Below are 57,671 nucleotides of genomic sequence, written 5' to 3'. Positions count from 1 at the left end.
AGGGGGTGACGCTTTTCCTGATTGCGGCCATGATGATACCGATTCAGAGCGCCATTGTTCCTATTGTCCAGATGGTCAGCGCCATCGGACAGCGGAATAATCTGTTTGTGCTGATGGTCATTTATGCCGGAATCAATCTTTCGATGGTGTTTTTTATTCTGAAGGGGTACATCGAAGGAATCCCGAAGGAGCTGGACGAGGCGGCCATGATAGACGGCGCTTCCCTGTTTCAGACGCTTCTGAGGGTCATCGTTCCGGTGGCGAAGCCGGCCCTTTCCACGTGTGCAATAACATCGTTTCTGTTTATCTATAACGAACTGCCGATTGCCAACGTCCTGATAACGAAGCCGCAGTTAAAACCCATATCGGTGGCGCTGTTAAACCTGAAAGGGGATTTCGGTACACTGTACGCCGTGAGCTTTGCATCGATTGTAATCAGCATTATTCCGACGGTCGTCTTTTATCTGATTGCGCAGGAGAAGGTGGAGAGCAGCATCTGCAGCGGCGTTGTAAAAGGGTAACAGAGGGTGTAAAGGAGTAACAGAAGGTGTAAATGGGGATGAGCACCAGAACGTGATGAGCAGAAAAAACGGAGAAGGATGAAGGAGATACAGATGGACAGGATTAAAATAACAGAATACAAAACGAGAGGCGGGATGAACGTGGGCGCCGCGTTTGAGAAGCTGTATAACGATATCCTGAAGGGGGATACGGATGAGGCGGTTTCCACCGCTTTTGATCTATACAGAACGAGTCCGGTCATGCTGGAGGAACTGTGGAAGCAGCTGGAGACGGCGGCAGTCTGTGCCGTGGGTCTGGCGGAGCCGGGAGCGTTGGCTTATGTATACAATTTGAGATGCATCTGCTATCACACGGAGCCGTATATGCCGGACGCGGGCGGAATGCAGGCGCTGAGCTTTATCCAGGCCATCCGGTATCTGTGCGCCTGTGAGAAGGAGCCGTCTCTGGAGGCGGAGATTAAAAGAGTCCGGGATTCCTGTCAGGCCGGCGTGTACGCGGAGATTCCTGATTTTGCGAAGGATCACCACAACCATGCGGGAAGGGAACTGGGCCATACGCCGCTGGATTTCCTGTATCCCGATGGAGGGAGCAGAGTGGTGCCGGAGGCAGAGGGAGCGGAGCCGTATAAAAAACGGCTGATTGAGCTGTTGACGCCCATTTACGGCGGGGAACATCCGAGGCCGTTCCGTTCGGACGCCTATAATCATTTCTATGAGATGGAATCGCCTCATGGTCTCAATCTGGAGCTCCTTCAGTCGGCGTTTCAAAAGAGCATCCGCCGGGCGCTGGAGCGGGAAGCGCTGATGCTGGCGTACGAGGCATTCCTAAGCGGCAGTGAGATGGAGGCGTATCTCTGGGAACGGATCGTCATCATGTCGGTGGAGGATATCGGCATGGGAGAACCGGAATGCAGCCGCTTTATGTACGCCTATTGCCGGGTGAAGGACCAGTTTACGGATCGGCCCGAAGAGAGACTTGGACTCCTGATGCAGGCGGTCCGGATTCTATGCAGCTGTCCGAAGGAACGCGGAACGGAGCTGATCAAGGGCATTCTGGTTCAGGAATGTAAAAATGGAGACAGGAAGTAAAATTTCTCAGGGAAGAGTGACAGGAGAACCGGTATGGGAAGGAAAGCATTGGTTTTTGGAAGTGGACGGATCGGGACGGCGCCATCCATGCCGGAGAGGGAGGAGATCCTCTCTTTGCTGAGAAACGTGCGGAAATAATCGAAAAGAAGACAGGACCAGTTTTGGAAGAATATCAGCGGGAGCTTCGGCTGCCGGTTCTTCCTTACTGGTCCTTTTGTGTGGGTACATTCTGCATTTCTGGCGAGCGTTTGAAAGAAAGTATGGTATTTGCCTAAATTTTTGCTTATAATGAAGTTAATTTACCAGGGGGATTTTACATGAACGATAAATTGACTTATGAGCTGAGTGATAAAGAGTACAAAGAGTTTATCCATTGGTTTCACGGAACGTATGTGAAATTGCGAAAAGCAAGGCCGGGAAGAAATGATTTTTCCTGCCTGAAGGAACCGGTTGAGATGACCGTGAAGGAAGAGATAATCCATGCCAGGAGTGGGGCGTGTGAAGCATATATTCTGTACGGCGCCATAGAGCGGCTTTACGAGCTGGAAACGCTTTTCGTATTTTACGATATGATGCGCTTTTGGGCGGTGCCGAAGCGCCTGCTGGGAAGAGTAGAAGAGGCAAACGCGTGGCGGGGGGATTTTGAACGCCGGATTAAGGAAATGGGGAAGATGCGGATCTCCTTTCAGGAGGCGGCCGATATCTGCGCGGACAGCAGATTTGCACCCTGCCGGTATATCAGGCAGATTGAGGAAGTGAAGGCAGAGTATGGCCTTTTGCGCGTTAGCAGAAGGGAGATGGAACACTTAAGGAAGCTGGGCACATTTCCGTACCGCATGATCGGGGAGCAGATGGTGGCAGCAGGACGGAGAGGTCTGATAGAAATCACGGAACGCGCGGCTGTGATTCATCCTTATGAGAACATCACCGGTGCATTTTATACAAAACAGACGCTGTATCTTGCGGAAAAAGAGGGGGACGGCCTGCTGCTGCCTCTTGCCGCGCTGGGAGGAATGGAGGGGGCCGAGGCGCTGATGCGTGTCTGTGACGCCCGATGCCGATTCAACAATCCCGCGTTTCGCCTGAAAAAGAAGTCTGTGCCGCTTATGGTGAGATGGAATATGCCGGGGAAGGCGGCGATATGCTGTGTGGCGGCGGTGGCAGCAGGCGCCATGATTTTAGGGGCGCTGAATGGTGTTAATGGGAGCGGAGGAATAAAAACGTCAGTTTTTGGAGCACCGATGACAGGCTCCGGAGAGAGGGTGGCTGATTCCGAAGAAGTAAGCGGCAGTGATCTGCTCGTAGTTATTCCGGATGACGCGGTATTTGATGCAGTTACGGAGGATGGCACCTTTGTATCTTCGTCAATGTTCTACCGGATCACCCTTCCCGGGGGCGGCTGGGAGATCAGTCAGGATCAGTATAATTCTTACGATGCCCTGCGTTCGGACTGGGGACAGGTCAGTGTGACAGGCGGGCTGTCCAGTGCATATGAAGGGGATGACGTAACGGAGATGCTGCCGAAGTCAAAGGCGGAATATATCGCCAAGACTTACGGGGGCGCCGCGGCCTTCGATTCGGAGGTGGAGGTGATCGATTATAACCTGGAAAAATCCGGGGACTGGACGGTCGTGAGCCGTGAAATCCGGAGCAAAGGCGGAGAAGGCGTCCGGCACGTGATCGGACTCGATGTCTACGGACCGAAACGGTATTATTCCCTGAGCATTACGCCGGAGCGTGAAGATGATGTGAGCCTGCAGACGGCAAGAGCAGTACGGGATTCCTTCCGGGCCGCCGATACGTCGGTGGGAATCTGCAGAACCATGGAAGAGGAGATATTTCACGGATACTACGGCGACAATGTCTATATGACCAGCTGTCTCGTCCTGATGGATCATGCCATGAGTGATGAGGAGATCGCGGAGAAGCTCAGGGAAGTGAAGAAGATCCGTAATGGCGCCTATCCTGCGTCAGGAGACGCCCTGGCGGTCAGAGCGCCGGAAAGCAAGTGGCTGGGGATTGATTGTCCGTCACTCCAGCAGAACTGTACCAGGGAGGCGGCGAAGGCGGTGGCGCGCATCTTTCAGTCGGAGGTGATCCTTTACGATGAGTTTGACGGAGACTTACTGATGGTGGCCTACTCTGACGCGGATCAGAAACATGCGTATGAGAGGGCCGCGGCCAACGGGCCGTGGATTCTTGAGTCGGAATTTCAGATCTACGGCAAGGAACAGAACTTCCCGGAGGATCTGCTGAAATATATGGATATCTCCAAAGAGGAGGCGGAGGCGATCTGGAAGGACAGCAGCTACGTGTTCCAGATGGAAAAATGGGTGGAGCTTGTGGGGCATATGACGAAAATGCCCGTGCCGGAGGAATTTGTCGGGTTTCATGGAGCAGAGGCGCTGGACGAGGCGTTTCGTGTGGTTAAAGAGTGATGGTGAGTGATGGGTGAGTGCGGCAGAGAGTGGGGCTGAGAGTGCGGCAGAACTTGTATCTTCTGAGAAATAGAAATTACAGAAAACCGGATTTATCGGGATTGAGTGAGATCCTGATAAATCCGGTTTTCTGTTTTCGTGGAACATCTTTACTGGCAAAGGTTTCTCTGTGCAGACTGAATCCGGTGCAAGCCGTATCTGGCTTAGATTTTATCCGACATAAACGATATCTATCGCAAAATGCACAAAAAATTAGCTGCAGAATTGTGCATAAGGGAAAATATGCATGATTCCCGAAGAAAATATTGATAAATTATTGACATTCTCAAAAAGTGAATGTATTCTAAAACTGAATATATTCATAAAAAGAATATGTTCAGTTTCAAGACAAAAATAAAGAGCTCCTCCAGGGGAACTCTTCTCTGCCGCCTTTTATCTGCCTTCTTTCATGCCCTGTATGTCTTCCTGAATCCAGGCATTCATAAGAAGCAGAATATCGCGTTTCACCGTGTCATCGTCAAAGAAATATCCTACTTTCTTTCTCGTAACCTCGGAGTGGGAGTACTGGATCGAATCCAGGACGCTGGCGTGGGACAGAAGGATGACCTCATCTGTATGAGGGCAGAAGATACGAAGAACGGAGGCGATCTCTTTTAAGTAAAGCTGGGAGATATCACGGACCCCCTCATAGTTTTTGCCGACGGTGACCAGGTCTTCCTGCGCGGCTTTCGCCAGGCTGATGGTTTTTTCGTCCCGGTCGAAGGCGTTGGAGTTATCGATCAGATAGTCGGCCAGCTCCTCCGGTGTGCGTATGGCTTTCATCTCATCAATAGAGTGAGAGATAAATGCGATGGCGTGTTCATTCCAGATATCAGCCAGAACGTCGCGCTTTGTTTTGTAGTGGTTATAGAAGGAGCCGATGGAATAACCGGATTCCGTAACGATGTCCTGAACGCTTGTATTCTTATATCCATTTTCCAGGAAAAGCCGGAGAGCGGCGGCTTTTATCTCCTGATGGGTCATTTCAGATTTTTCTTTCTGGCGAAGGCTCATGTGATTACCCGCTTTCTGTATAATTTCATGTTCAGTATTTTATTATAACAGGATTACCTCTCTTTGTGAAGAGAGGGGTATGACATAATACACTTAAGGAGGGTTTTATATGAATCACTATCCACACATTTTTGCACCTGGTAAGATCGGTTCTGTAGAGGTGCGCAACCGCACCGTCATGTCTGCGATGGGGACCAACATGTCGGATCATGGCTTTGTCAATGACGCCATCATCAATCACTACGTGGAGCGGGCGAAGGGCGGAGTCGGATTAATCATCATCGAGGTAACCTGTGTAGACACGCCTCTGGGGTTAAACACCGTGAACATGCTGGTGGCGGATGACGACAAATACATACCTGGACTTGCAAAGCTTGCAGCGGCCATCCACGCACAGGGGGCAAAATGTTTTCTGCAGATCAGCCACACGGGACGCGGTGCACGCAGGAAAAATATCGGGGCGCAGCCGGTAGGTCCTTCCGCCGTGGCAATGCCATTTTCCTATATGATGGGATTCGGCAATGAGGAGCCGCGGGCACTTACCATCGAAGAGATCCGCACGATTGAGGACAAATACGCAGCTGCGGCTGTCAGGGCGCAGAAGGCGGGCTTCGACGGAGTGGAACTTCACGCCTGCGGATATTACATGGGCCAGCAGTTTCTGTCCTCCACCGCCAATATAAGAACCGACGAGTACGGCGGAAACCCGGAGAACAGAAGCCGGTTCTATACGAATATTATCGGGAAAATCAGGGAAGCCTGCGGTACGGATTTTGGCCTCGTTGTAAAGCAGGCGGTGATGGAGGCCGGAGAACAGGGCGGAATCACCATGGAAGAGGGGATGTTCTACGCCAATAAGTTCCTGACTGCGGGAGCCGACGGCATCGAGGTCATGGGCGGCTCCTGGAAGCCGGTGCCCGATATCGACGATATCCCCAGTACGGCGGATAAGCCGGGACGTATGCTGGGCCTTTCCGCAGTTGTGAGAAAGGCGGTTCTCTCCATGCCGGGAGAAAAGAAAGATCCTGTGTTTATCGGAGGAGGCCGCACGTATCTGCCGTCACTGGCCGAGGAGGCCCTGGCGGAAGGGAAATGTGACTTTATATTTATGGGACACGGTCTTTTAGCAGAGCCGCACCTTGTGGAATACATGGAGCAGGACCGCTGCGGGGAGGCGCGCCCCTGCATCGGATGCAATCTGTGTGCCGATGACCAGCTTTCCTATAACCGCCATATCCGCTGCTCCTGCAACGCGGTGCTTGGAAACGGGGAAAATGACTACACGATGGAACCGGCGGCAGTGATAAAGAAGGTGCTCGTGGTCGGCGGAGGAATCGCGGGAATGGAAGCTGCGAGAACAGCTGCGAGGAGAGGCCACAAAGTAACGCTGGTGGAGCAGAATGACCATCTTGGCGGCCAGCTGGATTACGCAGTGGCGCCGCCATATAAGGATAACTTAAAACAGCTGTATCCCTATTATGAGAAGCAGCTGGCGCTTAACGGCGTGGAAGTCCTGCTGAATACAACGGCAGATGAAGCGTATGTGGCATCCCGGAAGCCGGATGCGGTGATCTGGGCCTGTGGCGTCCGTCCGGCGGTGCTTCCGATCCCGGGATTTGAGAAACCCATAGTTTCCAGTGCGAAAGAGGTTCTTCTGGGTAAAACGGTTGGCAGCCATATTGTAATCATCGGCGGCGGCGTCGTGGGATGCGAGACAGCCGAGCTTCTGCTTCAGCAAGGGAAGACGGTGACGATCGTGGAGATGCTCGATACGCTTGCGGGCAAGATGGCCGCGACCACACGGTCCATACTGATGGGCCATTTGAAGGGACACGAACTGAAAACCTATATGGAGTGCGCCTGTCGTGAGATTACCGATAACGGAGTCGTAATCGAAGAGAAGGATGGAAAGAAAACGGAGATCGTGTGCGATGATGTGCTGATCAGCATTGGCGATAAGCCCAATAATGAGCTCTGCGGGCGCTTAAAGAGCCTGGTGCCGGAATTCTATAACATCGGCGACAGCGATAAGCCGGACAGCTTTGCCGCTTCTTCGTCGGCCGGATATTATACGGCGCTTGGCCTGTAGAAAAATAGAGCTTTTCAACATTAATTAGAGAAATGAGGAAAAATAATATGGACAGAATTAAAGATAAAGTAGCCATTGTTACCGCGTGTACGAGAGGAATTGGCCGTGCCATTGCCGACCGCTTTGCCGAAGAGGGAGCCATCGTGTACATGGCTGTGCGCCGTATGGACGCGGGCCAGGAGATCGCGGATGCCCACAATGCACTGGGACGCCGGGTCAAGGCAGTCTATTTCGACGGAGATATTCTGGAGACGATCGAACCCATGGTAAATCAGGTATACGAGGCGGAGGGGCGCATCGATATTCTGGTCAATAATTTAGGCGGCGGCGTGAAGCCGGGAAACAAAGATATTGTCGGGAGTGATATGGAAGCCATCTTAAAGGCATTTGAGTTCAATACCATTGTCACAGCCCTGTGCGCTCAGTATGCGATTCCGCACATGATCGCGGGAGGCGGCGGAAGCATTGTCAATATATCCTCTGAGACCGCGGTAGTACCTCAGCTGACCAGAAGCTGGTACGGAATCGCCAAGACAGCGGTAAATGCGCTTACCGAGCACATCGCGATCCAGTACGGCCGCCAGAACGTGCGCTGCAATGCCGTTATGCCTCCATTTACGAAGACAGACGCTGTCAAGGTGCTGCCTCCGGAATTTGTGGAGCAGTATGCCAGAGCCGTTCCGATGGGACGCGTCGCGGAGCCGGAAGATATGGCCAATGCCGCTCTCTTCCTTGCCAGCGACGAAGCCTCCTTCATTACGGGACAGTGCCTGTTAGTCAACGGCGGCTACACGCTGCCGGGAGCTGATTACGCCGGCAGCATGTCAGGGAAAGCATAAAATCCGGAGAAGGGGGAAGGAAAACTTATGGCTGGCAATGTGAATATAGAGCTGGATAATAGAAAAAAGGGGCTGGTAATCGCCGCCTGTATTATCATGTATTTTAACTACATGGTGATCAATCTGGGGTGCGGTGTGGCGCTGCCGAGACTCCTGACGGAAATTAACGCTATGAGCATCTACGCAGTAGTCACGGTATTCAGCTCCGTGGGACTCATGATCGCGTCCCCGGTGGCGGGGAAATTCAGCGATACGCTGGGACGTAAATGGCTGACCGTCATTTCTCTGGCCGCGTATCTGGTCTGTGTGGCCGGAGGCGGCCTGGCGCGGACCGGATGGGTTCTCCTGGTATGCTGGGGGTTAAGCGGCATCTGCGGCGGTTTCTTCATCTCATCCGCGTTCTCCATCATTGCGGATGTGACCGACATGAAGGAGCGGCCAAAATACTATGGATATCTGGCTACGGCATCGGCTGTCGGCATGCTGGCCGGGCCTCTGCTGGCCGGAATCCTGGCCGATGCGGGAATGGCGCGGGCTGCCTACTTTGTGGGAATTCCGCTGGGAATCGTGGTAATCGCCATTTATGTAACGTGTTATCCCAATAAAAAGATGGCGGTACATACGGGAAGTAAGGTGGACTTTGCCGGACTGATTCTTCTGATTGTGAGTATCTGTTCTCTGGTCGCCTACCTGAATTTTGGAAATGTCATGTTTCCAAGAAAATCTCCTCTGGGCATGGCTCTGCTGGCAGTAGGAATTCTGGGGCTGGCCGCGCTGGTTATTTATGAGTACCGGGCGGAGAATCCGGTGATTTCCGTAAAACTGTTCCGGTTTAAGGAATTTCGGATCGCATGGATCTGCCATCTGCTCTTTACCATGTATGTGGTGACGGCCAGCGCCTACATTGTGCTGTTCGCCCAGAATGTCATGAATGTGTCCGCCACCGTCAGCTCTACCCTGAGCATGCCGCAGACAATCTGCAGCGCGGTGCTCGCATCCTTTGTGGGAATGTTTATCGCAAAAAGCAGGAAGAACTACCGGACCGCCTACATGATTATGGGACTGGGCGGTGCCATTCCGCTGCTAGTATGGGCATTTTTCTTAAAACCGGATTCCTCCGTACTGGTAATCTATGGAATGACGCTGCTGGGCGGTGTGGCCTACGCCTGCGACCAGGTAATCAACACGCCGTTCCTCCAGACGACGATGCCGAAGGAAAACTACGGCGCTGCCCAGGGAATGATCGCATTTGCGGGATCCGCCGGCGGAACGATCTGCGGCGCGGTTGCAGGAGCATTCTTAAACAGCGGTGCCCCTATGGAACAGTCGCTCAGCAGGATCTATCTGGTATTTGGAATCTGTCTTGCCGTGGTATTTGCAATCGGCCTTCTGGGCGTGAAAAATCAGGAGGGAATTCGAAAATCCCCGTAATCCCGGGGGCGTTTTACCTTGCACTCCTTAAAAACATGTGGTATAATCTCAAAGAATTAGGTAAATACAGGAGGTGTAAGAATGAAACACGTTAAGACATTAAATTCCAGCACATTAAAGGAATCTATGAAAAAAGGCGGTTGTGGCGAGTGCCAGACTTCCTGTCAGTCAGCCTGCAAGACATCCTGTACGGTGGGCAACCAGAGCTGCGAGAACAGCAATAGATAGTATGCCGGAATATGAGGCAGATGAGTGAAAAGACCCCTACGGTCGTAAGGACGGTAGGGGTTACTTCGCTTGTCTGCCCAAAACTCGTTTATGGCGTTAAAATATCGTTAAGACAAGGAGAACATTTCAGTGATTCATCAATATATCAATAATGGCTTCCATATTATCATGGATGTCAACAGCGGTTCTGTTCACAGCGTCGATCCGGTGATGTACGACGCGGTCGCGATTGTGGCGGAGCGCGTGCCGGAGCTTGCCGAACCAGAGAAGCTTTCGGAAGAAGTGGCGCGGGAAGTGATGGAGCGTCTATCCCCTACATATGGAGAAGCCGAGGTACAGGAGGCTTTGGATGAGATCCAGTACCTAATCGACGCGGAAGAGCTTTTAACCACGGACCAGTATCACGATTACGTGGTGGATTTCAAGAAACGGAAGACCGTAGTCAAGGCGCTCTGTCTCCATATTGCCCATGACTGCAATCTTGCCTGTCAGTACTGCTTTGCGGAGGAGGGCGAGTATCACGGCCGCAGGGCGCTTATGAGTTTCGAGGTGGGAAAGAAGGCGCTGGATTTCCTGATTGCGAATTCCGGGAACCGCAGAAACTTAGAGGTGGACTTCTTCGGAGGCGAACCTTTAATGAATTGGGAAGTCGTAAAGCAGTTGGTTGAATACGGCCGTTCAAAAGAGAAAGAATATAATAAGAACTTCCGTTTTACCATGACGACCAACGGCGTTTTGTTAAACGACGAGATCATGGATTACTGCAACCGTGAGATGAGCAACGTCGTATTGAGTCTCGACGGCCGGAAGGAAGTCAACGATAAGATGCGCCCGTTCCGGGGCGGAAAGGGAAGCTACGATTTAATCGTACCCAAGTTCCAGAAGTTTGCCGAGATGAGAGGCGACAGGGATTATTACGTCCGCGGAACATTTACCCGTCATAATCTGGATTTCTCCAAAGACGTGACGGAATTTGCGGATCTGGGATTCCGAAGCATGTCTATCGAGCCGGTGGTAGCAGCGCCGGAGGAAGAGTATGCCATCAGGGAGGAAGATCTCCCGCAGATTATGGAAGAGTATGACCATCTTGCCGAAGAGTACATCAAACGGAAAAAAGAGGGACGGGGCTTTAACTTCTTCCATTTCAACATCGATTTAAATCAGGGACCATGTGTTGCCAAGAGGCTTTCAGGCTGTGGTTCCGGAACGGAGTACTTAGCGGTGACTCCGTGGGGTGATCTTTATCCCTGCCACCAGTTTGTCGGCCAGGAAGAATTCCTTCTCGGCAATGTTGATACAGGTGTGACCAACGAACGTATCCGCGATGAATTCAAACTCTGCAACGTCTATGCGAAGGACAAGTGCAGGAATTGTTTCGCGAGATTCTACTGCAGCGGCGGCTGCGCGGCCAATTCTTATAATTTCCATGGGAGCATTACCGATGCGTATGACATCGGCTGCGCAATGCAGAAGAAGAGGATCGAATGCGCCATCATGATTAAAGCGGCTTTGGCTGAAGACTAAAATTAAAGGAGAAAAGTCATGAAAAGTAACAAAGGCAAAGGCCTGATCGGGCTGATTATTGCTCTGGCTCTGGTAGGATTGTTCGGATATTTCGGATATACTACCATGAATGACATTAAGCTGGGCCTCGATCTGGCAGGCGGTGTCAGCATTACGTACCAGGCAAAGGAAGAGAACCCCAGTGCCGAGGATATGTCGGATACCATTTACAAACTGCAGCAGAGGGTTCAGAACTACAGTACAGAGGCTGAGGTCTATCAGGAAGGCAGCAACCGTATCAACGTCGATATTCCAGGCGTATCGGATGCCAACGCGATCCTGGAAGAGCTGGGCAAGCCAGGTTCCCTGATCTTCGTCGACGAAGCCGGGCAGACCATCTTAAACGGCAATCAGGTTGCCACCGCGAAGCCGGTTATCACCGACGAAAACGGCATTAAGAAGTATATGGTTGATTTAACCTTTACCGACGACGGAAAGACCGTATTCGCAGATGCGACGACAAAGAACGTGGGCAAGAGAATCGCCATCATCTATGACGGCAAGATCTACTCCAACCCGGTCGTTAATGAGCCAATCACACAGGGCCAGTGCCAGATCAGCGGCATGACTTCCTATGAAGAGGCGGAGACGCTGGCTTCCACTATCCGTATCGGCTCCCTTTCCCTGGAGCTGGAAGAACTTCGTTCCAACGTTGTAGGCGCTAAGCTTGGCCAGGAAGCCATTTCCACCAGCTTAAAGGCGGGCGCAATCGGATTCGGCATCGTAGCCGTATTCATGATTATTGTATATTTAGTGCCGGGTCTTGCGGCCGTGATCGCACTTTCCTTATACGTAGGCCTGATCCTGATCCTGCTTTCCGCGTTCAGTGTGACCCTGACACTTCCGGGTGTGGCCGGTATCATCCTTTCCATTGGTATGGCGGTTGATGCCAACGTTATTATCTTTACACGTATCAAAGAGGAGATCGGCCTTGGAAAGACGGTTCAGTCCGCCATCAAGTCCGGCTTCAACAAAGCGCTGTCCGCCATCATCGACGGCAACGTGACCACCTTAATCGCAGCCGGCGTACTGTTCTGGAGAGGTTCCGGTACTGTTAAGGGCTTCGCTTCCACGCTGGCCATCGGTATCGTGTTATCCATGATCACCGCGCTGTTCATCACCAAGTTCATTCTGAATGCCCTGTTTAACTTGGGATTTCAGGATCCGAAGTTCTACGGAACGAAGACGGACAAGAAGACCATCGATTTCCTTGGAAAGAGGAAAATCTGGTTTGCAGTATCTTTACTGGTAATCGTAATCGGTCTTGGCGGCCTTGTGGTCAACAAGACACAGACCGGCGATGTCTTAAACTACAGCATGGAGTTTAAGGGCGGTACCTCTACAAATGTAACATTTAACGAGGATATGTCACTGGAGGATATCTCTTCCAAGGTGGTTCCGGTGGTTGAAAATGTGACCGGCGACGCGCAGGTTCAGACGCAGAAGGTTGCGGGAACCAACGAAGTAATCATTAAGACAAAGACGTTATCCGTTGAAGAGAGACAGAACTTAGACCAGGCAATGGTCGATAATTTCGGCGTAGAAGCCGAGAAGATCACGGCGGAGAGCATCTCCGGTGCGATCAGCAAGGAGATGAAGCAGGATGCATTTATCGCAGTTATCATCGCCACCATCTGTATGCTGCTGTATATCTGGTTCCGTTTTAAAGATATCAAGTTTGCAGGAAGTGCCGTACTGGCGCTGCTTCATGACGTGCTCGTTGTGCTGACCTTCTATTCTCTGTTAAAATGGTCTGTCGGCTCCACCTTCATAGCATGTATGCTGACTATTGTCGGTTATTCCATCAATGCCACCATCGTTATCTTCGACCGTATCCGTGAGAATTTAAAGGTGAACAGCAAGATGGAGCTTTCCGAGATCGTAAACTTAAGTATCACACAGACATTTACAAGAAGTATCAACACTTCTTTGACCACGTTCATCATGGTATTCGTACTGTTTATTCTCGGTGTGTCCTCGATTCGTGAGTTCGCACTTCCTCTGATGGTTGGTATCGTATGCGGTACGTATTCTTCTGTCTGCATCACAGGTTCCTTATGGTATGTGATGACGATCTACAAGAATAAGCATATGGAAGAGAAAAAGGCTGCTGAAAAAGCGGCTAAGGCAGCGGCGAAGAGCTCAAAAAAATCAAAGTAAGGAAACAGAATGAATTATAAAATTATTGCTAAGGATGGCCGTGCAAAACGGGCGGAGGTTTCCACCGTGCACGGAACCATCCAGACTCCGGTATTCATGAATGTCGGTACGGTTGGCGCCATCAAGGGAGCGGTCTCCACAGATGATTTAAAGGAGATCAGAACCCAGGTAGAGCTGTCCAATACGTATCACCTTCATGTGAGAACCGGTGATAAGTTGATCCGGGAATTCGGCGGACTCCATAAGTTCATGAACTGGGACCGTCCGATCCTCACGGATTCCGGCGGATTTCAGGTCTTTTCCTTAACCGGGTTAAGGAAGATCAAAGAGGAAGGCGTTTACTTCCAGTCTCATATCGACGGCCACCGTATTTTCATGGGGCCGGAGGAGAGCATGCAGATCCAGTCGAATCTGGGTTCCACCATCGCCATGGCGCTGGACGAGTGTCCGCCCCACCCGGCGACCAGGGAATATATGCAGAACAGCGTTGACCGGACCACCAGATGGCTGGAGCGCTGCAAGGTAGAGATGGCCAGACTTAACAGCCTGCCGGAGACCATCAATCGGGAACAGCTGTTGTTCGGCATCAACCAGGGCGGAACGTATGAAGATATCCGCATCGAACACGCGAAGACCATTTCCGCCATGGATTTGGACGGATACGCGCTGGGCGGCCTGGCGGTCGGCGAGAGCCACGAGGAGATGTACCGTATTTTAGATGAAACCGTGCCGTACCTTCCGGAACACAAGCCAACCTATTTAATGGGCGTCGGAACGCCGGCCAATATCCTGGAGGCGGTGGACCGGGGCGTGGATTTCTTCGACTGTGTCTATCCGTCCAGAAACGGCCGCCATGGCCATGTCTATACCAATCAGGGTAAACGGAACTTATTTAATTCCAAGTATGAGCTGGATCACCTCCCCATTGAAGAGGGCTGCGGGTGTCCGGCCTGCCGTTCCTACAGCAGAGCTTATATCCGGCATTTGTTAAAAGCAAAAGAAATGCTCGGGATGAGATTATGTGTCTTGCATAATTTGTACTTTTATAATACAATGATGGAAGAGATTCGCGACGCAATCGAACAGCACCGTTATGCAGAGTACAAAGCGGAAAAGCTTGCCGGCATGACGGCGGTACAAGCAGAGAAGTAAGGACAATGATACCGTAGCGAGGCGGCGGATCGTTATATAAGGAGGAAATGATTTATGGCATTAGCAACCAGCGGCGGCATGGGCATGGGATTCTGGATTATTTATATCGCGGTAATCTTCGGCTTTATGTATTTTATTGCAATCAGACCGCAGAAGAAGGAAAAGAAGAAACAGCAGGAACTGCTTTCAAGCATTGCTATTGGTGACAGCGTTTTGACTACCAGTGGTTTCTATGGCGTTATTATCGATATGACTGATGATACCGTGATCGTAGAGTTCGGCAATAACAAGAACTGCAGAATTCCGATGCAGAAGGCTGCCATCGTTCAGGTGGAGAAGCCAGAGGTTTAAGAGGCAGCCGCACTCGATGGAATGACCGGGCGCGAATGAAAGCAAGATATAAAATTGAAAAAGAAGAATCAGTGTAAAGAGCTGACTGTTGAGAATCAAAGAATTGATTCTCGGCAGCCAGCTTTTTTCGCGCTGAGGGAACGGGATATCTGGCCTGATGTCTCTTCACACATGAATGTTAAAAAATAACAACCAAATCCTGCCAATTTGAGGTAATCAAACAAAAAAACTTGCCATTTCTGTTGAAACAGGGTAAAATATCCCAATAGGCCATCCCCTTATTATAAAAATATGTTTAAAAATAACAAGATATATGTTGACTTCAAACATTTAATATGATAATATCTCGATATAGATGTTAGAAACAAACAAAAGGGAAAGGAATTGGGAAATAACATGAGAGAAATTATCACATTAAAATGGGAGAAGGGGAATTTACTTCTGTTAGATCAGACACTCCTGCCAAATACGGTTACATATGCAACATGTAAAACCCTGGAGGATGTCTATCAGGCGATCCAGACCATGATAGTCAGAGGCGCACCGGCTATCGGCGTATCGGCCGGATACGGTATGGTGTTGGCTGCCAATGCCTTTGATGGAACGGACACGGCTGCGTTTATGGATTTTTACAGGGAGCAGGGAGAATACTTAAAGTCTTCCCGTCCTACCGCGGTGAACTTAATGTGGGCCGTAGACAGAATGGTAGAGAGAGCAGAAGCGCTTACCGGTGAAGGACAGCCTCTTGAGGCTGTAAGGAAGGGACTGGAAGCGGAAGCTGTGGCGATTCATGAAGAAGACAAGCAGACAAACCGGAACATTGGAACGAATCTGCTCAGCCTTTTAAAGGATGGGGACACTGTTCTCACCCACTGCAACGCGGGAAGTCTGGCAACATCAGAATATGGAACCGCACTGTCTGTGTTCTATATGGCTCAGGAGAAGGGAATGAATATCAAAGCCTTTGCAGATGAGACGAGACCAAGGCTCCAGGGAGCCAATTTAACCGCTTTTGAACTGGTAGAACACGGGGTGGATGTGACGCTGATCTGTGACAATATGGCCGCAGTTGTTTTATCACAGGGGAAAATCAATGCTCTTATCGTAGGCTGCGACCGTGTAGCTGCTAATGGAGATACGGCGAACAAGATAGGAACCTTCAGTGTCAGCGTTCTGGCCAATCAGTTTCACGTACCGGTCTATATCGCGGCGCCGACAACCACGATTGATATGGAGTGTCCAACCGGAAATGAGATCCCGATCGAAGAGCGAAGCAGGGAGGAGGTCCTTCGCATTAACGGGGAATACATTGCCCCGAAGGAAGTGAAGACATACAATCTGGCATTTGATGTAACACCGGCCGAGTATATTACGGCCATTGTAACCGAGAAAGGAATTGTGTATCCTCCTTTCCGTGACAACTTAGAGATACTAATGAAAAAATAGGGAAGAGGTGAAAGGAAGCTGCCTTTCATTTCTACCGGAAACGCCAAAATGCAGGCGTTTACATGAATGGAGGCAGGTATGAAGACATTTACCGCAGAAGAAAGAAAAAAGTTTATTCTGGATTACGTGAAGGAAAATGAGTTCGTGGACATCACTTATCTAAAGGATACGCTGATGGTATCTGAGATGACCATCCGGAGAGATTTAAAGAAGCTGGAAGAGGACAACAGCCTGGTGAGAGTGCTGGGAGGCGCGAGAAGCATACCGGGAGGCACGTATGAAGATCCGGTGGACAAGCGGGTGAAGTTTCATGCAGAGGAGAAGGATAGGATCGCCAGATACGCGGCATCTCTGGTGGGTGAAGGAGAATCCATTTTCATGGATGCCAGCAGCACGGTGTATGCCATGGCGGATTACTTAGAGGTGCACGCCACGGTGATCACCAATAACATCAGCATCTGCATGAAGCTGAAGGACAAAGAGAAGATTGACGTGATCCTGATCGGAGGAAGTTTGAGAAAGAGCGCTATGTCGCTGGTAGGGATCGAGGCGGTCCGTATGCTGGATAATTATTATGTGGACAAGGCATTTCTTTCCTCCAAATCGGTGGATGAGAAGCATGGTATTTCCGATGCCACGAGAGATGAGGCAGAGGTTAAGAAGGCGATGATTAAGGCCAGCGAGGAAGTGTATTTCCTGATGGATCATCACAAGCTGGCGAGCAGAGCTTTTTACAAGGTCTGTGACCTGGAAGAGATTACGGAGCTGATTGTAGATGCTTCGGAAGAAGAGTATGTAACAGAATTTACGGAAGAATGCAGAAAGAACAACAAACATATTCACTGTGTCTGATAAGATACAGCAAAAGGAGAAGGAGAGAACAATCATGAAGAAAGTATGGGCAATCTGTTTAACGGCAGCTTTAACGGCAGGACTGCTTGCAGGATGCGGCGGTGCAAAGACATCAGATACGGCTGGGGAGAGCGTATCGACAGAGACACCTGCCGGAGATGAGAAAAAAGACGGGGATTTAAGCGTGCTTCTGCTCGTTCCGGGTACTCTGGGAGACAAGTCTTTCTTTGATTCTGCCAATGCCGGTCTGGCACTGATCGAAGAGAACTACAGTGCCAGCACAAAGGTTGTGGAGATGGGAACGGATATCACCAAGTATTCCGCCACACTGGAAGACGTTATTAATGAAGGCTGGGACATCATTATCACGGGCGGCGTCAATATCTCCCAGCCGCTTCAGGAAGCGGCTGAGGAGTATCCGGATCAGAAGTTTATCTTATACGATGAGAGTGTGGATTTCTCCGACGGAGCTAATTCCAATATTTACTGCATGACATATAAGTGCTATGAAGGCGGTTATCTGGCGGGTGTGCTGGGCGCCTCCGCTTCTAAGACAGGACAGCTGGGATTTGCCGGCGGATTTGACATTCCCCTCATTAATGACTGGCTGGTAGGATACATAGAAGGTGCGAAGGTGGTAAACCCGGATATCAAGATTAACACAGGCTATATGAACAGTTTTACGGACGCGGCCAAGGGAAAAGAGATCGGAATCGCATTATATAACGCAGGAGCCGACATCGTATTTCAGGCGGCAGGAGGCGCGGGTCTGGGCGTTCTGGATGCGGCCAAGGAGACCGGCAATCACGCCATCGGGACGGATTCGGATCAGTCAGAACTGTTCTCCAGTGACGAAAAGAAGGCGGATGCTATCTACGCATCTATCTTAAAACGGGTGGATATCTCCATTGACAAGGCAGTTGGCGATTATCTGGACGGAAAACTGGAATTCGGCACAGTAAAGACGTATGGACTGTCCGACGGTTGTATTGAAATCACGGACAACAGCTGGTATCAGAAGAACGTACCGGCAGAAGCGAGAGAAAAGGTAGCGGAAGCGAAGCAGAATATCATTGACGGAAAAATTGAAATCAGAAGTGCATTTGATATGACAGATGAGGAAATCGCATCATTAAAGGGCGAAGTTCAGCCATAAGCGCAGAGGGGTGATACGGATGGAGCAGGCCAGAGAAATATTAAGCATGAAGAACATCACAAAAGTATACGGCAACGGAGTTTTGGCCAACTCTCATGTGGATTTTTCTGTAAACAGAGGAGAGATTCACGCCCTGATGGGGGAAAACGGAGCCGGAAAATCGACGCTCATGAAGATCCTGTTCGGAATAGAACAACCGGATGAAGGTACGATAGAGCTGGACGGAAAACCGGTGAAGATCGCTTCCTCCGATGATGCCCTGCGTCTCGGTATCGGGATGGTGCACCAGCATTTTAAGCTGGTGTCTTCCCTTACCGTGGCAGAGAACATTGTGCTGGGAAAGGAACCGAAAAAGAACGGTTTTCTGGATCGGAAAAAGGCGGTTGAAATTACCAGAGCGCTTTCGGAGCGTTTCCGGTTTGATGTGGACCCGACGGCAGCCGTCAGTGATTTATCGGTTGGAAAGAAGCAGAAGGTCGAGATTTTAAAGGCGCTGTACCGTGAAGTTAAGCTGCTTATTTTAGATGAGCCGACGGCGGTGCTGACACCTCAGGAGACGGAGGAGCTGTTTGAACAGCTAAACAAGCTGAAGGAATCGGGCCTTACCATTATCTTTATCTCTCATAAGCTGAATGAAATAAAAGAGATCTGCCAGAGGATCACCATTATGCGCCATGGAAAAGGCGTGGGTACTTATGATGTTACAGGTCTGACAGTGGAGGACATCTCGAAATTGATGGTGGGCCGTGACATTATCTTAAAGGTGGAAAAAGGGCCGGCGAAACCGAAGGAAACGAGGCTGTCTGTCCGGAATTTAAGCTGTAAAAATGAGGTGGGCAGACAGGTGCTTAACTGTGTCTCGTTCTCCGTGCGCTCAGGAGAAATTCTGGGAATTGCCGGAGTGGAGGGCAGCGGCCAGGAAGAACTGGTGGAACTGATTACCGGTATGAGGCATCTGGACAAACGAAACGGAGAAGTGATGATCGGTACGGACCAGACGGCGGGCTGTTCCGTCAAGGAGATCAGGCGAAAGGGGATGTCCTATATTCCAGAGGACCGCATGGTCTATGGGGCCGCGGGACACGTGACTATCCGGGAAAATATGATTTCCAGTATCTGTGATTCCGAAGAAGTGAATTCCGGGCTGTTTCTGAATAAAAAGAAGATCGACCGCTGGGTGGAGGCAGGGATTCGTGATTACGATATTCGCTGCGGAAGTCCTCTTGATGAGATAGGCATGCTGTCGGGCGGAAATATGCAGAAGGTGATCGTAGCACGGGAGTTTTCTGCAGAACCGTCGATTCTGATTGCAGATCAGCCGACGCGCGGCGTCGATGTGGGCGCGATTGAGTTTATTCACAAAAAAATTGTGGAAATCCGAGACAGAGGCTGCGCGGTCCTTCTGGTTTCCGCGGATTTGAATGAAATTCTGGAACTTTCGGACAGCATTATTGTCATGTGCCAGGGGAAAATATCAGGATACTTCCCCCAGGCAAAGGAAATGACTGAAGAAGAGCTGGGATATTATATGCTCGGCGTGAAGCACCAGTCGGAGGAAGACTTAAGGAGGGCCTGCTGTGAAGAATAAGAATAAAATCATGTCCCGGTTTGAACTGTTAAGAACCCTTCTGGCTGTCGGAATTGCCGTTGTATTTGCGGTGGTGATTATCTTTTTGGTGAGCAGTCAGCCTTTGGAGGCCATCTACAAGTTCTTTGTGGCCCCGCTTACTTCATTCCGTTATATTGCCAATATTATTGAGCTTATGACTCCGCTGCTGTTCACGGGACTGGCGGTTACATTCATTCTCCAGACGAAGGTTTACAACCTTGCAGTGGAAGGCATGTTCTATGCGGGAGGTCTTGCGGCTGCCCTTGCGGCGACCCTGCTTAAGATGGGACCTGGAATTCATGCTTTTACAGCCCTGTTTGCAGGACTTGCCGCCGGAGCACTGATTGCATTTCTGCCGGCGATTTTAAAACTGAAGTTTGAGGCAAACGAAATTGTTTCCTCTCTGATGTTAAACTACATTACCTTCTATATTGGTGATTTCCTCTTAAAGACTTATATGAAGGACCCAAAGAGCACACACGTAGCTTCCCTGAAATTTGCGAAGACGGCAAGGCTGTTTGAATTTACCAGAGGTATCCATTTCGGACTTGTGATCGCGGTGGTCCTTGTGATTGCTGCATGGCTGTTCCTGTACCATACAAAATGGGGATATGCCATCCGCATGTGTGGGGAGAACAAAAACTTTGCGAAGTATTCTGGCATCGGAGTGACGGGGACGATACTCCTGTCCCAGATTATTGGAGGAGCCATTGCCGGTCTGGGCGGAGCAGCCTATATGATGGGATCACAGCAGCGTTTTAACTGGGAGTGGCGGTCAGGATATGGCTGGGATGGTCTGATCATCGCTATCATTGCGAGAAATAACCCGAAGTTTGTTCCGGTTGGAGCGTTTCTTCTTGCTTATTTAAGAATCGGATCCGATATCATGAGCCGTGGAACCGATGTGCAGAATGAAGTGGTGTCCATCATACAGGGCGTGATCATTATCCTGATTGCAGCTACCGGTTTCCTTGCCGGATATAAGAAGAAACTGACTGTGAAAATGACGAGAGAAGCGGCTGACGCATAAAGGAGGAGCAAAATGAAAATATTGGAGATTGTTACATCGGTCAGCTTCCTGTTTTCGATCATCCGCATGACGACACCGATTCTGTATGCGTCCATGTCTTATCTGGTAGCGGATTTAGCAGGTGTTACAAACATTGGAATTGAGGGAATGATGCTGACCTGCGCCCTGATTGGCGTTGTAGCCAGCGCTGCGTTTGGAGGCAATGCATTTCTCGGCTTTACGGCGGCCGTCGTCGTAGGCGCATTGCTGGGAATTTTAATGTGCTTTATTGTTACTAAGCTAAAAACAGATCCGACCATCACAGGCATTGCCTATAACCTGACGGCCGCTGGAGGAACCGTATTTCTTTTGTATCTGGCGGTAGGGGAGAAAGGGATATCTTCGTCTTTAAAGAGCGGTGTGCTTCCTCAGGTGAATATTCCTGTGATTAAGGATATTCCGGTCCTGGGAACTGTGGTGTCCGGGCACAATGTACTGACATATGTGGCTGTCTTGCTGATCATTGTACTCAGTATATTCTTATATAAGACCTCTCTGGGGCTTCATATCAGAAGCTGCGGCGAGAATCCGGAAGCGCTGGAGTCTGTGGGCGTGCATGTGCTGCAGGTGAAATATATTGCTCTGGCAATCAGCGGCATGCTGGCAGCTATGGGGGGCGCCTACATGTCCATGGGTTACGTATCGTACTTTGTAAAAGATATGACGGCAGGCAGAGGCTTCATTGCGATTGCCGCCGCCTCGCTGGGAGGCAACAAACCGGTGCCGACACTGCTTGTCTGCCTGCTGTTCGGAGTTGCAGATGCCTTCGCGGTCAATCCGGGAACGCAGAATATGGGAATTCCGACGGAGCTGGTCAGCACCATTCCGTATATTGTAACAGTAATTGTACTTGTAATTTACTCTTATAAAAAAATGAATGATAAGAGAAGAGCAGCAGTGGCCTGATGAGAAAGGAAGATAAAAAATGGAGAAGATTGTACCAATTATAGATATTCCCTATAACAAAATTGCAGAGAGAGTCATCGCCTGCGGTGATCCCGCCCGGGCGGAAAAGATATCAAAACGGCTGGAAAACGTGGAAGTAGTAGCAAAGAGCCGGGAATACTGGACCTTTAACGGAACCTACAAGGGAGTGCCTGTGACGGTATCATCCCATGGCGTGGGGGGAAACGGAGCATCTGTAAGCTTTGAAGGACTGATTCTGGGCGGAGCAAAAGTCATTATCCGTGTTGGAACCTGTGGAACTTTACAGAAAGATATGCCCCAGGGAGCGCTGATTATCGCCACGGCCGCGTGCCGGGACGACGGAATCACTCCTCAGTTTATTCCGATTTCCTATCCGGCGATAGCGTCCATGGATGTGGTAGCGGCCATGCAGGAAGCGGCAAAGGAAATTAATCCGGAAGCGAGAACCGGAATCATCACGACATCGGGTCTGTTCTATACCGGTCTGATGCCTACAAATAACCGGCTGTTTTCGGAAGCCGGAGTTCTGGCTATGGAAAATGAAGCATCGGTCCTCTTTGTTATCGCATCGGTAAGAGGCATAAAATCCGGCTGTATTGTAGCGGCAGATGGCCCATGCTTCGAATTTGTAGGCTCCGAGGAGTTTGATCACTATCCGGAGAAGATGGCGAAGGCCGTGGAAGATGAGATTACAATTGCGCTGGAAAGTATTATTAAGGTGGAAGTATAAGGAGGCAGAATCATATGAAGACAGGAATCTGGGGAGCCGGCAACATTGCCCACACCCATGCGGAAGCGCTGAAGGCCAGCGGAATTTTAATAGGAGCTATCGTCGATGTCAGTGAGGAGAAGGCAAAGGCATTTGCCGAAGAATTCTCCATTGAAAAGTGGGGAACGGATTCTTCCATTCTTTTCGATGATGAGATTACAACCGTCCATGTGTGCACACCGCCGAACCTCCATTACGATATGGTTATGAAGCTTCTGGACCATAAGAAGAACGTGCTGTGCGAAAAACCTCTGTGCTTTGAGGACAGCCAGGCGGAGGAACTGGCCAGGCGTGCGAAAGAGTGCGGAGTGGTCTGCGCAATTAATTTTAACGTCAGATTCCATATGGCATGTCAGAAGGCAAGAAAACTGGTGGAATCGGAAGAATTCGGCCGTGTGAATGTGATCCACGGTAACTATTTGCAGGAGTTCAATGCATTTCCTGCGCCTGTGGACTGGCGATACAACACGGTTCTGGCGGGCCGTATGCGCGCAGTGACGGAGATCGGGACGCACTGGCTGGATATTGCCCAGTATATTTCCGGCCGGAAGGTGAAGGCGCTTTCCGCTAACTTCGGGCGTTTTTACCCGAACCGGTATGTGGAAGACCGTATTATGTATCCGGATTCCGGAGATGGAACACGGACGGAGACGATGGAGGTCTGCTCCGAAGATGCGGCAGCCATTAATTTGAAATTTGACAATGGAGCGATCGGAACGGTGCTCTTATCAGAAGTGTCCCAGGGCAGAATCAACCGGATCACCCTGGAGGTGACAGGAGAAAAGAAGAATCTGTGGTGGAATTCAGAGGACAACAATATCCTGAACACAGCTGTCAAGGGAAGCGGTGTGAACTCGGAGATCTTCGGTTTTGGCAACGGTTTTATGGATACCTTCCGAAGTCTTGTGGACAGCTTTTATGATGATGTAAAGCGGGGCTGTGTGTCGGAAGCACCGGTTTATCCTACCTTTTTTGAGGGAAGGGATATTGTGAAGCTCTGTAATGCGATGCTTGAGAGTGCGGATTCGAATGGAAAGTGGGTTATGGTCGAATGATAGAATCCATAATTAAGGAACTGAAACTCGTACCGCTTACTGGAGAAGGCGGCATGTACCGGTATCTCTATGCCGGTGAGAAGGACGCTGCAGGAAGGGAGTCTTACAGCTCCATCTACTATCTTTTGACGGAACACTCCTTTTCCCATATGCACAGGCTGAAAACCGATGAAATCTACCATTACTATATGGGGGATGGGCTGGAGCTTCTTCTCCTGTATCCGGATGGAACATCGGAGATCAAAGTTCTGGGGACACGTCTGTCTGATGGGGAAGTCCCGCAGTTTCGTGTCCCGGCAGGCGTATGGCAGGGGTCGGTTGTGGCTCACGGCGGGAAATACTGTCTGGCGGGAACGACGATGGCCCCGGCGTATCTGCCGGAGGATTACGAACATGGTGATATGGAAACGCTGTGCGCCGGATATCCGGACGCTGAAGCTGCCATCAGACGGCGCTGCGGCGAAGCCATTGCGCGATGAGGACACGATATGATTAAAAAATGGAAAGAAATTCTGATGGTCATCGTTGGTTCCATGATGATGGGAGCCAGCATTGATCTGTTTGTCCAGGCAGACTTTGGACTGGACCCGCTGTCACTGTTTCAGGCGGGGCTGGGACGCGTTCTGCACCTGTCTCTGGGAACCACATCTCAGGTACTGATGATTTCCATCATTATCCTTCTGTTCTTTATCGACAGGAAGCGAATCGGAATCGGTTCTATCTTAAACAGCGTGCTGGTAGGTGCATTTATCAAGTGGTTTTCCCCGGTGATCTGTACCGGAGAAGGAACTGCGGCGGGGCGCCTTTTGTGCCTGCTGGCTGGTCTGATTCTCTTGGGTGTGGGGATCGGGACGTATGTGGCGGCGGGGCTTGGTGAGGCAGGAATGGATGCTATGATGATGTATTTATCCGGAAAGCTCAAAAAGAATGTCAATGTGACAAGAATAACCATCGATATTCTGCTTTCCATCACCGGTTTTCTTCTGGGAGGAAAGCTGGGAGGCGCCACGGTGGTCTCCATGCTGGTAAATGGTTATATGATCCAGTTCACCATTGAGCTGATCGGACGATTCAGAAGAAATAAGGATGTAATAGAAATGGGAGGGCAGTAAGTATGGGGTATATGACAGAAAAAGAAGCCAGGAGCGTACTGACAGACCTGGGAAGGCGTTCTTATGAGCGTGCCTATGTTGCGGCCAATGACGGCAATATCAGCTGCAGGATTTCAGCGGATACGATTCTGATTACTCCCTCCGGTGTCTCCAAAGGGTATATGACGGACGATATGATGGTGAAGGTATCGCTGGACGGCAGAGTTTTGACAGAGGGGAAACCTTCCTCAGAGATGAAGATGCATTTGAGAATCTACCGGGAGGATCCGGAGATTCATGGTGTTACGCATCTCCATCCTCCGTTTGCGACCGCGTTTTCGGCGGCAGGAATTCCCTTAAACCGGGCAATTCTAACGGAAGCCGTGATGGCAGTGGGGGTGGTCCCGGTTGCACCGTACGCCCTTCCGGGAACTGAAGAAGTACCGGAATCCATTGCCCCGTTTATTCATGATTACAACGCCGTGCTTCTGGCTAATCATGGGGCGCTGAGTTGGGGGAAAGATGTTTACCAGTCTTTTTATTTCATGGAATCCGTGGAACAGTGCGCCAGAATTCAGCTGTATTTGAGAATGCTGGGAAGCAGCGGTACTCTGAACGGAAGCCAGGTTGACCGGCTGATGGAAATGCGAAAGGTATGGGGAATCGACAGAGGCGGTATACCTGTCACTGAGTGACAGTTGTTCCGAGGGGCGGAAGATAACAAAATGGTAAAAATAAGCTGTTTTCTGTAAATTGATGCTGGCCTTCGCTCACGTATGCTATAATCCCCATAAAAAAGGACGAAAGAGGGTCCAGTAATGGGGAAATTTGTAATCTACAGGAAAAACTCCGGCTACGATTTTCATTTAAAAGCCGCCAACGGGGAGACGATCGGGACATCGGAGATCTATACGAAAAAGGATGCATGCGTGGACGGAATCGAGAGTGTGATTCGGTGCGCAGAGGCGGCGAAGATTGAAGATCAGACCGTCAGAGGATATCTGGCACAGAAGAATCCGAAATTTGAGATTTACCAGGAGCAGAAGGGGGGATACTGCTTCCGGCTCCTTGAAAAGAGCGGGCAGATGATCCTGGAATCCCAGGCATACACCGCGAAGGCCAGCTGCCGGAACGGAATCCGCAGCGTCAGGGTAAACGCCCCGAGCGCGGAAGTGGAGATGGACGAAATACAATAAAACAGCAGTGACAGGAAGACTCTGTCTTCCCGGTGGAAGCCTCGCTTATGGGCCGTATCGGGAAGGCGGGGTCTTTTTCCTTGACAGAAGAGAATTTCTTGTATATAATTCAAAAGTGAACAGTTCAAAAATGAACAATATTAGAAAGGTGAAATCATGGAGCAGAAAGATGAGGGCTACTTTGCCTACTATGCAAAGATAGACAAGGTATACAGGAAATTGTGTGCCCTGGAAGTGGCGGAATACTGTTTTACTCCCAACGAAATTGTGGTACTGATGTTTCTGGCCAACAATCCCGGTTATGACAGCGCGTCGGATATCGCTCATTTCCGCAATATTTCCAAGGGGCTTGTGGCGAAATCCGTGGAGACACTGTGCGAGAGAGGCTATCTAAAGGCGGGAAAGGATTTAAAGGACAGGAGACTCATTCATCTGTCCCTGACGGAGAAAAGCGACGACATTGTGACGAGACTCAGAAAATGCCGCCAGGAATTTGCAGGAAAGCTGTATGATGGCGTACCGCGGGAAGATATGGAGGCCATGGCGCGTACGACTAAAGTAATCAATCAGAATCTTGACAATATCTTGAAAGGAATGAAATAAATGGAACCAAAAAAAGGAAAAGAGAATGAACTGGGGACCGAGAGCGTCGGAAAGCTGCTTTTCCGGCTGTCTATGCCCGCTATTGCGGCACAGGTGATCAATGTTATGTACAACATGGTTGACCGTATGTATATCGGCCATATTCCCGGAGTCGGAGCGGCAGCCCTGACGGGAGTCGGCGTTACGATGCCGGTTATCATGGCGATCACCGCATTTGCCTATTTTATCAGCATGGGAGGCGCGCCGCGGTCCTCCATCATGATGGGGAGAAATGAGAAGGAGAAGGCGGAGAAGATTCTGGGTAACTGTACCACGATGCTGGTGGTACTTGCCCTGATCCTGACTGCGGTCTTCCTGTTCTGCGGGCGTTCCATCCTGCTGTTGTTCGGCGCCAGTGAAAATACGATCGGGTATGCCTGGGATTACATGAAGATATATGCGCTGGGAACCATTTTCGTACAGCTGGCGCTGGGGCTGAATGCATTTATCACTGCCCAGGGCTATGCCAAGACCAGCATGTATACCGTGCTGATCGGAGCTGTCTGCAACATCATTCTGGACCCTGTCTTTATATTCGGTCTGAATATGGGCGTGAAGGGAGCCGCGCTGGCGACAATTCTTTCCCAGGCGGTCTCCTCCATCTGGGTGCTGCGCTTCCTCACTTCGGAGAAGAGCTCGCTGCGCATCAAAAAGAAGAGCCTGAAGCTGGAGGCAGGCATTATTCTTCCCTGTATGGCATTGGGAACATCGCCGTTTATCATGGCGTTTACGGAAAGCATCCTGTCCGTCTGCTTCAATTCATCCCTGCTTCGCTACGGCGGAGACGTGGCGGTAGGCGCCATGACGATACTGAGCAGTGTCATGCAGTTTTCCATGCTTCCTCTTCAGGGACTGACCCAGGGCTCCCAGCCCATCGTCAGCTTTAACTACGGGGCTGGCAGCGCGGACCGCGTGAAGAAGACGTTTAAGATCCTGTTCCTCTGCTGTATTGGCTATTCCACGCTTCTGTGGGCGCTGTCCATGTTCTTCCCGCAGATTTTCATCATGATTTTTACCAGCGATGCAGCGCTGACGGAATATACGCGCTGGGCGATCCGGATTTATATGGCGGTTTCCCTGATGTTCGGTGCACAGGTGGCCTGCCAGCAGACCTTTATTGCGCTGGGAAATGCCAAAGTATCCGTATTTCTGGCTCTGCTGCGCAAGGTATTTTTACTGATCCCGCTGATCTTTATTCTTCCGCGTTTTATGGAGAATAAGACTATGGGCGTGTTCTTAGCCGAACCGGTCGCAGATTTCTGCGCTGTTTGTGTTACCGTGGCCATGTTCAGCGTATCTTTTAAAAAGATTATTGCTAGCATTGCATTGCGTAATAAAATGTGAATAGAGTGCCTGATATCTGCGTCAGGTGTGCGTCTGCAAAGCGACGGCGTAGTGGACGCTACGATTAGCTTTGCGGACGTGCTCCTGGCGTAGATAGCGGGTGCTATATTTACAGTTTATTGCGCAATGCAGTGCTAAAATGGAAGGAGCAAAAAAGCAATGAGTATGACAGCAAAAGAAGCGGAGAAATTATTTGAAAAACTTCCCAAGGCGGAACTGGGATTTTTCCCGACGCCGTTTTACCGGCTGGACCGGCTTTCGAAGGAACTGGGAGTAAACCTCTATATCAAGCGTGACGATTTTACCGGCATGAGCCTGTTCGGGGGAAATAAGGTGCGCAAACTCCAGTATCTGATGGGGGACGCCATGAGCCGCGGCTGTGAGTACGTCTTCACCTTTGGGGCGACCCAGTCAAACCACGCCATGCAAACGGCCGCCGCGTGCCGGCGCTGCGGTTTAAAACCGGTGCTGTATCTGGTCGCCATTGTGAAGCCGGATGAGGATGATCTGAGGGCTAACCTGCTTCTGGACCGCATCATGGACGCCGAGGTTCACATCGTGGAGATTCAGGCGGGAGAGACAGAGGAAGAGGCGGAAGACCGGGCCGTCTTTCTTGCGAGAGAACACATGGCCCGCTTAAATAAGGAAGCCGGCAGACACGTCTGCTATGAGGTACCCATGGGCGGAGCCAGTCCGGTGGGGTCTGTGGGATTCATCGAGGGATACGTGGAGCTGGAGAAGCAGCTGTCCGCCATGGATATCCAGGCCGATTACGTCTTCCATGCTACCGGAACCGGCGGTACGATGGCTGGTCTGGCTGCAGGACGGAACCTGGTCGGTTCTGAGACCGGGATCATTTCCATCAATGTCAGCGCCAAGGACCCGGAGTATCCGAAGCGAACGGCCGCTCTGGCCAATGAGAGCCTAAAGCTGATCGGAGCCGGAATCACGGTGGATGCGGAGCGGGATATTTGCACAGATTTAAACTATTATCTGCCCGGCTATGAGATTCCCAACGAGGCGGCGTCCGAGGCGATTAAGCTTCTGGCGGTGAAGGAAGGGCTTCTCACAGACCCGGTCTATACGGGAAAAGCCTTTGCGGGCATGCTGGATTACATCAGGACCGGAAAGGTTCCGGCAGGAAGTAATGTGGTGTTCTGGCATACGGGCGGGGCCACAGCGTTATTTGCGGAGAAGGAGATACTTGGAGACTTAAGCAAATGAGTTTATGAGGGAGTCCATGGAAATTAAACGCATAGAAGAAAATAAAAAACAGTTCATGGATTTGCTTCTGCTCGCGGATGAGCAGGAATCCATGATAGATAAATATCTGGAACGAGGAGATCTGTTTGCCCTGTACGATAACGGCTTGAAAAGCATATGCGTGGTCACGGGGGAGAACTCTGATACATGTGAACTTAAAAATATCGCTACATATGAAGCGTGGCACGGTAAGGGATATGGCAGCAGGCTCATTCAGTATATATCAGAATTTTATAAAGATAAGTATAAGACCATGATTGTGGGAACCGGCGATCTCCCTTTTATTCTGCATTTTTACGAGAAGAATGGTTTTTGCCTTTCTCACAGGATTCATAACTTTTTTACAGACAACTATGACCATCCGATGTTTGAGGATGGGATACAGCTTGTGGATATGGTTTACTTAAAGAAGGAGTTAGCGTAAAACGGGTTACATAAAAATTAACCAAAAAGGAGTACCGCGCAAATAATATGCCGCCGTACTCCTTTTCCCTTACACCTCTAAATCCATCCTCCATCCAACCCAATGATCTGACCGGTCAGATAAGAATTCTTATATCCCAGGTGGTAGACCAGATCGGCCACTTCCTCCGCCTGTCCAAGGCGTCCGGCGGGAATCTCCTCGATCAGGGCGATGAGTTCGTCCTCTTCCAGGAAACGGTTCATCTCCGTATCGATGGCGCCGCACGCAACCGCGTTCACCTGGACGTTGCTGGGAGCCAGTTCCTTGGCCAGCGCCTTAGTGAAGGCGTTGATTCCGCCCTTTGTCGCTGAGTAGGCGACCTCGCAGGAAGCGCCGGAGACGCCCCATACGGAGGAAATGTTGATGATCTTGCCCTGCTTCTTCTCCACCATACCGGGAACGGCCAGTTTGCAGCAGTTGAAGACCGAGGTTAAATTGGTCCGTATGATCCGGTCCCAGGATTCCGTGCTCATGTCCTGTAAGAGGCCGATATAGGAAATCCCCGCGTTGTTTACCAGGACGTCAAGCGTTCCAAACTGCTTCCGGATCTGATCGAACAGAATCCGGCACTGCTCCATGTCGCCCATGTCTCCCATGTAGGCGAGGCAGGAAATCTGATACGATTCCAGCTCTTTTTTCGTCTGCAGGAGTCTCTCCTCGCTGTGAAGGCAGTTGATTACCACATTATATCCTTTTTTTGCAAATTTTACCGCAATGGCTTTTCCAATTCCTCTGGAAGCGCCCGTAACCAGCACTGTTTTTTTTGCCATGAAAATCACCCTTTCTTTTAATCCAGGTAAGCCGGATCAATCCCGTCTTCCGTCACCTCTATTTTACCAAAGGTAATTTTTTAATTCAATAGGATTTGAGGCTTAGTCACAAAAGAAAACATTGCATACTTAGAAGAGAGTGCGATATAATGAGACTATGAATTATTTCATGACAAATATTCCCGGCGGCGGAATCGTGTGATTGCGTACCGCGGCGGAAGAAATGATACAGGAAGGATGGAAATTAAATGGGAAAGATTTACGATGTGGTAATTATCGGTTCAGGTCCGGCAGGACTTACGGCGGCGATCTACGCCAAGCGTGCGGAGCTGGAGACCGTTGTCATTGAAAAAGAGGTTGCCAGCGGCGGCCAGGTGCTCAACACCTACGAGGTGGATAACTACCCGGGGCTTCCGGGAATCAACGGATACGACCTGGGAATGAAGTTTCGGGAGCATGCGGATAAACTGGGCGCGGAATTCGTGACCGATGATGTGGTGCGTGTGGAGAAGGCAGACGGCCTCTTTACCGTAACCTGCGGAGAGGAAAGCTATACGACGAGGACTGTCATCATCTCGACCGGCGCCAGCCACAGGAAGCTGGCGGTACCGGGCGAAGAGGAACTGACCGGAATGGGCGTGTCATACTGCGCCACCTGCGACGGAGCATTCTTCCGCAACCGCGTGACAGCCGTGACCGGAGGCGGAGATGTGGCCATCGAGGATGCGATCTTCCTTTCCAGAATGTGTAAAAAGGTATATCTGATTCACCGCAGAGACGAACTGCGCGGCGCCAAGACTCTTCAGACCCAGTTGTTCTCGCTGGATAATGTGGAAGTGCTGTGGGATACCGTAGTGGAGAAGATTAACGGAGCAGACCAGGTGGAATCCATTACAATCCGAAATGTGAAGACGGAAGCCTTCAATGAGCTTCCGGTTGACGGCGTATTCATCGCGGTGGGAATCCATCCGCAGAGCAGCGCTTTCGACGGTCTTGTGGAGATGGATCACGGATACATTAAGGCGGGAGAGGACTGTGAGACATCGGTTCCCGGTATCTTCGCAGCCGGAGATGTGAGAACAAAACAGTTAAGACAGGTATCCACTGCTGTGGCGGATGGAGCAAACGCAATCACCAGTGTGGAACGCTATCTTACGGTCAATTCTTAAAACAGACGTTTACCAGATGCGCCTGATTCTATTCAGGCGCATCTGGTGCGTTTTAATGGAAAAATAACAGGGGGATATTACATATGCAGCGGGGAAAACAGTCGTTATGGAGGCGGAAGATTGTTTTTGTGGTGGTGTTTTTAGTGGTTAACCTCATATCCATTGCATTTCTGGCGGTGAGAGAAAAAGCGGCGGTGAATCAGAAGTTGTTTGATCAGGCAGCCGAGACGGAGGCACAGTTTGGAGGAATCATGGAGACGTATGAACGTTCCTTCCAGCTTTTTGCACACATGATGGCGCGTGAAATCGAACATGAGCCGGATCCGGACTCCGTAAGCGCCTATTTAAAAGGGCTGGATGCCTCTCTCCTCAATATCGTGGGGGAGACGTACGACGGACTTTACATGTATTATAAGGAGCAGTACTTATACAGCTGGGACACGCCCTATTCCGTCTATGAAGATTCCGGTTATGTGGTAACAGAACGGCCATGGTATCAGGACGCTGTGGCGGGCAAAGGGGAGATCGTCTTCACACCGCCTTACATGAGTTACGCCAACCACTATATTCTGACGACCATTTCGCAGCTGCAGGCCGATGGGGAAACGGTCTTCGCTTATGACATCAAGATGGAGGACATTCAGAATCTGGTCTCCTCCATGGAGCAGTTCGAGCAGGAACAGATCCTGATCTATGACGGCGCAGGCACTGTGGTAGGCAGCACGGTACCCGGTTATCTGGGCGGAAACTTACAGATTTCGCTGGAGAAGGCGGCGCAGAATATGGAAGACGCCCAGGTGGAGCTGGAGGCTCTGAAAAAGGATGGCGGCGCCGAAACGGCCGGGGCAGAGGACACAGACAGGACAGAAGACGCTGCCTGGACAGGGGACACGGCCAAGTCTGAAGAAATCTCCAAAGCAGAAGAAAAACGGGACTCGGCCGCTGCATTTCTGGAGTTTCGCCAAAGGCTCAGCGAATGGGTCGGGGCCTCCGGTGATTTGAGCGGGTCCGCGAAGCCGGTCACCATGGATGGAAACCGGTACTACCTCTATAACCATCAGACAGCGGGCTGCGGCCTGATGGTTCTCGTACCGGAAGTGACCATGCTGAAGGCCACTGTCGGCACCTGGCTGGTACCGTTTCTGGTGATAGAACTGATCTTAATTTACGTTCTGGGCAGCGTGGGAAGAGAACTGAGAAACCGGGAGCTGCGCGCGGCTTACGTGAAGATGGGGCTGATCCAGAAACGGCTGGAACTGGCGCTGTCGGCCGCACAGAAGGCGGCCGCGGTCGATGACCTAACCGGCCTGATGAATTTCAAGTCATTCCAGAAAGAGGTGGGAGAGCAGCTGGATACCATGGATGAGAAGGACAGCGGAATTCTAATCATGATTGACGGCGACCACTTCAAACGCGTCAATGACAATTACGGTCACAGCGTCGGGGACGAGGTGATCAGGCTGTCCGCGCAGATGATCATCGGACGTATCAGGACCGTGGACCTTGCGTCGAGGCTGCACGGGGATGAGTTTGCCATCTTCGTATCCAATACGGATAATTACGATGTGGCCAGAACCATTATGGAGGACATCAACGCATCGATTGCCAAAGAGGCGGAAAAGCGGAATATGCCGGCCATCACGCTGTCGGCCGGCGCGGTGACGGCCCGCCGGGGAGATCGTTACACGGAACTGTTCAAGGCAGCCGACGAGGCATTATACCAGGCGAAGAAGACCCATAACGGCGGCTTCGCCAGCTTCGAGGAATGATAGAAGCGCGGGCCAGTGCACAGGCCAAAACGTAAAAAAATAAGGGTTCCGGATATCCGGAACCCTTATTCTTACTTAAAACTTATCTTCGATCAGAACTCCGGTTCAATGAGACCGTATGTTCCGCCTTTTCTCTTATAAACCACGTTCACTTCCTCGGTATCCGCATTTAAGAATACGTAGAAGTTGTGTCCGAGAAGCTCCATCTGTACACAGGCTTCTTCAGGATCCATAGGTTTTACAGCAAATTTCTTGGATTTTACAATCTGGATTTCTTCTTCTGCGGAAGCGTCTTCCTGTAAGAAGGCTTCTGAGAAGGAAGGTGCGGATTGTTTCTTATCAATCAGCTTGTTTTTATATTTTTTCAACTGGCGTTCCAGGATCTCTTCTACGAGATCGATGGATACGTACATATCACTGCTTGATTCTTCTGCTCTGATTATATGTCCTTTCACCGGAATTGTTACTTCGATTTTCTGAATATCTTTCTGTACGCTGAGTCTTACTACAGCTTCTGTCGCGGGTGCAAAGAAACGGTCCAGTTTACCAAGCTTGTCCTCGACTGCTTCGCGCAACCCCTGTGTTACCTCAATATTTCTTCCTGTAATTGTAAAACGCATAAGTCTTCAGCTCCTTTTTCTTGAGATGTTATCAGTATACCATATTTATTTGAAAAATTCAATTATGTTACGAAAATATCAAGACAATTAATCTAAATTTTTTGTAAAATGTTTCTACTTATAAATGCCCAAAATATTGAGAAACTATATATTGGGGTACAAAAAAGTCAAGGGAAAAATTGTATTTTTTGTCGAAATAAGTAAGTTTATGACAAGTACACAAAAATTGAAAGGGAAAATCGTGTCTGGTGGAAAAAGGGGATTTCCGGCGAAAAGATGTGGATAATGTGGATAACTCGGTGTATAAGTCGTTTTTGCCCTAAATATTGGGTTTGTGGGTGGGGATAAAAATGGGGGAAATGTGCACAGAAAGATGTGGATAATGTGGATAAGTAGAAAATCGAACAGATTTTTTGTGCAACTTGCCAGGTTTACCATAATATACATTGATTTTGTCGAATTGTGGTGCCGGCCAGACGCCCCAAGCGGGTGGAAGAATGTCCGAACTATTAGCAGAATGTTAATTTTTTATGAATTCATTGAATTAAAAATGAGTTAGTGCTACAATATACAGGATTATACTGTGTTTATTTAGTAAGAAGAGTAGGAGAATGAATCATGAACCTCGTTCAAAAGGTATTTGGAACTCATAGTGAAAGAGAATTAAAGTTAATCAATCCGATTGTAGATAAGATAGAGGCACTCCGTCCGAAGATGATCGCACTGACGGATGAGGAGCTGAGGGACAACACACGGCTTTTTAAAGAAAGGCTGGCAGCAGGTGAGACCCTCGACGATATTTTGCCGGAGGCATATGCAACGGTTCGAGAGGCAGCAAGACGAGTCCTGGATATGGAACACTTCCGTGTACAGTTAATCGGCGGCATCGTACTCCATCAGGGACGTATTGCCGAGATGAGAACAGGTGAAGGTAAGACCCTCGTGTCTACCTGTCCGGCTTACTTAAACGCATTGGCGGGAAAAGGCGTACAGATCGTTACGGTCAACGACTATCTGGCAAAGCGTGATGCGGAGTGGATGGGACGAGTTCATGAATTCCTTGGACTGAAGGTAGGCGTGGTGTTAAATTCCATGACTTCGGATGAGAGACGCGAAGCCTATAACTGTGATATTACCTATGTTACGAACAACGAGCTTGGATTTGACTACTTGAGAGATAACATGGCCATCTATAAAGAACAGATGGTATTGAGAGAACTTGATTACGCAATCATCGATGAGGTGGACTCCGTATTGATCGATGAGGCAAGAACACCGCTTATCATTTCCGGACAGAGCGGAAAGTCCACGAAGCTTTACGAGGTCTGTGACATTCTGGCCCGTCAGTTAGAGCGGGGCGAGGCATCCGGAGAATTCTCCAAGATGGCGGCCATCATGGGCGAGGAGATCGAGGAGACCGGAGATTTCGTCGTTGATGAGAAGGACAAGGTTGTAAACTTGACCGAGCAGGGCGTTGACAAGGTTGAGCAGTTCTTCCACATTGAAAATTTATCCGATCCGGAAAACCTGGAGATTCAGCACAACATTATCCTGGCTCTTCGTGCCAATTACCTGATGTTCCGTGATAAGGATTACGTAGTAAAGGATGACGAGGTTCTGATTGTTGATGAGTTCACGGGACGTATTATGCCCGGCAGACGGTATTCCGACGGCCTGCATCAGGCCATCGAGGCCAAGGAGCACGTGAACGTCAGAAGAGAGAGCAAGACGCTTGCAACGATCACATTCCAGAACTTCTTTAATAAATATTCGAAGAAATCCGGTATGACCGGTACGGCTCTGACCGAGGAAAAGGAGTTCCGCAACACCTACGGTATGGATGCCATTGAAATCCCGACTAATAAGCCGATCGCCCGTATTGATATGGAAGATGCGGTTTACAAGACGAAAAAAGAAAAATTCAAAGCCGTGTGTGATGAAGTGGAAGAGGCGCATAAGAAAGGACAGCCGGTTCTTGTAGGTACGATTACCATTGAGACCTCCGAGATGTTAAGCGGCATGTTAAAGCGCCGCGGCATTCCGCATAAGGTTTTAAATGCCAAGTACCATGAGCTGGAGGCTGAGATTGTAGCTGATGCAGGTGTTCACGGGGCAGTTACCATTGCGACCAACATGGCCGGTCGTGGTACCGATATCAAGCTGGATGACGAGGCGAAGGCTGCGGGCGGTTTAAAGATCATCGGTACGGAGCGTCATGAGTCCCGCCGTATTGACAATCAGCTGCGTGGGCGTTCCGGACGTCAGGGCGACCCGGGTGTTTCCAGATTCTACATTTCCCTGGAAGATGATTTAATGAGACTCTTTGGTTCAGAGCGTTTGATGAATATGTTCACTGCGCTGGGCGTGCCGGAAGGCGAGCAGATCGAGCACAAGATGCTTTCTAATGCCATCGAAAAGGCTCAGATGAAGATAGAGACCAACAACTACGGTATTCGTGAGAACCTGTTAAAGTATGACGAGGTTATGAACGAGCAGCGTGAGGTCATTTATGCGGAGCGCCGGAAAGTATTGGACGGCGACAACATGCGTGACGTAATCTTAAAGATGGTGACCGATATCGTGGAGAACGCGGTCGATTTGTCCATTACTGACGAGCAGATGCCGGAAGAATGGGATTTAGGCGAGCTGAACACGCTTCTTCTTCCGATCGTTCCGATCAAGCCGGTTGTTCTTCCGGAAGATAAGAAGATCAAGAAGAACGAACTGAAGCATATGCTGAAAGAGGAAGCCATCAAGCTTTACGAGACGAAGGAAGCGGAGTTCCCGGATGCGGAGCAGATCCGTGAGATCGAGCGTGTCATCTTATTAAAGGTCATCGACAACAAGTGGATGTCCCATATCGACGATATGGACCAGCTGCGCCAGGGCATTGGTTTACAGGCTTACGGCCAGAGAGATCCGCTGGTAGAGTATAAGATGAGCGGCTATCAGATGTTCGATGAGATGACGGCAGCTATCCGCGAAGATACGGTGAGAATCTTAATGCATATCCGTGTCGAGCAGAAGGTGGAGAGAGAGCCTGCGGCCAAGGTAACAGGGACCAACAAGGACGACAGCGCCGCCAAGGCGCCATCCAAGCGGGCGGAAAACAAGATTTATCCAAACGATCCGTGTCCATGCGGTTCCGGTAAGAAATATAAACAGTGCTGCGGCCGCAAGGTGATATAGGCGTCTGTATTATTCTTTTGAATGAAAAGGGTTCAACCGACGAAAGGATACAGGTTGGACCCTTTTTAAATAAAATTAATTATAAGAAAGTGGGTGACACAGTGGTAGAGTTAGACCAGTACAAATATGAATTATCTACGTTTGAAAAACCATTAGTGGAAGTGAGGGATTCACTTTGACTTAGATAATAAGTTAAAGAGGATTGATGAGCTTGACAAATCCATGGAGGAACCGGGCTTCTGGGAAGATCCGGAAAAGTCCACGAAGATCGTACAGCTGGCGAAGAACTTAAAAGACACTGTAAAAGGCTATAAAGACCTGGAGCAGCAGTTTGAGGACATCGGCGTGATGATCGAGATGGGCAATGAAGAGAACGACCCGTCTGTGGTTCCCGAAGTGGAAGAGATGTTAAAGGAATTTAAGGATAAGCTGGAGGAGATGAGGATCAACACGCTTCTGTCCGGCGAATATGACAGCGATAACGCAATTTTAAGGCTGAATGCCGGCGCCGGCGGCACCGAGTCCTGTGACTGGTGCAGCATGATTTACCGCATGTACTGCCGTTGGGCTGAGAAGAAGGGATATTCCGTGGAAGTGCTGGATTATCTGGACGGTGAAGAGGCCGGAATCAAGTCGGTCACGATCCAGGTCAACGGAGAGAATGCCTTCGGATATTTAAAGTCGGAGAAGGGCGTCCACAGGCTTGTCCGGATCTCCCCGTTCAACGCGGCCGGTAAGCGTCAGACCTCCTTTGTATCCTGTGATGTGATGCCGGATATCGAAGAGGACTTAGATGTGGATATCAATGAAGAGGACTTGAGGATCGACACGTACCGTTCCAGCGGCGCGGGCGGACAGCATATCAACAAGACCTCATCCGCTATCCGGATTACCCACATTCCCACCGGAATCGTGGTGCAGTGCCAGAATGAACGGTCCCAGTTCCAGAACAAGGACAAGGCCATGCAGATGCTGAAGGCAAAGCTGTATCTGTTAAAACAGCAGGAGAATGCGGAGAAGCTGTCCGATATCCGCGGCGACGTGACGGAGATCGGCTGGGGCAACCAGATTCGCTCCTATGTCCTGCAGCCATACACCATGGTAAAGGACCACCGGACCAATGCCGAGACCGGCAACGTGAACAGCGTGCTGGACGGAGCACTGGATCTGTTTATCTACGCTTACCTGCGCTGGATCAGCACAGGACAAATGTAAAATTTTTATAAAAAATAGTTGCATACCCTGAATAAATATGATAATATCTTCCCTATGAGCACAGATGTATTTCTATTGCGGACACAGAAGGGAAGATATTTTTTTATGGAAGAAAAGAGCAAATATTTCGTGGTGAAGCAGAAGGCCGTGCCGGAAGTATTACTGAAGGTGGTCGAGGCTAAGAAGCTTTTGGAATCAGAGCGAGTCATAACCGTTCAGGAGGCGACTGACCGTGTGGGAATCAGCCGCAGTTCTTTTTATAAGTACAAGGATGATATCTTTCCATTCTATGATAACGCGAAGGGAAAGACCATCACACTCGTGATGCAGATGGACGATGAGCCGGGATTATTATCCGATTTGCTGCATATTGTGGCAGTGTACCATGCCAATATCCTGACGATCCATCAGAGTATTCCGGTAAATGGGGTGGCTACGCTGACCTTAAGCGTGGAAGTCCTGGAAAGCACGGGCAATGTATCCAGGATGGTAGAGGACATGGAAGAGAAACACGGGGTTCACTACGTAAAAATATTAGCCAGGGAGTGATAATTATGATTCATGTTGCAGTTATGGGCTACGGCACTATCGGTTCCGGTGTGGTAGAGATCTTGGAAAAGAATCGCGAAACCATCACAAAGAGGACCGGCGATACCGTCAATGTAAAATATGTACTCGATTTGAGAGAATTTCCGGGAACACCGGTAGAGAATAAGATTGTTCATGATTTTTCGGTCATTGAGAATGATCCTGAGGTTACCATGGTAATCGAGACCATGGGCGGACTGAATCCGGCCTATCCCTTCGTGAAGGCCTGCTTAGAGGCGGGAAAGCACGTGGCCACCTCCAACAAGGCGCTGGTCGCTGCACACGGAACAGAGCTCTTAAGAATTGCCGGAGAGAAAAACGTCAACTTCTTCTTCGAAGCCAGTGTGGGCGGCGGTATTCCGATTATCCGTCCGCTGTACACCTCTCTTGCGGGGGAGGAGATCGAGGAGATTACCGGTATTTTAAACGGTACGACAAACTATATTTTAACGAAGATGGATAAAGAGGGAGAGACTTTTGAATCCGCTTTAAAAGAGGCTCAGGACTTAGGCTATGCCGAGAGAAACCCGGAAGCCGACGTGGAAGGCCACGACACCTGCAGAAAGATCGCGATTCTCACCGCCATGGCGACCGGCCATGAGGTTGATTATGAAGACATTCATACGGAGGGCATCACCTCGATCTCAGACGTGGACTTTAAGTATGCCGAGAAGATGGGAACCTCCGTGAAGCTGTTTGGCTCCAGCCGCATAAAGGCTGGGGAGATTCACGCCTGGGTGGCGCCGGTCATGATCGGCAAGGACCATCCACTCTACTCTGTGAGCGATGTGTTCAACGGAATTCTGGTGAAGGGCAACATGCTTGGAACCTCCATGTTCTATGGCAGCGGCGCGGGAATGCTTCCGACAGCCAGCGCAGTGATCGCCGATATCATCGAAGCTGTTCAGAACAGAAACCGCCACGTGGAGATGGGCTGGGATGACAGCCGGCTTGCCATCGCCCCGACCCAGACGTCTTCCTGCCGGTTCTTTATCCGGATCAAGGGGATTGCCGAGGAGCGTCTGGCGGAGGTTTTAAAGGTATTCGGAGATGTCACAGTGATCGAGCTGGATCATATGGACGAATTCGCTGTGGTGACCGATGTCATGACGGAAGCGGAGTATGAGAAGAAGGCGAAGGAGCTGTCCGGAATCAGACAGCGGATCAGAGCGGAAGTATAAAGTTTGTTACTGCTCACTCCGTGACCAGCAACACGCGTGGCGATGCACAGAAACGGAAAAAGCACCGTTTCGCGCTGCTGCCCTCGGGTTTTCTGTGACTTCCGCTGCGCTTCACTCACAAAAAACACCTCGCGGGATACTGGCCGTGAATCGTAAGTTTTCAGAAAGGACCGCATCCATGTTAATCGTAAAGAAATTTGGCGGAAGTTCCGTCGCGGATAAAGACAGAATATACAATGTGGCAAGACGCTGCATTGAGGAGTATGAAAAAGGAAATGAGGTCGTGGTCGTCTTATCGGCCATGGGAAAGACGACGGATGGCTTAATTGCAAAGGCTCGTGAGATCAATCCCAATCCCCCCAAGAGGGAGATGGATATGCTTCTGGCCACCGGAGAACAGACCAGCGTCGCACTGATGTCCATGGCCATGAGCGCGCTGGGGGTGCCTGCCGTGTCCTTAAACGCAGCACAGGTTGCCATGCACACCACATCGGCCTACGGCATGGCCAAGTTAAAACGGATCGATACCGAGCGCATCCGCCATGAACTGGATGCCAGAAAGATCGTAATCATCACCGGTTTTCAGGGAATTAACAAGTACGATGACATAACGACTCTGGGACGCGGCGGTTCCGATACTACCGCGGTGGCGCTTGCGGCGGCTCTCCATGCAGACGCCTGCGAGATTTACACCGATGTGGATGGTGTATACACAGCGGATCCGAGAATCGTACCCAATGCGAGAAAGCTTGCCGAGGTATCCTACGACGAGATGCTGGAATTTGCCTCTCTGGGAGCCAAGGTATTACATAACCGTTCCGTCGAGATGGCGAAGCGGTACGGAGTTCAGTTAGTGGTCTTATCGAGCCTTACGAGGGCGGAAGGTACTATCATCAAGGAGGAAACAAAAGTGGAAAGAATGCTGGTTAGCGGTGTGGCCGCGGATAAGAATGTGGCCCGTATCTCCGTGATCGGAGTGAAGAATGAACCGGGTATCGCTTTTAAAATATTCAACCTGCTGGCGAGACACCACATCAACGTGGATATCATCATCCAGTCTATTGGCCGGGAAGAGAGAAAGGATATCTCCTTTACCGTGGCGAGAACGGATCTGCAGGAGGCCATGACGCTGCTGAATGAAAACCGGGAAGTCCTTACGGCTCAGACCATTGCCTGTGAGGAAGGCGTGGCGAAGATCTCCATCATCGGCGCGGGGATGACCAGTAATCCGGGCGTGGCCGCCAAGATGTTTGAGTCTCTCTACAGTGCCAATGTCAATATCAAGATGATTGCAACGTCAGAGATCAGAATTACCGTGCTCATCGCGGAAGAAGACGTGAACCGTGCCATGAGAACCGTCCATGACGCGTTTGATTTAGCAGACTGATCAGGGCAGAGTCAGAATGATTAATGAGGTCTTTGGCTTTATAAAAAAACTGCTGGGCATCGGAATGCCCTGCGCGTTCCATTCGCTGACCGGGCTGTACTGCCCGGGATGCGGGGGGACGAGAGCCGTGAGGGAACTTCTCTACGGCGATCTGCGCATGAGCTTTCAGTACCATCCTCTCGTGCTCTACGGGGCTGCCGTCGTTCTGCTGGAGCTGGTATCCTGGGGCGCGTCCCGTGTCTTTCACCGTCCGGGGCTGCATATCAGGCGGTATAATCTCTTTATCCTGATCGGCGCGGGTATTGTGGTGGGAAACTGGTTTTACAAGAATTACATGCTGGTGTTCCGCGGAGTGGATTTGCTGCCGCTGCTGAAGTAAGATGTACTGGAGCATATGAAAAGAGCTCCTGGGAATTGGATATTATCTTTCCAATTTCCAGGGGCTCTTTCTTCTGCAAATCCGCTGAGATTATTGAGTTGGAAACAGCGCAGCCGGATTCTGCAGCGCTTCCATCAAATCACGGAAATATTTGCCGGCCATGGTGTCAGTCCCCATAACATCGTAAACGATAATGATAAAGAATGTCATGAGCAGACCGCAGACCGCCGCCAGAATCGACAGGATCAGCCCAAGCTGCGCCTGCTGTGTAAACGGCTTTCCTTTTTTGGACGCTACGGCACAGGCAATTCCCAGAAGGCCGAGAGTCAGTCCTGCCGGAAGGCCCCAGATGGGACCGCACATGCAGTTGCCTATAAGGCCCAGACCGCCCAGAAATACCGACCAGGAGGCCCAGAGGGTTCCTGGTGACGGCATATTCGGAAGCAGGCCGTTGTTTTTATTGTTATTATCTTCCATTGTATAAGTACCTCTTCTGAATGCTATTGTATGATTGTAGCACGAAAATGGCCGCATGTCCAGTAGGAGGGAAGGCAGAGCGGCCCCAGATTGAGGCAGCATACATGGGGGACTAATGGTAATATTTGACTGTCGGAAATGATATCCGGCAGATGAAACAGGGCTGTGACACGAAATAAAATCTGTGTCACAGCCCAATTCCGGCATGTGGTATTTATCTATGCTGTATACAGTTTATAAAATCTTCCAGAGATTGCGCTTTGGCGGCATATTTAAGCCATGCCTTCAGGGTATTCATGTCATGCTGTCCTAAAACAGAAGCACGCAGCTGTTCCGGCACTTCCCCAAATTCCTCCAGAAGTTCCAGAACAGATTCCGCTTTACCCTGAGCAAGCCCCCGGCCTCTTTCATAATCACGTATGGTCGCTTCATCGTGTTCCCGTTTCTCGCGCATAAGGTAGTGGTAACGTTTTTCCTTTTCGGCATTAATTTTTTCTAATTCATCTACAGCTGCTTTCATATACTCATTTCTTTCTGCCATTTTCTTAAGCACCTCCCAATCATCAGCAGAAATCATCTGTGCCCATGCATAGATTTCCGACTTCCGTTCTTCCGGTGTTGCCTTCGATAACTGGCTTAATTGTAACACGCGCAGGCTCATTTTGTCACTATATAACCGGTGCGTTTTTCTGTCCCGGAATTCGATAACCGAGTACCAGGTTCCATCCTCAAACAGTGGAAAGGCCAGAATGCTGATATGAATGGTGGCATCCAGCATTTTGTATGGAGTTCCCTTTTCCAAACCCTCAACAAAATACTTCGACAGGTAAAACAGGCTTCTTTCTTCCCAATTGGCAAATGGCAGAACCTGAATTTCGATATTAATTTTTCGGTCCCTGTTCAATAGAAGTTTGACATCCAGTATGCCTTCTTTATCTTCAGCGTATTCGCCCGGAAGAAATGAGTCCCTGATCTCTAATTCGCGGATATCGGCAGGATCGATATCCAGCAGTGCACTGAGCAGACCAGTCAATGCAGCCTTATTATGAAACGTAGTCTTAAATGCAAAATCATTGATCAAACGGATGTTCAGCCGTTCGTTGCTGTCCGCCAGTTTACGGATTGCATTCTCATTCATACTCATCTCGCCATAACGGTGACTTATTCTAACAGTCATAAGTTGAGCCTCCTTAGTATTTAATTGGTTAAACAGGATTATCCGGAAGAACCTCCAGAAAGACAACTGTAGAAACAGCTGTATGATTCTGCCTGAGCAGAAAAGAAATAGAATAAAATCAGTATATCAGATTTTTCATAAAAATAAAACCGGTTTTTACAGGAGGAAGAGATTAATAATCAGGATATCCCAGATCCTGTCAAATCCCGTCTTGCATAACCTTCCTGTATGAATTATAATAATTAAATTGAGTCAAGTATTAAGACATAAGGGGAAAAACATGGATATTATCAGGGCACTACAGGAAGAACTGGGAATCGGCCGCGGCCAGGTGGAAGCGGCTGTCAAACTGATCGACGAGGGCAACACGATCCCGTTTATTGCCAGATACAGAAAAGAAGCGACCGGATCATTGAATGACGAGGTTTTGAGGAATCTGGATGAGAGACTGCGCTATCTGCGCAATCTGGAAGAGAAGAAGGAGCAGGTGATTTCTTCGATCCGCGAGCAGGAAAAGCTGACTCCGGAACTGGAACAGCAGATTCTGGCGGCAGCCACACTGGTGGCTGTGGAGGATTTATACCGTCCGTACCGCCCGAAGCGCAGGACGAGGGCGACCATAGCCAAGGAAAAAGGGCTGGAACCGCTGGCAGATTTAATCCTGCTTCAGCAGATAAAAGGCTCTGTTATCGATGCAGCCAGGGATTATATCTCCGAGGAGAAAGGCGTCGCCACGGCGGAGGAAGCCGTGGAAGGAGCCAAGGATATTCTGGCGGAGCGGATCTCCGACAATGCGGAATACCGGACATATATCCGAAAGACGACGATGAGCCAGGGCAGCCTCCAGTCGGTGGCAAAGGACGAGAAGGCGGAGTCGGTCTATGAGATGTACTATCAGTACGAGGAGACCATCAAGAAGACGGCGGGCCACCGGATTCTGGCCCTGAACCGTGGGGAAAAAGAGAAGTTTCTGACTGTAAAGGTGCTGGCTCCTGTGGAACAGATCATCCGCTTTCTGGAAAAGAAAGTGATCGCAAAGGACAACCCCAATACCACGCCCATTTTACGAGAAGTGGTGGCAGACAGCTATGACCGTCTGATCGCGCCTGCGATCGAGCGGGAGATCAGAAACGACTTGACGGAGAAGGCGGAGGACGGCGCTATCAGGGTGTTCGGAAAGAACCTGGAGCAGCTTCTGATGCAGCCTCCAATCGTGGGCCGCGTCGTCATGGGATGGGACCCGGCGTTCCGTACCGGATGCAAGCTGGCCGTGGTGGACGAGACAGGAAAGGTGCTGGATACCGTGGTCATCTATCCGACTGCGCCCCAGAACAAGGTTGAGGAAGCAAAGGTCATCTTAAAGAAGATGATTAAAAAATACAACGTTTCCCTGATTTCCGTGGGAAATGGAACGGCTTCCAGGGAGTCGGAACAGATTATTGTGGATCTGTTAAAAGAACTGCAGCAGCCGGTTCAGTATATTATCGTCAATGAGGCGGGCGCTTCCGTATACTCAGCCAGCAAGCTGGCCACAGAGGAGTTTCCGCAGTTTGACGTGGGACAGAGGAGTGCGGTCTCCATCGCGAGACGGCTTCAGGATCCGCTGTCGGAGCTGGTGAAGATCGATCCCAAGTCAATCGGGGTGGGACAGTACCAGCATGATATGAATCAAAAGCATTTGAGCGAAGCACTGACGGGAGTCGTTGAGACCGCCGTAAACCGGGTTGGTGTGGATTTAAACACCGCCTCGGCCTCGCTGCTTGAATACATCTCCGGAATCACGAAGACGATTGCTAAGAATATCGTGACGTACCGGGAAGAAAACGGGGCCTTTACGTCCAGAAACCAGCTGTTAAAGGTGGCGAAACTGGGACCGAAGGCGTACGAGCAGTGCGCGGGCTTCATGAGAATCCAGGGAGGCAGGAATCCTCTCGACGGCACCAGCGTGCATCCGGAGAGCTACGAGGCGGCCGGAAAGCTGCTGGACAGGCTGGGCTACGACGTGGCCGAGCTGGCTCACGGCGGGATCAAGGGAATCGGCAAGAAGGTTACAGGCTATAAAAAGCTGGCTGAGGAACTGGGAATCGGAGAGATTACCCTTCAGGATATCGTAAAAGAACTGGAAAAACCGGCCCGTGACCCGCGAGATGAGATGCCGAAGCCGATCCTGCGCACGGATGTGCTGGATATGAAGGATTTACAGCCGGGCATGGTGTTAAAGGGCACGGTGAGAAATGTCATCGATTTCGGCGCATTTGTGGATATCGGAGTTCATCAGGATGGACTGGTCCACATTTCGCAGATGTCGGAAAAATTTATCAAGCATCCACTGGAAGCGGTCAGTGTCGGAGATATCGTGGAAGTCAAGGTGATCAGTGTGGACGTGGCAAAAAAACGTATCGCGCTGACGATGAAATTATAGGAGGTGCGTATGGAACAGGAACCAATGGAGCGGGAGCCGATGGAACAGAAGCCAATGGTACAGACAGACCCGGTGGCATTTACGGTGAAGCTGAGCGCTAAGGACTTATGGAAATTTTCCCTGTACCACTCCAACAAAGGAATGCTGGGCATATTCAATGTGATTTTCAGCCTGGCGGCCATCTTTCTGCTGGTTACCACCTGGGGGTCCAACACGGCGATGTACCGGGCGCTGCTTGTTATCTGCGCGCTGATGTTCACTGTGTGGCAGCCATTTCTCCTGTATCTGAAGGCGGCCAGGCAGTCTAAGAGTCCGGTTATCCAGAATCCGATGAACCTTTCCTTCAGCAGGGAAGGCGTCGTCGTGACTCAGGGAACGGAGCGTCTGGAGCTCATCTGGGAGAACATCGGACGGGTGGAGCGGATCCGGGGAATGATGATTGTATACATGGACAAGGTACACGCGTATCTGCTCCCGGATTCCATTACAGGGGAGAAGAGAGAGGCGCTGTCGGAACTGTTCCGGGAGAGCCTGCCGGCGGAGCGGAGAAAGAAGATATAAGAGGCAGCAGGGCCGGTAAAACGGTATGGAGGAAAGAATAAATGGTAACAGAGACATGGACACCGGAAGAGACGTATGCCCTTGGCAGACGGCTGGGGGAGGCGGCAAAGCCGTCTTCCGTATACTGTTTAAACGGTGATTTGGGAGTTGGAAAGACTGTATTTACGCAGGGATTTGCCGACGGTCTCGGTGTGGAAGGACCGGTGGACAGCCCGACCTTTACCATCGTCAAGCAGTATGACGACGGCAGGATGCCGTTTTACCATTTTGATGTTTACCGGATCGGTGATGTCAGCGAGATGGACGAGATCGGCTATGAGGACTGTTTCTACGGAGACGGCGTCAGCCTGGTGGAATGGGGCGGCCTGATTGAGGAAATTCTGCCGGAGGATGTGATCACGGTGAAGATCGAAAAGGATTTGGAAAAAGGATTTGATTACAGAAGGATTACTGTGGAGGGACTGGAATGAGGATATTAGGGATAGAGAGCTCGTCGCTGGTGGCATCGGTGGCCGTAGTGACGGACGGTGTGGTGACAGCGGAATATACGGTGAATTTTAAGAAAACCCATTCCCAGACACTTTTACCCATGCTGGATGAGATTGTCCGCATGGTGGAGCTCGATTTAGAAACCGTAGATGCGATTGCCGTGTCCGGCGGACCGGGATCGTTTACCGGTCTCCGTATCGGTTCCGCCACAGGGAAGGGGCTTGGGCTGGCGCTTAAGAAGCCGCTTATCCATATCCCGACGGTAGATGGTATGGCGTACGGCATGTACGGCTACGGCGGCCTGGTCTGCCCGATCATGGACGCCAGAAGAAACCAGGTCTACACCGGTATCTATGACAACCGGGAGGGATTTACGGCTGTCAGGGAGCAGTGCGCCATGGACATCGATGAACTGGTGGATGAATTAAACAACATGGAAACCCGGGTGGTGTTCCTGGGAGACGGAGTTCCCGTTTACAGAGAGCGGATCGCGGAACGCATGACCGTCCCGTTTTCATTTGCTCCGGCGCATGTCAACAGGCAGAGGGCCGCGGCTGTGGCGGCTCTGGGCTGTATCTATTACGAAGAAGGGCGAATCGAGACGGCTGAAGAACACGCGCCGGATTACTTGAGAAAGCCCCAGGCTGAGCGGGAACGGGAAGCTGGCACTGCGCCCCATAATTTCCTGTGATACAGTACTGGAGCGTGGACAAAGGAGAGCGGTTGTATGCTTAGAGAAATGATTCCGGAGACGGATATGGACTGTGTCGCTGAGATGGAGACGCAGTGTTTCAGCGATCCGTGGACGCCGGAGATGATTCTGGATTCCCACCGCACGGGACTGGATACATGGCTGATTCTGGAAGAGGAGGATGAGGCTTCCGGATACTGTGTGTTCCGCACCATTGCAGGCGAGGCAGAACTTCTCCGGATCGGCGTGCGTCCGCCTTTAAGGGGTCTCGGGTATGGGAAGAAACTGATGGATGGCGTGGTCGAAAATTCCAGAAAAAATGGGGTGACAGCCATCACTCTGGAGGTGAGAGAAGGCAACACACCGGCCAGAAGCCTATATAAATCCTATGGTTTTAAAGAGGAGTGCCTCCGCAGTGATTATTACAGGGACCCAAAGGAAGATGCTGTGATCATGTGGAACCGTGAGATTTCAAACATTTACCACTAAAATTTCACCATGGCACCGTTTATAATGTAGGGGTATCCGGTAAGGATGCTCCTTTTCGCATCTGCAAAATCAGACAGCGGCGAACTGGAGAAATCCGGAAAGTGCGAAAAAGAAAGGTGAGAGTAGGATGAGAAAGTACACAAGCGGCGGCCAGCTGGAGGCAGTTGTATGCAACTGCTGCGGCAAGAAATTGATTGTAGTGGATGGAATCGTGAGGGAAGGTGTTTTAAGCATCAATCATGCGTGGGATTTTTTTTCGGAAAAGGATGGGGAGATTCACCATTTTGATTTATGTGAACCGTGTTATGATGTAGTAATCAGTGAGTTTAAGCTTCCAGTGGACGTGGAGGAGCAGAAGGAATTTCTGTGAATAGGTAAGAATGGTAACGCTCCATGGCTTCCGTGCAGTCCAGAGCGGGGGATAGACAGGTAAAAGAAATCATCTTCGCTCCTGTTCATACCCCTCTCCGGACTGCACGGAAGCCATGGGGCTGTATACAGGAGGCGTTGGAAAACAGGATAAACGAAGTTTTCCCGGCGCGGTCCGGTAACTGAGGGGATTGGCAGAAAGTTAATAGATTACCTGGAAAATATAGTTTGTGCCGATGCTCACAAACTATTTTTATTTCACAGGAAAGTTCGTCCTATGAAACAAAAACCCTCCGGGGGACAGCGTGCCCCGCTTTATCGGGTATGCGCACTCCGCGCTTAGGAAATGAAATATAGCCGCTGAAGCGACCGCGCTCCGGCGCGCGAGTCCGGCTTGACGGACTCTTTGGCATTGCAGATTTCAATCCGGAAGCAAAGCGTTTTTATGAAAGAAATGGCTATCGGCAGGCGGGAGAGATTCCCGGCCTTTACAGAGATGGAATAACGGAATACATCATGATGAAGGAAAAATGAGTGAAGTCCGGCCGGACAAAGACCTCTTGATTATTTATGCCAACCTGTGATATGATTTCGGTTAGGCGGCAGCGCAGTTGCTGTGTCCTTTTGGATTCGTGATCCGAAAGATGGACTGAAATAAATAATGAAAGAAACGAGGATCTGTCTATGTTAGATATATGTTTGCTGGGCACGGGAGGTATGATGCCTCTGCCGTATCGGTGGCTGACTTCCATGATGGCGCGCTGTGATGGAAGCAGCCTTTTAATCGATTGCGGCGAGGGAACGCAGATTGCGCTGAAGGAAAAGGGATGGAGCCCCAAGCCGATTGACGTCATCTGCTTTACTCATTACCACGCGGACCACATCAGCGGTCTGCCGGGACTTCTTTTAACCATGGGAAACGCGGAACGGACAGAACCCCTGACCATGATCGGCCCCAGGGGGCTGGAGCGGGTGGTGACGGCGCTTCGCGTGATTGCACCGGAACTGCCCTTTGAGCTGAAATTCATCGAGCTGAGTGAGCCGAGAGAACAGCTTAAGATGGGGCCCTACGTGATTGACGCGTACCGTGTGAATCACAATGTGGTCTGCTACGGATATTCCATTTCCATTCCGAGAACGGGCCGTTTCGATGTGGAACGGGCGAAAGAGTATGAGATCCCTCAGAAATTCTGGAGCCGTCTGCAGCGGGGAGAGACTATGGAAGAGGACGGAAAGGTCTTTACACCGGACATGGTTCTGGGCCCGACGCGAAGAGGTTTAAAGGTTACGTACTGTACCGATACGAGACCGGTTCCGGTGATTGCCGAATATGCGAAGGATGCGGATCTCTTTATCTGTGAAGGCATGTACGGCGAGGACGGCAAGGAGGCCAAGGCCAGGGAATACAAGCACATGACCTTTTACGAGGCGGCCAGGCTGGCGAAGGAAGCGAATCCGAAGCAGCTGTGGCTGACCCATTACAGTCCCTCCCTGACGAGGCCTGAGGAGTTTATGGACAAGGTAAGAGAGATCTTTCCGCGGGCAAAGGCGGCGAAGGACGCATGGACCGTAGAACTGGAATTTGAGTAACGATTCAGCCGTGCGGCAGTATGTACGGGCTTCATGTTTTCATGCTTTTCGAAAACATGAAGATGCACGGCTGAACCGTTACGAATTTGATGAAGATTGATGAGGCAAATGAAATGAAAAAGAATCATACTGAGGAAGATGTCTATATACTGGCGATTGAGAGCTCCTGTGATGAGACCGCGGCGGCGGTGGTGAAGAACGGCCGGGAAGTGCTGTCCAACATCATTTCCTCCCAGATCGCACTCCACACCATCTATGGCGGAGTGGTGCCCGAGATCGCGTCGAGGAAACATATTGAAAAGATTAACCAGGTGGTGGAAGCGGCCCTTTCAGAAGCGGGGATGACACTGGAGGAGATGGACGCTGTCGGCGTGACCTACGGGCCAGGCCTGGTAGGCGCGCTTTTGGTGGGCGTAGCCGAGGCAAAGGCCATCGCCTATGCGGCTAAGAAGCCGCTGGTCGGAGTCCATCACATCGAGGGGCACGTTTCCGCCAATTTCATCGAACATCCGGAGCTGGAACCGCCCTTTATGTGTCTGATTGTCTCAGGCGGCCATACGCACCTCGTTGTAGTGAAGGATTACGGTGAGTTCGAGATCCTGGGCAGAACGAGAGACGACGCGGCGGGAGAGGCCTTCGACAAGGTGGCCAGGGCTGTGGGACTGGGATACCCGGGCGGTCCGAAGATCGATAAGGCAGCGAAAGAGGGCAATCCGCAGGCCATCCGTTTCCCGAGGGCAAAGGTGGAGGCCAACGTCTACGATTTCAGCTTCAGCGGCCTCAAATCGGCCGTGTTGAATCACATCAACCATGCGAAGATGATGGGGGAGGAGATCAATGTTCCCGATTTGGCAGCCTCGTTCCAGAACGCGGTTGTGGATGTGCTGGTGAGCCATACGATAGCAGCGGCGAAGGAATACGGATTTCACAAGGTGGCGATCGCCGGAGGCGTGGCATCCAACTCCGCTCTTCGTGAGGGAATGAAGAAGGCGTGCAGCAAGGCGGGAATTGATTTCTATTATCCATCCCCCATTTACTGTACGGACAACGCCGCCATGATCGGCGTTGCGGCCTATTATGAATACATGGGCGGCGCCAGGGCGGGCTGGGATTTAAACGCAGTGCCGAACCTGAAGCTGGGAGAACGTTAAACGGCGAATAGAGCCGGAACCAGGGACTGAAAGAAGGAGGAGGATACGTGGAGATGCGGGAATGCAAAAATACGGCGGCCATCGTTCTGGCTGCCGGAAAAGGAACGCGCATGGAAAGCGATATTCAGAAGCAGTATCTGGAATTGGGGGGAAAGCCTCTTATTTATTATGCGTTAAAAGCATTTGAAGACAGCCCGGTAAAGCAGGTTATTCTCGTCACCGGACGGGGAGAGACCGGGTACTGCAGAACAGAGATTGTGGAGAGATTCGGCTTTCAAAAGGTCAGTAAGATCACGGAGGGCGGCAGAGAGCGGTATCACTCCGTGTTTGAGGGGCTGAAGGCGGTGACAGACTGTGATATTGTCTTGATCCACGACGGCGCAAGGCCCTGTGTCACGGGTGAGATTATTTCCGCGGCTATAGAGGGAGCCGGCCGTTACGGTGCCTGCGTGGTGGGAATGCCGGTGAAGGACACGGTGAAAATGTCCGATGACGATGAATTTGCCGTCATGACACCCGACAGAAGCCGTCTCTGGCAGATTCAGACGCCCCAGGCCTTCGATTACAGCCTGATCTTCAGCGCTTACTCGAAGCTGCTTTCATCGGAAGTGTATCAGACCGGAGTGACGGACGACGCCATGGTCGTGGAGAGTATGACGGACCGGAAGGTGAAGCTGATCCGCGGCGACTATTCCAATATCAAGGTGACCACGCCGGAGGACATGGATCTGGCGGAGGTATTGCTGAGAAGAAATCATATGATTTAGCTGACAATAAAAAAAGAGTACGGACAGAAAAAAGAGTTTGACCGGGTGATACCAGTCAAGCTCTTTTTGCGGCTTATTTTTGCCCTGCCTTCAACAGATCCTTTATCAGGAGATGTAGATGATCCAGCTGCTCACGATTCAAGTGCTGTGCATCTTCCATAATATCTTTTAGTTTGGCAGGACAGGGTCTCTCCACAGCAAAAAAGTCGGAGGGTTCGATGTTTAAATACTCACATATATAAAAGAACCCCATCATGGATGGGAGAGAGGTCCCATTTTCTATTTTATGGATATATGTGGGGTTCTGGCCCAGTGACAGACTCATGTCCCGTGCGGATACGCCTTTTTGTGTCCGCAGCTCAGAAAGACGTTTTGCAAAATTGAAGTCGATATACATAAAATACCCCCTTCCAGTTTCATAGTATTGCATTCAATGAAATATATGTGGCAAATAATGCAATCCCTCACTTGACATATTGCATTGATTACAATATTATTAACCATATGGAGTATTAAATGTATGATGCGAACACATTTCTCAAAATGCACCGGAATAACGAATGAATAGGAGCGTGAAACAATGGAAAAAATACGGGAAGGAAGTGACAGAACTGATTTGCTGGAGCAGTTAAGTTCCAGAATGGGCTGCCAGTATTTATCCGATTTACGCGGAACGAAACGCAGGTTCCAATGCCGCGCCGCTCTTGACGAGATTCCAGCCGAGGAATATACCACAGAGACCTGGAATGATGCAATCTACTATATTACCGGCGAAAAGACGGAGTATTCCACATCAACAGAGGCCAAAAAAGGTCTGGTGATACGCCTTGAGAAGAACAGTCAGAGGTGATGAGAAAATGAAAACGCCCCCCTCGTATGCATTTTGGGGAGATTTCAGCAGGTAAAAGATATCCACAGAATATCTACTGAGAGAGAAGTTTACGGCTCTTTCAGAATGTATTCTGTGGATATCTTTTTCTGTTTTTCCCTGCTCCGAATTGTGATAAGGAGGGGGAAATACCGACGCGAATCCCGAAAAGACGGTGGAGCGGCGCTGGTATTCCGGTTGAAAAACCCCCTTCGCTACTGTATAATAGAAAGATAACGATCGCGCGCTTAAGCTGCGTGTGGGGAAAACTATATTTAGGAGGTAGTATGATGGAGTATCTGAAACTTATCGGAATTGTAATCGTCATTGTCGGCTTTGCATTAAAGCTGGATTCTATTCTGATCATCTTTCTGGCAGCTGTTTCCACGGCTCTCGTCGGAGGACTGGGAGTAGGCGGACTGCTGGAAAACCTGGGAAGCAATTTTGTATCAAACAGAAGCATGGCTATTTTTATTATTATCTTACTTGTGACCGGAACGCTGGAGCGCAACGGGCTTCGTGAGGCGGCCGCGGACTTTATCCGCAAATTCAAGAATGTGACCGTCGGAAAGCTTGTATGCATCTATGGAGCCATGCGTTCCTTTTTTGGTGCGTTTAACGTGGGATTCGGCGGTGTTGCCGGCTTTATACGTCCGGTACTTCTGCCTATGGCGGAAGGCGCCATCTCCGAAGATGACGAGCCTGCGGATGAGGACTACATAGAAGAGGCGAAGGGAATGGCTTCCGCTATGGAGAACATCAGCTGGTTCTTTTTCCAGGTCCTGTTTGTAGGCGGTTCCGGCGGACTTCTCGTCCAGGGTACATTAAAGGGACTGGGTTATGAAGTAGAGCTCATCGATCTGGCCAAGGTGGAGATTCCGGTGGCTTTGACGGCGCTTGTCGTCGCCTGCATCTATTTCACTCTGAAGGACAAGCGTCTCAGACAGAAATATTTAAAATCCGGCAGATCAGAAAAAGGAAAATCATAACCAGGAGGTAGTCACTCATGTCATTTTTTATGGATTCAGCAATTTCACTCAGCAGTAAGCTGCTGGAGTGCGTATATATCATCATCGGCCTGATTACCATTTACGCAGGCGTTAAGAATTTACTGGACAAAGAGAACCCGGCCCGCTACGGAACGTTTGTATTCTGGACATCCTTCGGTATCGTATGTGCTCTCGGCCACTGGCTTCCCACCAAGGTATCGGGAACTCTCGTCATCATCATGATCATCCCGGCTATCTTCAAACGTGTAAAAGTTGGAAAACAGACGATTCCGACAAAAGAATATTCAAGGAAGCAGTATGAGAAAATCGGCATGAAGATTTTCCTTCCGGCTCTGACTATGGGTGTGATGTCTCTGGCCTTCGCGCTGCTGACCAAGATCAGCGCTCTGGTGGGTGTCGCTGTCGGCGTTATCATCTCTATCCTCCTGTTAATGGCTTATTCGAAGGACAACCGTCCTTCTACGTTTCTCAAGGATTCCGAGCGTTTCCTGTCCATGATGGGACCGCTCTGTATGCTGCCGCAGCTGCTGGGAGCACTGGGAGGCGTGTTTACGGCCGCCGGCGTAGGTGAGGTAATCGGAAAGATTGTCTCAGGTATCGTCCCTCCGGGAAATGTAACCATAGGAATTATTGTATTTGCCATCGGCATGGTATTATTTACGGCCATTATGGGCAATGCTTATGGAGCGATCACGGTTATGACGATCGGCATCGGAGCGCCCTGTATCTTAAACTACGGCGCGGATCCGGTGGTAATCGGCATGATAGCTTTAACCTGCGGTTTCTGCGGAACGCTGCTGACACCGATGGCGGCCAATTTCAACATTGTGCCGGTAGCTATCCTGGATATGAAGAACCGTTTTGGCGTAATCAAGAATCAGATCGTCGTAGCGCTCATTATGATTGTCGTTCAGATTATCTATATGATCGCGCTGCACTAAAAATCAGAACATAGAGAAATGGAACGTAGAGCACATGGAACTGGAAGAAGGAGCAAAAATTATTATTAACCGGTGGCTGAAGCTGAAGCCCTGGGACCGCCTCATGATCGTGGCAGGGGAGAAGAACATGGCCGAAGCGGAGGTATTAAAGCGTCAGGCGGAAAAACGCACCCACGCGGTCAGTATTCTGCTGGTAGAACGTCAGGGACAGCATGTGGGCGTCTTCTTTGACCAGCATCCCGATATCTTTGATTCTTACAACGCGGTGCTTGCGGCTACGGAGTACAGCCTTGTGACGACGAAGGCGGCCAGAAATGTGATAAAGCGCCGGGCAAAGTTTCTCTCTCTGCCCCTTTCCACCAATAACGGACAATCCATGCTGACCTTTGATTTCCTGAAAATGGACGTTAAGAAGTCGAAACTGACAGCAGAAGTAATTATGAAATACTTAAAGTCCTCGTCCCACATCCAGATCAAGACGGATGCGGGAACGGACCTGACCCTGATGAAGAGAGGAAGAATGCCCGGATTTTTCAACGGGGTAACTGCAGATGGAGGCGGATTTTCCTCGGCCAGCATAGAGGTCTATATTCCCGTGGAGGAATGCGGTACCAATGGAACGATGGTGATCGACGGTTCTCTGGGCTATATCGGAGCGGCCAGGGAAGATACCCGGGTCGTCTTCAAAGAGGGACGAATCGTGGAGATCGAGGAGACTCCCACAGGTAAACGCCTGAAGGAGTATATGGAAGGCTATCACGATTCCGGAATCTATGTGGCGGGCGAGCTGGGGATCGGTTTAAATTCCTACTCCCAGTGCGCCGGCCGGTGTTACATTGAGGACGAGTCCGCCTACGGTACGTTCCATATCGGCCTGGGCAGAAATATCGCGCTGGGCGGAAACCATGAGGCGAACGGCCATTTTGATCTGGTAGCGAGGGAACCGAACCTCTTTGCGGACAACCGCCAGCTGATTCAGCAGGGGAGAATTATCATACCGGAACCTGTGTTTTTCTAGTACTGCATTGCGTAAATAACTGTGATATAGTGCTTGATATCTGCGTCAGGTGTGCGTCCGCGGAGCGACGGCGTAGTGGATCCTACGGTTAGCTTCGCGGGCGTGCTCCTGGCGTAGATAGCGAGTGCTATATCACAGGAATTTACGCAATGCAGTACTAGACAGGGCCGGGAAGTGTGATTCCCATAACTGTTTCTGTATATCTTAAGAAAAATGGAGAGAATAAAACATGAAGATTTTAGTGACAGGTTTTGACCCCTTTGGGGGAGAAAAAGTAAATCCGGCGTATGAGGCGGTGAAGCTTCTTCCAGACACCATACATGGTGCGGAGATCATCAAGCTGGAGATACCCACGGTATTTTCTAAATGCGGCCCGTCTGTGGAAGAGGGAATCCGGCAGCATCAGCCTGACGTGGTTCTGAACGTAGGCCAGGCAGGCGGAAGAGCCAGCGTCACCATTGAGAAGGTGGCTATTAACTTTGCAGATGCGAGAATTCCGGACAACCAGGGAGAGCAGCCGGTGGACGAGCTGCTTCAGTCTGACGGAGAGAACGCTTACTTTGCGTCTCTGCCGGTCAAGGCCATGATGCAGAATGTCCGGGAGCATGGTCTGCCCTGCTCGATCTCCTATACAGCAGGAACCTATGTCTGCAATGCAGTGATGTATAATGTTCTTTATATGTGTGCGAAGCGCTATCCCAATATCCGCGCCGGCTTTATTCACGTACCATACGCTAGCGGCCAGGTAGTTGACAAGGCAGCGGGAACGCCATCCATGACCCTTGAGGCAATCGAAAAATCGATTGAGTATGCAATTGAGGCGATCGTGGACGAAAAAGTGGCAGACCGTGTCAGCGCCGGTGAGACGCACTGATCGTTCGTCACCCGCGATAGATAAGGGCAAAGCGCCGGAACAAAAGCGCACCGGATGCAGATGATCGGATTCCCAGATCACAGTCCCCCGCTTTTGTTCCGGACTGCCGTAATTACGCTGTGAGACACTGGTAAATGCACCGGCTGACGGGCTGGAAATGGCGGTAAAACACGGAAAATAAAAAAACTGGAAAAATTTGTTGAAATCTGTTGACAGATTGTAAAAACAATGGTAAACTAGCCGAGTTGCTTCTGATGGCAACCCGCTTTTAAAACCTTCCAGAGGTTGAAAAAAAGAGAAAAAAAGTGCTTGACAAAAGCGCGATTATCCCTTAAAATAGAAAAGCACGTTTGGAGAGGTATCGAAGTGGTCATAACGAGGCGGTCTTGAAAACCGTTTGTCCGCAAGGGCGCATGGGTTCGAATCCCATCCTCTCCGTTGGCAGGTTTGCCGCTGAATTTCATATAGAAATTAAATCAGCTAATTGCAGAAGTACCCAAGCGGCTGAAGGGGCTCCCCTGGAAAGGGAGTAGGCCGTTAGTAGCGGCGCGAGGGTTCAAATCCCTCCTTCTGCGCTAGCGTTTACGCCGGACATGTTATCCCGGAGTTAGATGCGCACAGCACTTTGAAAACAGAAGATTGAACAGTATGTAAAACCCTGAAAATTCTAATAAAACAAGCCATTGTTTGATGGCTTTGAATGAGAAAATTCAG

Annotated in this window: 55 protein-coding genes and 2 tRNA genes (1 of these 57 running past the window's edge); 51 read left to right on the top strand and 6 right to left on the bottom strand. The window is 50.3% G+C overall.

Going from position 1 to position 57,671, the window contains the following annotated elements; all coding sequences use genetic code 11:
• The 3 genes from DFR60_RS23375 to DFR60_RS23365 form a co-directional block, all read left to right on the top strand.
• Positions 1-521: the 3' portion of a carbohydrate ABC transporter permease gene (locus tag DFR60_RS23375; protein WP_110325038.1), read on the top strand. It extends 313 nt beyond the left edge of the window; the window shows 521 of its 834 coding nt (coding positions 314-834); its start codon lies off the left edge, out of view; it ends in the stop codon at positions 519-521.
• A 93-nt stretch (positions 522-614) separates the two neighbouring features.
• Positions 615-1,610, top strand: coding sequence for a hypothetical protein (locus DFR60_RS23370; RefSeq protein ID WP_110325037.1), 996 nt, complete (start codon positions 615-617; stop codon positions 1,608-1,610).
• Between the two features lie 317 nt (positions 1,611-1,927).
• Positions 1,928-4,048 (top strand): YcxB family protein, encoded by a 2,121-nt coding sequence (locus DFR60_RS23365; RefSeq protein WP_243005162.1) that lies wholly within the window; start codon positions 1,928-1,930, stop codon positions 4,046-4,048.
• A 432-nt stretch (positions 4,049-4,480) separates the two neighbouring features.
• On the opposite strand, the gene DFR60_RS23360 is transcribed toward DFR60_RS23365, so the two are convergent.
• Entirely contained in the window at positions 4,481-5,101 is a 621-nt protein-coding gene (locus DFR60_RS23360; RefSeq protein WP_110325035.1) for a TetR/AcrR family transcriptional regulator, read from the bottom strand.
• Between the two features lie 109 nt (positions 5,102-5,210).
• On the opposite strand from DFR60_RS23360, the gene DFR60_RS23355 reads away from it, so the two are divergent.
• The 24 genes from DFR60_RS23355 to DFR60_RS23235 all read left to right on the top strand — a co-directional run bounded on the left by DFR60_RS23355 (position 5,211) and on the right by DFR60_RS23235 (position 29,757).
• Positions 5,211-7,190 carry an FAD-dependent oxidoreductase gene (locus tag DFR60_RS23355; RefSeq protein WP_110325034.1) on the top strand — a complete coding sequence of 660 codons (1,980 nt, stop codon included), beginning with the start codon at positions 5,211-5,213 and terminating at the stop codon, positions 7,188-7,190.
• Positions 7,191-7,237: 47 nt separating this feature from the next.
• Positions 7,238-8,029, top strand: coding sequence for an SDR family NAD(P)-dependent oxidoreductase (locus tag DFR60_RS23350; RefSeq protein WP_110325033.1), 792 nt, complete (start codon positions 7,238-7,240; stop codon positions 8,027-8,029).
• A gap of 27 nt (positions 8,030-8,056) precedes the next feature.
• Positions 8,057-9,460, top strand: a complete 1,404-nt coding sequence (locus DFR60_RS23345; RefSeq protein ID WP_110325032.1) for an MFS transporter — start codon at positions 8,057-8,059, stop codon at positions 9,458-9,460.
• An 81-nt stretch (positions 9,461-9,541) separates the two neighbouring features.
• Positions 9,542-9,688 (top strand): six-cysteine ranthipeptide SCIFF, encoded by a 147-nt coding sequence (gene scfA / locus DFR60_RS23340; RefSeq protein WP_002601553.1) that lies wholly within the window; start codon positions 9,542-9,544, stop codon positions 9,686-9,688.
• 129 nt (positions 9,689-9,817) lie between these two features.
• Entirely contained in the window at positions 9,818-11,212 is a 1,395-nt protein-coding gene (gene scfB / locus DFR60_RS23335; protein ID WP_110325031.1) for a thioether cross-link-forming SCIFF peptide maturase, read from the top strand.
• Positions 11,213-11,230: 18 nt separating this feature from the next.
• Positions 11,231-13,411: a protein translocase subunit SecD gene (gene secD / locus DFR60_RS23330; protein ID WP_110325030.1), complete on the top strand. Its 2,181-nt coding sequence runs from the start codon at positions 11,231-11,233 to the stop codon at positions 13,409-13,411.
• 9 nt (positions 13,412-13,420) lie between these two features.
• On the top strand, positions 13,421-14,563 hold the full coding sequence (tgt, locus tag DFR60_RS23325; protein WP_110325029.1) for a tRNA guanosine(34) transglycosylase Tgt: 1,143 nt from the start codon (positions 13,421-13,423) through the stop codon (positions 14,561-14,563).
• Positions 14,564-14,617: 54 nt separating this feature from the next.
• Entirely contained in the window at positions 14,618-14,914 is a 297-nt protein-coding gene (gene yajC, locus DFR60_RS23320; RefSeq protein ID WP_002601549.1) for a preprotein translocase subunit YajC, read from the top strand.
• 396 nt (positions 14,915-15,310) lie between these two features.
• A complete protein-coding gene (gene mtnA / locus DFR60_RS23315) occupies positions 15,311-16,360 on the top strand; it encodes an S-methyl-5-thioribose-1-phosphate isomerase (protein WP_110325028.1) in 1,050 nt (349 codons plus the stop codon).
• A gap of 78 nt (positions 16,361-16,438) precedes the next feature.
• Positions 16,439-17,212, top strand: a complete 774-nt coding sequence (locus DFR60_RS23310) for a DeoR/GlpR family DNA-binding transcription regulator (RefSeq protein WP_110325027.1) — start codon at positions 16,439-16,441, stop codon at positions 17,210-17,212.
• A 34-nt stretch (positions 17,213-17,246) separates the two neighbouring features.
• Entirely contained in the window at positions 17,247-18,368 is a 1,122-nt protein-coding gene (locus tag DFR60_RS23305) for a BMP family lipoprotein (RefSeq protein ID WP_110325026.1), read from the top strand.
• A 19-nt stretch (positions 18,369-18,387) separates the two neighbouring features.
• The gene (locus DFR60_RS23300; RefSeq protein WP_110325025.1) at positions 18,388-19,956 is read left to right on the top strand and encodes an ABC transporter ATP-binding protein; all 1,569 of its coding nucleotides are present in this window, start codon (positions 18,388-18,390) and stop codon (positions 19,954-19,956) included.
• Positions 19,946-21,007, top strand: a complete 1,062-nt coding sequence (locus tag DFR60_RS23295; RefSeq protein ID WP_002601544.1) for an ABC transporter permease — start codon at positions 19,946-19,948, stop codon at positions 21,005-21,007. Before DFR60_RS23300 ends, DFR60_RS23295 begins: the two co-directional genes overlap by 11 nt.
• Before the next feature lie 12 nt (positions 21,008-21,019).
• Positions 21,020-21,952, top strand: a complete 933-nt coding sequence (locus DFR60_RS23290; protein WP_002601543.1) for an ABC transporter permease — start codon at positions 21,020-21,022, stop codon at positions 21,950-21,952.
• 19 nt (positions 21,953-21,971) lie between these two features.
• Positions 21,972-22,703: a nucleoside phosphorylase gene (locus DFR60_RS23285; RefSeq protein ID WP_002601542.1), complete on the top strand. Its 732-nt coding sequence runs from the start codon at positions 21,972-21,974 to the stop codon at positions 22,701-22,703.
• Between the two features lie 14 nt (positions 22,704-22,717).
• Positions 22,718-23,797 (top strand): Gfo/Idh/MocA family protein, encoded by a 1,080-nt coding sequence (locus DFR60_RS23280; protein WP_110325024.1) that lies wholly within the window; start codon positions 22,718-22,720, stop codon positions 23,795-23,797.
• Positions 23,794-24,276 (top strand): cupin domain-containing protein, encoded by a 483-nt coding sequence (locus DFR60_RS23275; RefSeq protein WP_110325023.1) that lies wholly within the window; start codon positions 23,794-23,796, stop codon positions 24,274-24,276. Before DFR60_RS23280 ends, DFR60_RS23275 begins: the two co-directional genes overlap by 4 nt.
• Positions 24,277-24,285: 9 nt before the next feature.
• Entirely contained in the window at positions 24,286-24,909 is a 624-nt protein-coding gene (locus tag DFR60_RS23270; RefSeq protein WP_110325022.1) for a DUF6198 family protein, read from the top strand.
• A gap of 2 nt (positions 24,910-24,911) precedes the next feature.
• Positions 24,912-25,583, top strand: a complete 672-nt coding sequence (locus tag DFR60_RS23265; RefSeq protein WP_002601538.1) for a class II aldolase/adducin family protein — start codon at positions 24,912-24,914, stop codon at positions 25,581-25,583.
• Positions 25,584-25,706: 123 nt separating this feature from the next.
• Positions 25,707-26,084, top strand: a complete 378-nt coding sequence (locus DFR60_RS23260) for a YegP family protein (RefSeq protein ID WP_110325021.1) — start codon at positions 25,707-25,709, stop codon at positions 26,082-26,084.
• Positions 26,085-26,240: 156 nt separating this feature from the next.
• Positions 26,241-26,687 carry a MarR family winged helix-turn-helix transcriptional regulator gene (locus DFR60_RS23255; protein WP_110325020.1) on the top strand — a complete coding sequence of 149 codons (447 nt, stop codon included), beginning with the start codon at positions 26,241-26,243 and terminating at the stop codon, positions 26,685-26,687.
• Positions 26,688-28,070, top strand: a complete 1,383-nt coding sequence (locus DFR60_RS23250) for an MATE family efflux transporter (protein ID WP_110325019.1) — start codon at positions 26,688-26,690, stop codon at positions 28,068-28,070.
• A 159-nt stretch (positions 28,071-28,229) separates the two neighbouring features.
• Positions 28,230-29,294: a 1-aminocyclopropane-1-carboxylate deaminase/D-cysteine desulfhydrase gene (locus DFR60_RS23240; RefSeq protein WP_110325018.1), complete on the top strand. Its 1,065-nt coding sequence runs from the start codon at positions 28,230-28,232 to the stop codon at positions 29,292-29,294.
• A gap of 16 nt (positions 29,295-29,310) precedes the next feature.
• Complete coding sequence (locus tag DFR60_RS23235) at positions 29,311-29,757, top strand: GNAT family N-acetyltransferase (protein ID WP_110325105.1); 447 nt, start codon at positions 29,311-29,313, stop codon at positions 29,755-29,757.
• A 77-nt stretch (positions 29,758-29,834) separates the two neighbouring features.
• Here DFR60_RS23235 and ymfI read toward each other — a convergent pair whose 3' ends face one another.
• Entirely contained in the window at positions 29,835-30,566 is a 732-nt protein-coding gene (ymfI, locus tag DFR60_RS23230) for an elongation factor P 5-aminopentanone reductase (protein ID WP_002601531.1), read from the bottom strand.
• Between the two features lie 248 nt (positions 30,567-30,814).
• On the opposite strand from ymfI, the gene trxB reads away from it, so the two are divergent.
• Both trxB and DFR60_RS23220 read left to right on the top strand, forming a co-directional pair.
• On the top strand, positions 30,815-31,735 hold the full coding sequence (gene trxB / locus DFR60_RS23225) for a thioredoxin-disulfide reductase (protein WP_110325017.1): 921 nt from the start codon (positions 30,815-30,817) through the stop codon (positions 31,733-31,735).
• A gap of 83 nt (positions 31,736-31,818) precedes the next feature.
• Positions 31,819-33,504, top strand: a complete 1,686-nt coding sequence (locus tag DFR60_RS23220) for a sensor domain-containing diguanylate cyclase (protein ID WP_110325016.1) — start codon at positions 31,819-31,821, stop codon at positions 33,502-33,504.
• A 92-nt stretch (positions 33,505-33,596) separates the two neighbouring features.
• Here DFR60_RS23220 and hpf read toward each other — a convergent pair whose 3' ends face one another.
• The gene (gene hpf / locus DFR60_RS23215; RefSeq protein ID WP_002601527.1) at positions 33,597-34,124 is read right to left on the bottom strand and encodes a ribosome hibernation-promoting factor, HPF/YfiA family; all 528 of its coding nucleotides are present in this window, start codon (positions 34,122-34,124) and stop codon (positions 33,597-33,599) included.
• Positions 34,125-34,742: 618 nt separating this feature from the next.
• On the opposite strand from hpf, the gene secA reads away from it, so the two are divergent.
• The 6 genes from secA to DFR60_RS23185 all read left to right on the top strand — a co-directional run bounded on the left by secA (position 34,743) and on the right by DFR60_RS23185 (position 42,063).
• Positions 34,743-37,313 (top strand): preprotein translocase subunit SecA, encoded by a 2,571-nt coding sequence (secA, locus tag DFR60_RS23210; protein WP_110325015.1) that lies wholly within the window; start codon positions 34,743-34,745, stop codon positions 37,311-37,313.
• 101 nt (positions 37,314-37,414) lie between these two features.
• A protein-coding gene (prfB, locus tag DFR60_RS23205) for a peptide chain release factor 2 (protein WP_110325104.1) occupies positions 37,415-38,528 on the top strand; the annotation gives its coding sequence in 2 pieces (ribosomal slippage) (positions 37,415-37,489 and positions 37,491-38,528; 1,113 coding nt in all).
• Positions 38,529-38,633: 105 nt separating this feature from the next.
• Positions 38,634-39,077: an ACT domain-containing protein gene (locus tag DFR60_RS23200; protein WP_002601524.1), complete on the top strand. Its 444-nt coding sequence runs from the start codon at positions 38,634-38,636 to the stop codon at positions 39,075-39,077.
• A 5-nt stretch (positions 39,078-39,082) separates the two neighbouring features.
• Positions 39,083-40,297 (top strand): homoserine dehydrogenase, encoded by a 1,215-nt coding sequence (locus DFR60_RS23195; RefSeq protein ID WP_110325014.1) that lies wholly within the window; start codon positions 39,083-39,085, stop codon positions 40,295-40,297.
• 178 nt (positions 40,298-40,475) lie between these two features.
• On the top strand, positions 40,476-41,684 hold the full coding sequence (locus DFR60_RS23190) for an aspartate kinase (protein ID WP_002601522.1): 1,209 nt from the start codon (positions 40,476-40,478) through the stop codon (positions 41,682-41,684).
• Between the two features lie 16 nt (positions 41,685-41,700).
• The gene (locus tag DFR60_RS23185; RefSeq protein ID WP_025530113.1) at positions 41,701-42,063 is read left to right on the top strand and encodes a DUF2752 domain-containing protein; all 363 of its coding nucleotides are present in this window, start codon (positions 41,701-41,703) and stop codon (positions 42,061-42,063) included.
• A 90-nt stretch (positions 42,064-42,153) separates the two neighbouring features.
• Here the strand turns inward: DFR60_RS23185 and DFR60_RS23180 are convergent, their stop codons facing one another.
• Together DFR60_RS23180 and DFR60_RS23175 are read right to left on the bottom strand one after the other, a co-directional pair.
• On the bottom strand, positions 42,154-42,540 hold the full coding sequence (locus tag DFR60_RS23180) for a hypothetical protein (protein ID WP_002601520.1): 387 nt from the start codon (positions 42,538-42,540) through the stop codon (positions 42,154-42,156).
• Positions 42,541-42,754: 214 nt separating this feature from the next.
• Positions 42,755-43,621 carry an Rpn family recombination-promoting nuclease/putative transposase gene (locus DFR60_RS23175; protein ID WP_167437698.1) on the bottom strand — a complete coding sequence of 289 codons (867 nt, stop codon included), beginning with the start codon at positions 43,619-43,621 and terminating at the stop codon, positions 42,755-42,757.
• Between the two features lie 376 nt (positions 43,622-43,997).
• Here DFR60_RS23175 and DFR60_RS23170 point away from each other — a divergent pair, with 376 nt between their 5' ends.
• The 9 genes from DFR60_RS23170 to ispD all read left to right on the top strand — a co-directional run bounded on the left by DFR60_RS23170 (position 43,998) and on the right by ispD (position 52,246).
• Positions 43,998-46,139, top strand: a complete 2,142-nt coding sequence (locus DFR60_RS23170) for a Tex family protein (protein ID WP_110325012.1) — start codon at positions 43,998-44,000, stop codon at positions 46,137-46,139.
• A 9-nt stretch (positions 46,140-46,148) separates the two neighbouring features.
• Positions 46,149-46,700 carry a YcxB family protein gene (locus DFR60_RS23165; protein ID WP_243005161.1) on the top strand — a complete coding sequence of 184 codons (552 nt, stop codon included), beginning with the start codon at positions 46,149-46,151 and terminating at the stop codon, positions 46,698-46,700.
• Between the two features lie 41 nt (positions 46,701-46,741).
• Complete coding sequence (gene tsaE, locus DFR60_RS23160; protein WP_110325011.1) at positions 46,742-47,170, top strand: tRNA (adenosine(37)-N6)-threonylcarbamoyltransferase complex ATPase subunit type 1 TsaE; 429 nt, start codon at positions 46,742-46,744, stop codon at positions 47,168-47,170.
• Positions 47,167-47,880 (top strand): tRNA (adenosine(37)-N6)-threonylcarbamoyltransferase complex dimerization subunit type 1 TsaB, encoded by a 714-nt coding sequence (gene tsaB / locus DFR60_RS23155; RefSeq protein WP_110325010.1) that lies wholly within the window; start codon positions 47,167-47,169, stop codon positions 47,878-47,880. The genes tsaE and tsaB overlap by 4 nt, the downstream gene beginning before the upstream one ends.
• 36 nt (positions 47,881-47,916) lie before the next feature.
• Positions 47,917-48,369: a ribosomal protein S18-alanine N-acetyltransferase gene (rimI, locus tag DFR60_RS23150; protein WP_110325009.1), complete on the top strand. Its 453-nt coding sequence runs from the start codon at positions 47,917-47,919 to the stop codon at positions 48,367-48,369.
• A 127-nt stretch (positions 48,370-48,496) separates the two neighbouring features.
• On the top strand, positions 48,497-48,739 hold the full coding sequence (locus DFR60_RS23145; RefSeq protein WP_110325008.1) for a hypothetical protein: 243 nt from the start codon (positions 48,497-48,499) through the stop codon (positions 48,737-48,739).
• Between the two features lie 683 nt (positions 48,740-49,422).
• Positions 49,423-50,328: a ribonuclease Z gene (locus DFR60_RS23140; RefSeq protein WP_002601512.1), complete on the top strand. Its 906-nt coding sequence runs from the start codon at positions 49,423-49,425 to the stop codon at positions 50,326-50,328.
• Positions 50,329-50,441: 113 nt separating this feature from the next.
• Entirely contained in the window at positions 50,442-51,479 is a 1,038-nt protein-coding gene (gene tsaD, locus DFR60_RS23135) for a tRNA (adenosine(37)-N6)-threonylcarbamoyltransferase complex transferase subunit TsaD (protein WP_002601511.1), read from the top strand.
• A 53-nt stretch (positions 51,480-51,532) separates the two neighbouring features.
• Positions 51,533-52,246, top strand: a complete 714-nt coding sequence (ispD, locus tag DFR60_RS23130) for a 2-C-methyl-D-erythritol 4-phosphate cytidylyltransferase (protein WP_110325007.1) — start codon at positions 51,533-51,535, stop codon at positions 52,244-52,246.
• Between the two features lie 73 nt (positions 52,247-52,319).
• On the opposite strand, the gene DFR60_RS23125 is transcribed toward ispD, so the two are convergent.
• Positions 52,320-52,643 carry a helix-turn-helix domain-containing protein gene (locus DFR60_RS23125; protein WP_002601509.1) on the bottom strand — a complete coding sequence of 108 codons (324 nt, stop codon included), beginning with the start codon at positions 52,641-52,643 and terminating at the stop codon, positions 52,320-52,322.
• A 183-nt stretch (positions 52,644-52,826) separates the two neighbouring features.
• On the opposite strand from DFR60_RS23125, the gene DFR60_RS23120 reads away from it, so the two are divergent.
• The 7 genes from DFR60_RS23120 (at position 52,827) to DFR60_RS23085 (ending at position 57,532) form a co-directional block, all read left to right on the top strand.
• The gene (locus DFR60_RS23120; protein ID WP_110325006.1) at positions 52,827-53,096 is read left to right on the top strand and encodes a hypothetical protein; all 270 of its coding nucleotides are present in this window, start codon (positions 52,827-52,829) and stop codon (positions 53,094-53,096) included.
• A 305-nt stretch (positions 53,097-53,401) separates the two neighbouring features.
• A complete protein-coding gene (locus DFR60_RS23115; RefSeq protein WP_198292943.1) occupies positions 53,402-54,103 on the top strand; it encodes a 5-oxoproline transporter, DUF969 family subunit in 702 nt (233 codons plus the stop codon).
• 17 nt (positions 54,104-54,120) lie between these two features.
• Positions 54,121-55,065, top strand: coding sequence for a DUF979 domain-containing protein (locus DFR60_RS23110; RefSeq protein ID WP_110325005.1), 945 nt, complete (start codon positions 54,121-54,123; stop codon positions 55,063-55,065).
• 34 nt (positions 55,066-55,099) lie between these two features.
• Positions 55,100-56,083 carry a 2,5-dihydroxypyridine 5,6-dioxygenase NicX family protein gene (locus tag DFR60_RS23105; protein ID WP_110325004.1) on the top strand — a complete coding sequence of 328 codons (984 nt, stop codon included), beginning with the start codon at positions 55,100-55,102 and terminating at the stop codon, positions 56,081-56,083.
• Positions 56,084-56,312: 229 nt separating this feature from the next.
• Positions 56,313-56,957, top strand: coding sequence for a pyroglutamyl-peptidase I (gene pcp / locus DFR60_RS23095; RefSeq protein WP_110325003.1), 645 nt, complete (start codon positions 56,313-56,315; stop codon positions 56,955-56,957).
• A 352-nt stretch (positions 56,958-57,309) separates the two neighbouring features.
• Positions 57,310-57,395, top strand: a tRNA-Ser gene (locus tag DFR60_RS23090).
• 48 nt (positions 57,396-57,443) lie between these two features.
• A tRNA-Ser gene (locus DFR60_RS23085) sits at positions 57,444-57,532 on the top strand.
• Positions 57,533-57,671: the final 139 nt, after the last annotated feature.

Source organism: Hungatella effluvii (assembly GCF_003201875.1).
Lineage (GTDB): Bacteria > Bacillota > Clostridia > Lachnospirales > Lachnospiraceae > Hungatella > Hungatella effluvii.
This window is presented reverse-complemented; position numbering and strand designations above follow the sequence as displayed.

What these genes read in the sequence shown, in the direction of transcription:
- DFR60_RS23370 (WP_110325037.1), top strand. Translation starts at nt 615, where the DNA reads ATGGACAGGATTAAAATAACAGAATACAAAACGAGAGGCGGGATGAAC.
- DFR60_RS23365 (WP_243005162.1), top strand. Translation starts at nt 1,928, where the DNA reads ATGAACGATAAATTGACTTATGAGCTGAGTGATAAAGAGTACAAAGAG.
- DFR60_RS23360 (WP_110325035.1), bottom strand. Translation starts at nt 5,101, where the DNA reads ATGAGCCTTCGCCAGAAAGAAAAATCTGAAATGACCCATCAGGAGATA.
- DFR60_RS23355 (WP_110325034.1), top strand. Translation starts at nt 5,211, where the DNA reads ATGAATCACTATCCACACATTTTTGCACCTGGTAAGATCGGTTCTGTA.
- DFR60_RS23350 (WP_110325033.1), top strand. Translation starts at nt 7,238, where the DNA reads ATGGACAGAATTAAAGATAAAGTAGCCATTGTTACCGCGTGTACGAGA.
- DFR60_RS23345 (WP_110325032.1), top strand. Translation starts at nt 8,057, where the DNA reads ATGGCTGGCAATGTGAATATAGAGCTGGATAATAGAAAAAAGGGGCTG.
- scfA (WP_002601553.1), top strand. Translation starts at nt 9,542, where the DNA reads ATGAAACACGTTAAGACATTAAATTCCAGCACATTAAAGGAATCTATG.
- secD (WP_110325030.1), top strand. Translation starts at nt 11,231, where the DNA reads ATGAAAAGTAACAAAGGCAAAGGCCTGATCGGGCTGATTATTGCTCTG.
- tgt (WP_110325029.1), top strand. Translation starts at nt 13,421, where the DNA reads ATGAATTATAAAATTATTGCTAAGGATGGCCGTGCAAAACGGGCGGAG.
- yajC (WP_002601549.1), top strand. Translation starts at nt 14,618, where the DNA reads ATGGCATTAGCAACCAGCGGCGGCATGGGCATGGGATTCTGGATTATT.
- mtnA (WP_110325028.1), top strand. Translation starts at nt 15,311, where the DNA reads ATGAGAGAAATTATCACATTAAAATGGGAGAAGGGGAATTTACTTCTG.
- DFR60_RS23310 (WP_110325027.1), top strand. Translation starts at nt 16,439, where the DNA reads ATGAAGACATTTACCGCAGAAGAAAGAAAAAAGTTTATTCTGGATTAC.
- DFR60_RS23305 (WP_110325026.1), top strand. Translation starts at nt 17,247, where the DNA reads ATGAAGAAAGTATGGGCAATCTGTTTAACGGCAGCTTTAACGGCAGGA.
- DFR60_RS23300 (WP_110325025.1), top strand. Translation starts at nt 18,388, where the DNA reads ATGGAGCAGGCCAGAGAAATATTAAGCATGAAGAACATCACAAAAGTA.
- DFR60_RS23290 (WP_002601543.1), top strand. Translation starts at nt 21,020, where the DNA reads ATGAAAATATTGGAGATTGTTACATCGGTCAGCTTCCTGTTTTCGATC.
- DFR60_RS23285 (WP_002601542.1), top strand. Translation starts at nt 21,972, where the DNA reads ATGGAGAAGATTGTACCAATTATAGATATTCCCTATAACAAAATTGCA.
- DFR60_RS23280 (WP_110325024.1), top strand. Translation starts at nt 22,718, where the DNA reads ATGAAGACAGGAATCTGGGGAGCCGGCAACATTGCCCACACCCATGCG.
- DFR60_RS23275 (WP_110325023.1), top strand. Translation starts at nt 23,794, where the DNA reads ATGATAGAATCCATAATTAAGGAACTGAAACTCGTACCGCTTACTGGA.
- DFR60_RS23270 (WP_110325022.1), top strand. Translation starts at nt 24,286, where the DNA reads ATGATTAAAAAATGGAAAGAAATTCTGATGGTCATCGTTGGTTCCATG.
- DFR60_RS23265 (WP_002601538.1), top strand. Translation starts at nt 24,912, where the DNA reads ATGGGGTATATGACAGAAAAAGAAGCCAGGAGCGTACTGACAGACCTG.
- DFR60_RS23260 (WP_110325021.1), top strand. Translation starts at nt 25,707, where the DNA reads ATGGGGAAATTTGTAATCTACAGGAAAAACTCCGGCTACGATTTTCAT.
- DFR60_RS23255 (WP_110325020.1), top strand. Translation starts at nt 26,241, where the DNA reads ATGGAGCAGAAAGATGAGGGCTACTTTGCCTACTATGCAAAGATAGAC.
- DFR60_RS23250 (WP_110325019.1), top strand. Translation starts at nt 26,688, where the DNA reads ATGGAACCAAAAAAAGGAAAAGAGAATGAACTGGGGACCGAGAGCGTC.
- DFR60_RS23240 (WP_110325018.1), top strand. Translation starts at nt 28,230, where the DNA reads ATGAGTATGACAGCAAAAGAAGCGGAGAAATTATTTGAAAAACTTCCC.
- DFR60_RS23235 (WP_110325105.1), top strand. Translation starts at nt 29,311, where the DNA reads ATGGAAATTAAACGCATAGAAGAAAATAAAAAACAGTTCATGGATTTG.
- ymfI (WP_002601531.1), bottom strand. Translation starts at nt 30,566, where the DNA reads ATGGCAAAAAAAACAGTGCTGGTTACGGGCGCTTCCAGAGGAATTGGA.
- trxB (WP_110325017.1), top strand. Translation starts at nt 30,815, where the DNA reads ATGGGAAAGATTTACGATGTGGTAATTATCGGTTCAGGTCCGGCAGGA.
- DFR60_RS23220 (WP_110325016.1), top strand. Translation starts at nt 31,819, where the DNA reads ATGCAGCGGGGAAAACAGTCGTTATGGAGGCGGAAGATTGTTTTTGTG.
- hpf (WP_002601527.1), bottom strand. Translation starts at nt 34,124, where the DNA reads ATGCGTTTTACAATTACAGGAAGAAATATTGAGGTAACACAGGGGTTG.
- secA (WP_110325015.1), top strand. Translation starts at nt 34,743, where the DNA reads ATGAACCTCGTTCAAAAGGTATTTGGAACTCATAGTGAAAGAGAATTA.
- DFR60_RS23200 (WP_002601524.1), top strand. Translation starts at nt 38,634, where the DNA reads ATGGAAGAAAAGAGCAAATATTTCGTGGTGAAGCAGAAGGCCGTGCCG.
- DFR60_RS23195 (WP_110325014.1), top strand. Translation starts at nt 39,083, where the DNA reads ATGATTCATGTTGCAGTTATGGGCTACGGCACTATCGGTTCCGGTGTG.
- DFR60_RS23190 (WP_002601522.1), top strand. Translation starts at nt 40,476, where the DNA reads ATGTTAATCGTAAAGAAATTTGGCGGAAGTTCCGTCGCGGATAAAGAC.
- DFR60_RS23185 (WP_025530113.1), top strand. Translation starts at nt 41,701, where the DNA reads ATGATTAATGAGGTCTTTGGCTTTATAAAAAAACTGCTGGGCATCGGA.
- DFR60_RS23180 (WP_002601520.1), bottom strand. Translation starts at nt 42,540, where the DNA reads ATGGAAGATAATAACAATAAAAACAACGGCCTGCTTCCGAATATGCCG.
- DFR60_RS23170 (WP_110325012.1), top strand. Translation starts at nt 43,998, where the DNA reads ATGGATATTATCAGGGCACTACAGGAAGAACTGGGAATCGGCCGCGGC.
- DFR60_RS23165 (WP_243005161.1), top strand. Translation starts at nt 46,149, where the DNA reads ATGGAACAGGAACCAATGGAGCGGGAGCCGATGGAACAGAAGCCAATG.
- tsaE (WP_110325011.1), top strand. Translation starts at nt 46,742, where the DNA reads ATGGTAACAGAGACATGGACACCGGAAGAGACGTATGCCCTTGGCAGA.
- tsaB (WP_110325010.1), top strand. Translation starts at nt 47,167, where the DNA reads ATGAGGATATTAGGGATAGAGAGCTCGTCGCTGGTGGCATCGGTGGCC.
- rimI (WP_110325009.1), top strand. Translation starts at nt 47,917, where the DNA reads ATGCTTAGAGAAATGATTCCGGAGACGGATATGGACTGTGTCGCTGAG.
- DFR60_RS23145 (WP_110325008.1), top strand. Translation starts at nt 48,497, where the DNA reads ATGAGAAAGTACACAAGCGGCGGCCAGCTGGAGGCAGTTGTATGCAAC.
- DFR60_RS23140 (WP_002601512.1), top strand. Translation starts at nt 49,423, where the DNA reads ATGTTAGATATATGTTTGCTGGGCACGGGAGGTATGATGCCTCTGCCG.
- tsaD (WP_002601511.1), top strand. Translation starts at nt 50,442, where the DNA reads ATGAAAAAGAATCATACTGAGGAAGATGTCTATATACTGGCGATTGAG.
- ispD (WP_110325007.1), top strand. Translation starts at nt 51,533, where the DNA reads ATGCGGGAATGCAAAAATACGGCGGCCATCGTTCTGGCTGCCGGAAAA.
- DFR60_RS23125 (WP_002601509.1), bottom strand. Translation starts at nt 52,643, where the DNA reads ATGTATATCGACTTCAATTTTGCAAAACGTCTTTCTGAGCTGCGGACA.
- DFR60_RS23120 (WP_110325006.1), top strand. Translation starts at nt 52,827, where the DNA reads ATGGAAAAAATACGGGAAGGAAGTGACAGAACTGATTTGCTGGAGCAG.
- DFR60_RS23115 (WP_198292943.1), top strand. Translation starts at nt 53,402, where the DNA reads ATGATGGAGTATCTGAAACTTATCGGAATTGTAATCGTCATTGTCGGC.
- DFR60_RS23110 (WP_110325005.1), top strand. Translation starts at nt 54,121, where the DNA reads ATGTCATTTTTTATGGATTCAGCAATTTCACTCAGCAGTAAGCTGCTG.
- DFR60_RS23105 (WP_110325004.1), top strand. Translation starts at nt 55,100, where the DNA reads ATGGAACTGGAAGAAGGAGCAAAAATTATTATTAACCGGTGGCTGAAG.
- pcp (WP_110325003.1), top strand. Translation starts at nt 56,313, where the DNA reads ATGAAGATTTTAGTGACAGGTTTTGACCCCTTTGGGGGAGAAAAAGTA.